Below are 55,991 nucleotides of genomic sequence, written 5' to 3'. Positions count from 1 at the left end.
GGATGGTTCGCGATCTGGCTGGCCGAGAAGCTGGCGCCCGGCATCGGCCCCGTCGCCCTGGCCTGCGTGGCGCTGGCCGCCTTCATCGGCCACCTCTACCCCGTGTTCCTGGGTTTCAAGGGCGGCAAGGGCGTGGCGACCGCGCTGGGCGTGCTGGTGGCCATCCAGCCCTGGCTGGCCGTCGCCACCGCAGCAACCTGGCTGATCATCGCCATTTTCTTCCGCTATTCGTCGCTGGCTTCGCTGGTGGCCGCGTTCTTCGCCCCCGTGTACTACGTGTTCGGGTCCGGGCTGGCCTGGCAGGCGCAGCCGGCGCTGGGCGTGGCGCTGGCGATCATCGGCATCCTGCTGTTCTACCGTCACCGCGCCAATATCGCCCGGCTGATCCAGGGCACCGAAAGCCGGATCGGCAGCAAGAAAAAGTAATCCCCCCGCGATGGGCGGATCAGAGGGGTGGAAAAAAACGGGCGGCCTGGCCGCCCGTTTTTCATTTCAGGCGATATCGGCCAGATCCCAGCGCGGCTTGACCGTGAAGCTATGGGCGCTGGCGTCCAGCGTGGCCAATCCGGCCTTCACCCGTTCGGCGGCCGCGAACGCGATCATGGCGCCGTTGTCGGTGCACAGTTCCAGCGGCGGGAAGTATGCGCGGGCCTTGAGCGGCTTGAGCGCGGCATCGAGCTTGGCGCGCAGAAGCTGGTTGGCCCCCACGCCGCCGGCCACGACCAGGCGGCGCAGCCCGGTCTGTTTAAGCGCGCGGATGGACTTGGCCGCCAGCACCTCGACGATGGCCGCCTGCGTGGCGGCGGCAAGGTCAGCGCGGGTCTGTTCGTCCAGGCCGCCATTCTGTTCGGCCGCCTTGACTCGGGTCAGCACGGCGGTTTTCAAGCCGCTGAAACTGAAGTCCAGGTCACCGCTGTGCAACATGGGGCGCGGCAGGTCGAAGCGCGAGGCGTCGCCGCTGCCGGCCAGCCGGGACAGCGCGGGTCCACCCGGGTAGCCCAGGCCCATGAGCTTGGCGGATTTGTCGAAGGCCTCGCCCGCGGCGTCGTCCAGGGTTTCGCCCAGCAGCTCGTAGCGACCCACGCCGTCCACGCGCATGAGCTGGGTATGGCCGCCTGAGACCAGCAAGGCAATGAAGGGAAACTCGGGCCGGGGATCGGCCAGCATCGGCGACAGCAGATGGCCTTCGAGGTGATGGATGCCGATGGCAGGCAGGCCGCGCGACCAGGCGAACGACTGCGCGACACTGGCGCCGACCAGCAAGGCGCCGGCGAGACCGGGCCCGGCCGTATAGGCCACGGCGCCGATGTCGGACATCTGCAGACCCGCGTCCTGCAGCACCTGGCGGGTCAGCGGCACCACGCGGCGGATGTGGTCGCGCGAGGCAAGTTCCGGCACCACGCCCCCGTATTCCTGGTGCATGGCGATCTGGGTATGCAGCGCGTGCGCAAGCAGGCCGCGTTCCGTACAGACGGCTGCGACGCCGGTTTCGTCGCAGGAGCTTTCAAAGCCGAGAATGATCATGGCGGCAGAGTTTACAACTGATGCGAAAATACGCGGGTTCTTGACTGGGACGGGGCTTTCCGCCCCGCCCGCCACAACCTGAAAATCCTGCAAAAACCCTGGGGACTCGAATGCTGGAGAAGCTATTCAAGCTGCGTGAGCACGGCACGACCGCAAGAACGGAAGTCGTGGCCGGCCTGACGACATTCCTGACGATGTCGTACATCATCTTCGTCAATCCTGACATCCTGTCCTCGACGGGCATGGACCGCGACGCGGTCTTTGTTGCCACCTGCCTGGCCGCCGCGCTGGGCTCGCTGGTGATGGCGTTCATCGCCAACTGGCCGATCGGCATGGCGCCCGGCATGGGGCTGAACGCCTTCTTTGCCTTCACCGTGGTCAAGACCATGGGTTACACCTGGGAGCAGGCGCTGGGTGCGGTGTTCATCTCGGGCATCATCTTTCTGTTCCTGACGATATCCGGCATCCGGGTCTGGCTGGTCAAAGGCATCCCGCATTCACTGCGCAGTGCCATCGCAGCCGGCATCGGGCTGTTTCTGGCCATTATCGCGCTATCCAGCGCGGGCATCGTGGTCGCCCATCCGGCCACCAAGGTCACCCTGGGCAACCTCACCACGCACGGTCCGCTCTTCGCCATCCTGGGTTTTTTTGTGATCGCGTCGCTGGATGCGCTGCGCGTGCGTGGCGCCATCCTGATCGGCATCATCGTGGTCACGGTGCTGTCGATGGTGATGGGCTACAACGAGTTCAAGGGCATCTTTTCGGCGCCGCCCAGCTTGTCGCCTACCCTCTTCAAGCTGGACATCATGGGCGCGCTGCATTCCGGCTTCGTGCACGTGATTCTGGTGTTCGTGCTGGTCGAAGTGTTTGACGCCACCGGCACGCTGGTGGGCGTAGCCAAGCGCGCGGGCCTGGTGCCTGAAGACCGGCCCAATCGCCTGGGCCGCGCGCTGTTCGCGGACAGCACCGCCATCGTGGCCGGTTCGATGCTGGGCACCAGCAGCACCACCGCCTACGTCGAAAGCGCCTCCGGCGTGCAGGCTGGCGGACGCACCGGCATGACTGCACTGATCGTGGGCCTGCTGTTCCTGGCCGCGCTGTTCATCTCGCCGCTGGCGGGCGCCGTGCCGGCCTACGCCACCGCACCCGCCCTGCTCTACGTCGCCGGTCTGATGATGCGCGAGCTCATCGACATCGACTGGAACGACGTCTGCGAAGCCACGCCGGCCGCGCTGACCGCGCTGGTCATGCCGTTCACGTACTCGATCGCCAACGGCATTGCCTTCGGCTTCATCAGCTACGTGGTGCTCAAGACCGCCACGGGCAAGATGCGCGACGTGCACCCGGCCACGTGGCTCGTAGCCGTGCTTTTCGTGATCCGCTACGCGTTCTTCCCTGAATAGTCAGGCTGACACGCTGTTCACGCAAAACCGCCGCAGGCCATGCCTTGCGGCGGTTTTTTCATTTGGCGGCCGTCCACACCGCCAGTTCGTAGCCGTCGAGGTCCGTGAAATGGAAGCGGCTGCCGCCCGGAAACGTGAACTCGTCGCGGCTGATGCGACCGCCCGCGGCCGTGATGCGTTGCCGGGTTGCGGCCAGGTCGTCGCCGTACAGGATCACAAGCGGACCGCCCGGCCGCACCGCTTCACCCGTCGTGAAGCCGCCCGTCAGCCGGCCATCGGTGAATTCCGAATACGTGGGACCGTAATCCGTGAACGTCCATCCGAAGACGTCGCCATAGAAGCGCTTGCTGCGCGCGATGTCCGCGACGTTGAATTCGATGTTGTCGATGCGGTTGTTCTGGCCGCTGGCGCCCATGCGCGTCTCCTTTGGTTAAATGGCAAATGTTGAATGGCCAATGCCCGGCCATTCCAGGCCGCGTTCGTGCTTGCTATTGTAGGGATCGAGAAAATCAATCAACCCGGCCAAGGGCATGGTTGCTGGCGGGCGCGGTTGAATTCGCCGATACACTCCCCATGTAGATCAGCATATGGAGTACATTTTGCGCCCTTCCCCTTTCATTTCCGCGCTGCCGGCCTGTCATGACGCAGCGGAGGCGCACGCATGAGTGCCCTGGCGAATATCCCCTTTTCCGTGCTGGACCTGGCCCCCATTGTGCAGGGCCGCGATGCCGCAGACGCGTTCCGCAATACGGTCGCGCTGGCGCAGCATGTCGAGCAACTGGGCTACAACCGCTTCTGGTTGGCCGAGCACCACAACATCAACGGCATCGCCAGCAGCGCCACGGCTGTGCTGATCGGCCATGTGGCCGGCCACACGCGCACGCTGCGCGTCGGCTCGGGCGGCGTCATGCTGCCCAACCACGCGCCGCTGATCATCGCCGAACAGTTCGGCACGCTCGAGACCCTGTACCCCGGCCGCATCGACCTGGGCCTGGGCCGCGCACCCGGCAGCGACGGCGCCACGCAACAGGCGCTGCGCCGCAGCCCGCGCAGCGGTCTTGAGTTCCCGGCCCTGGTGGAGGAACTGCGCGGCTTTCTGGCCCCCTCGCGCCCCGGCCAGCCCGTGCGCGCCATCCCCGGTGAAGGCCTGGATGTGCCGATCTGGCTGCTGGGTTCCAGTGACTTCAGCGCGCGCATGGCGGCTGAACTTGGCCTGCCCTTCTCGTTTGCCGGGCATTTCTCGCCGGAAGGCATGGCCGCGATGCGCTTGTACCGTCACTTGTTCAAGCCTTCCGAGACGCTGGCGCGCCCCTATTCGATGATCGGCGTGCCCGTCATTGCCGCCGAAACCGACGAGGCCGCGCGGTTCCAGTCGACCACGCAGCAACTGAAGTTCCTGTCGCTCGTGCGCGGCCATCGCCTGCAATTGCAGCCGCCGGTCGAAAGCATGGACGGCGTGTGGAACGAATGGGAGCGCGAGGCGGTCAATCAGAGATTGGGCGCGTCGATCGTGGGCGGACCGGACACCGTCAAGCGGGAACTCGAAGCCCTGGTCGCGGAAACGCAGGCCGACGAGGTCATGATCGTGTCCGACTTCTACGACATCGCAGACCGCCTGCGTTCTTTCGAGATCGTCGCCTCGCTGAAAAACGGCGCGGGCGTCTCCACGAAATCGGCGGCCTGAGGGCCGTATTCTGCGCCATTGACGGCGCCAACCATTGCGACGCGGCCTGGACCGGCTCTACTATGGGCTTTCAAGGCCTGGCAATACGCGTCGCCGCATCAGCGCCGGGGCAGGCCCCCGGTGTCTCCGCCACCGCTTTTCGCCGCCCACGCGGCAAGGATTTCTTATGAGTATTGTTGAACTCACCAAAGACAGCTTCCAGGAAGCCATCACGCCCGACGGCACCCTCATCGTCGACTTCTGGGCGCCCTGGTGCGGCCCGTGCCGTGGTTTCGCGCCGGTGTTCGAACAGGCCGCCACCGAGCATCCGGACGTCACGTTCGCCAAGGTGAATACCGACGTCGAGCAGGAACTGGCCGGCGCGCTGGGCATCCGCTCGATTCCGACGCTGATGGTCTTCCGCGAAAAGGTCCTGCTGTTCTCGCAACCCGGCGCCTTGTCCGGCGGTCAGTTGAACGAACTGCTCGCCAAGATCAAGGAAGTGGACATGGAAAAGGTCCACCAGGAAATCGCCGCGGCGCAAGACAGCCAGGACGCGTAAAACCGCAAGGGGCCCGGATCGGGCCCCTTCCTTTTGCACCGGGACATTTGCTTCCCGGACGCCGCTGCGCGGCAGGCCGGTGCGGACGCTGGCTGGCTACAAAACGACTTCCCACGCGGACCGGCCGCGCGTGATGTTCGCCGCAGTGACTTCCAATTCAGTCAGCACCACACGCGGCACCGTGAACGTGAGCGTGACGCCGTCCGCGTTGTAGTCTTCCTGCAAGATGGCGGCGCCTGCCTGGGCCAACCGCGATTTCAACAGCGCCATCTCGCCGAATCCGCATGCGCAGCGTACCGTTGCCAGGTCGACGATTTCCGTGCGCTCGCCCAACCGCAGGCAATTGGCTGCGCATCCGCCGTAAGCGCGCACCAGTCCGCCCGCGCCGAGCTTGATTCCCCCGTACCAGCGCACGACCAATACCGCCACGCGGTCCATATCCTGGCCTTCGATGGCCTGCAGGATCGGCCTGCCCGCGGTGCCGCCGGGTTCGCCATCATCATTGAAGCGGTATTCCTGTCCGATGCGGTAGGCCCAGCAGTTGTGCGTGGCCTCGGGGTCGCTGTGCTCGGCAAAGAAGCGCATGGCGTCGTCGATCGTGGCGACCGGCGCGGCATACGCGGCAAAGCGGCTTTTCTTGATGTCTTCCTGGTAGGTGCAGGGAGCGGTCAGCGTGTGCGTCATGCCCGGCATTGTAAGTGCGCGGATCGGCAGGCGATGCGGCCTGCGCGGCCCGGCCTGCTCGGATGCGGCCTGCGCGGCCCGGCCTGCGCGGCGCCGACCGGACGCGCATCAGCCGTGGCAGTCCGGGACTTCCTGATCCAGATAGACGTCGAACGCGACGTCGCGCGCCCATTTCGTGGTCATGGCCTTCCAGGCGCCGGCGCGGTCCCAGGCCCGCATCTCTTGCCCGAGCCACGCGCGCGAGGCCTCGTCCTGCGCAGGCAGCAGCCACACGCGCTCCTGGCGTGCGCCATCCGGCGTCAGCGTCGAGGAGAACTTCTTCCATTCCGGAAAGCGCATCAGCGGCTCCCAGACGGCATCGTCGACCAGACCGATGTCGCACTCGCCTTCGCGCACGGCGACGAGCGCGTCCGACGGCACGCGATAGGTCTTGACGGTTGCACCCCAGCTTTGCGCCAGGGCTTGCGCCTGCGTGGCGGCTTCGGCCATGCAGACGCTGCGGCCCTGCACGTCGGCGGGCTTGCGCATCCGCGTGTCGGTGCGGATCACGGCCTTGGGCCGTGCCGCATAGCCGGTGGCTTGTACCGCGACGGTCTGCGGCTGTCCGTCGGCGCGGTCCGCAAGCACCAGATCCACCTCGCCTGCCTTCAGCGCCCGGGCGGCGTCAGCGGCCCGCAACTGGACCAGCCGCACGGGCAGCTTCAGGCTGGCGCCCAGCTTGTCGGTGATAGTGGCGTCCAGGCCTTCGGGCGTGCGGATCTTCGCCCCCGCGACCGGCGGCGGCGCCAGATACGGCACCCCCACGACCAGCTCACCGCGCGCCCGCGCCGCCGGAAAAGTATCCGGCTGCGCCTGCGCGAAGCCCGCGAGCAGCAGGCCCGCGGCAAGGACGAATGGACGCATGCGGGACATCATGATGACAACGTCAGACGTATTGGTAACGCAGCAAACGATGCTTGAGGTTTTCAAGCACGAACTGGTCGATCAACGCAGCCAGCACGGCGATCACGAGGATGTTGGTCATGACGCCGGTCATGTCCGCGATTTCGCCCGAGTACGCCAGCGACCGGCCCAGCCCCTTGCCGAACCCGATCAGCATTTCGGCCGAGATCAGCGCCCGCCAGGCGTTGCCGAACGCCAACTGCGCGCCGGTGATGAGCTCGGGCATGACCGCCGGCAGGTACACCCGCTTGATCAGCCCCCAGCGCGTCGCGCCCATGACGCGCGCCGCCGACACGTGCACGCGCTGCACGGATTCGGTGGCGTTCATCACGCTGAGCGCGGCCGGGAAGAACGCCGACAGCGCCACGACCACGATGATGGGCGTATTGCCAAAGCCCATCACGATGAGAAACAGCGGCACCCACGCGATGGACGGGATCGACTGCAGGATGACGATGGCGCTGCGCAGGACTTCGCGGAAGAAGAACAGCACGGCCGCCACGAGGCCGAAGCCCACGCCGGCGGCCAGCGCCAGCCCGTAACCCGCGCCCAACCGTCCCAGCGTGCCCATGAGGCTCTGATGGAACGACTGCTTGCCCAGGTCTTCGAACAGCCGCTCGACGACCGCGGGCACGCCCGGCATCAGGAAGTCGGGCAGCGCGAACGCGGCCAGTTGCCACAGCGCAAGGATGAACAGGACGCCCAAAACGCCCGCAAGATGCTTGCGGGCGCCGGTCACACGGGTAGATGCGCTCAAAGCTTGCGAGCCTCTTGCCAGGACAGGTCGACGATGCTGGAGACGTCGTACGGCTTGCCGTCGCGCGTCTTGAGCGAACCCTGGGCCTGCAGGATGTCAGCGATTTCCTGCATGCGCGCTGTGTCCTTTTCCGTCAGCTTGGGCGTGAACACCTGCGTGCTGATGGCCTCGGAAATGACGGTTTCGCGCGGCAGCTCGCCGCGGGTCAGCGTCTTGAGCGTGGGCTCGGCGATGAAGTACGAGGCGATCAGCTTGGAAGCCTGCGCCGGCTCCTTCTGCAGCAGCGTGATGGCCTGGTTCTGGGCGTCCAGCGCCTTCCAGACATCGTCCTTGCGCTTGGCCAGCGTTTCGCCCGAGGTGATGACGACCATGCACGGGAACGGCCAGGCCTGCCCCACTTCGTAGATCTGCTTGACCGGCGCGACCAGTTGCGCGATGCGGTCGTAGGGTTCGAACAGGAAGGCAGCGTCAACACGCTTGCCCACCAGCGACTGCACGGCCACGGCCGGGCTCACGCCCATGACGTTCACGTCGTCGGCAGTCAGGTTGCCCTGCTTGAGCACGACGCCCTTCAGGACCACGTCGGCGGTGCTGCCTTCGGCCTGCGAGGCCAGCGTCTTGCCCTTCAGGCCTGCAATGTCCTTGATGCCGGAATCGTCACGCACGATCAGCGAGTGATAGCCCTGCTGCGCACCGCCCACCACCTTCAGGTCAGCACCCTTGGAGGCCCAGGCGACCGCGTTGGTGAAGCCGAGCACGCCGATGTCGAGCTGGCCGCCGACGATTGCCTTGATGAGATCGGTGCCCGATTTGAATTCGATCAGTTCGGAATCCAGGCCGGCCTTCTTGTAGTAGCCGCCCTCTTGCGCGACGATCGCCTGCGCGTCGTCCATCACGCGCAGGTAGCCTACGCGGAACTTCTCGGCAGCCATCGCGGGGGCAGCCGCCAGCAGCGCCGCGGCCAGCGGCAGGGACAACCATTGCTTCAGTTTCATCAGAGGAGCTCCAGGAAATTCGATAAGCGGCCGCGCCCGGGCGGCCGTGGGTATTTGGGGAAGAAGGTCAGGCGGCCAGCGCGATGTCGGCGTGCGCGTCCGAACCGCCGACGCCGATGCCCAACAGGCGCAGGATTTCGCGCTTCTCAGTGGCAAGGTCGGACAGGTCGTGCGTCTTGACGCGGTGGGCCAGGTTGAATTCGCGCAGCACCCGGGCCGGACGCGGGCTGAAGACGACGATGCGATCGGCCAGGAACAGGGCCTCGTCGACGTCGTGGGTCACCAGCAGCACCGTCGGCTTTTCCTGCGCGATGAGCTGGCGCAGCACATCCTGCAGGCTCAGGCGGGTCAGCGCGTCCAGTGCGCCGAAGGGTTCGTCCATCAACATGGTCTGGGGCTGGGCGATGAACGCGCGGGCCAGCGCAGCGCGCTGGCGCATGCCGCCGGAGACCTGATGGGGATAGTAGTGTTCGAAGCCTTCAAGGCTGACGCGCGCCAGCCATTCGCGTGCGGCTTCGCGGGCGCGCTTCCTGGGTGTGTTCTGGAATTCCAGCGCCAGCGCCACATTGTCTTCCAGCGTCAGCCAGGGATACAGGGCGTGTTCCTGGAAAACCAGCGTGCGGCTGGGATTCGGTCCCGTGACCTTGTCGCCGTCGGCCAGCACGCTGCCCTGCGTGGGCATTTCAAGCCCGGCGGCCAGGTGCAGCAAGGTGGACTTGCCGCAGCCCGAGGGGCCGACCAGCGCGACCAGCTCGCCGGTCTTGAATTCACTGGTGAAGCCGTCGACGACGGGCAGGTCGCCGAAATGCTTGTGGACGTGGTCGAAAGTCAGGTTCATGGAACGAATCGTCAGCGCGCGTGAAAACGAGCCTCAAATCTAACAATTCGTTATATGAATCCAAACGATCAATATCGAATGTCTTTACTTCTTTTCGTAATAACGATCAGACCGTCGCCGTCTGCCTGCTGGCCGCCCGCTGCAATCCGAACGCAATGACGAAGCCCAGCGTGACGCACAGGGACGCGGCCAGGAAGATCGCGGGGTAGCCGAAGCCGCTGGAGATGTAGCCCGCGATCGGGCCGGTCACGCCCAGCGCCAGGTCCAGGAAGGCCGAATAGGCGCCCAGCGCCGCGCCGCGGCTGCCGGCCGGCACGCGCGCCACGGCCTCGACGCCGATGGCCGGGAACACCAGCGCGAAGCCGCAGCCGGTCAGCGCGGCGCCCAGCAGCGCCATGCCCGGGTTGGGCGCCAGCCACAACAGCAACAGACCGGCCGCTTCCACCACGAACGACACCTGCGCGACCCGGAATCCGCCAAAGCGGGTGATGGTGCCGGCGAACAGCAGGCGCACGCCAATGAAAGCGCCGCCGAACGCACTGAGCGCGCTTGCGGCGCCGTCCCACGAGACGCTGGCGTAATACAGCGCGACGAAGGCGGCCAGCGTGCCGAAGCCGACCGACCCCAGACCCAGCGCCACGCCGTGCGGGAACACGCGCAGCACCACACTCTTGAAAGCCATGCGGTGCCCGCCCACGATGGCGACGGCCGGCCGGATCATGGCAAGACCCAGCCCGGCCAATCCCAGCAGCAGCACCGCGCCCCCCAGTGCGCCCATGCTCCAGTGCTTTTCAAGCTGCACGCCCAGCGGCGCGCCCAGCGCCAGCGCGCCATAGGTGGCGATGCCGTTCCAGGATATGACGCGGGCGGTGTGCAACGGCCCTACCCGCGCGATGGCCCAGGTGGCCGAGCCGGTGCCGACCCAGCTCTCGCCGAATCCCAACGCCAGACGACTGAGGATGATTGCCGCCAGGCTGAGCCACGCGGTGCGTTCGAAGGCGTAGGCGAGCAGCAGAAAAATGCCGCTGATCGCGCAGGCCGCCATGCCGATGACGACGGTCTGCTTCGGGCCGACCGTATCGGCCATGCGGCCGGCGTGCGAGCGGCTGAGCAGGGTCGCCACGTACTGCACGCTGATCGCCAGGCCCGCCAGCACGGATCCGTAACCCAGGTTTCCGTGCACGTAACCCGGCAGCACGGCCAGCGGCAGGCCGATGGCCAGGTAGCAGATGAAGGTAAAGAAGGCGATGGCAACGATGCGGGCCGTCAGGGTGAACGTGCCGATCTGCGCGCCATCAGGCGCGTCATGCAAAGAGGGAGACATGTGGGGACAAAAAGAAGCCTGGCCGGACAGCCGCCAGGGTCGGGCCCGATGATAGCGCAGCGCAGATTGCGCCCGGCTGAACAGGTGGCCATCGCGGCCCGGCGGACTACATGGCGCGCGGCCGTGGCGCAAATGAGAAAGCGGCGCACGGATTCGTGCGCCGCTTCATGACCCGCCGTGCGGAATCAGGCTTCGATGCCGCGCGAGGACAGGTAGTCTTCGTAGCCGCCGCGGTAGTCGACGATCTCGCCGGTGGGCAGGATTTCGATCACGCGCGTGGCCAGGCCGGACACGAATTCACGGTCATGCGACACGAACACCAGCGTGCCTTCGTACTTTTCCAGCGCGAATTGCAGCGACTCGATCGATTCCATGTCCAGGTGGTTGGTGGGCTCGTCGAGCAGCATCACGTTGTGCCGGCCCAGCATCAGGCGGCCGAAGGTCATGCGGTTCTTTTCGCCGCCGGACAGCACCTTGGGGGCCTTGGGCAGGTCGTCAGCCGAGAACAGCAGGCGGCCCAACACCGAACGGATCGACTGGTCGTCGTCGCCCGGCTGGCGGTGGTCGCCCATCCAGTCCAGCAGGTTGATGTCGGTTTGCTGGAACTGGTCGGAAACGTCCTGCGCCATGTAGCCGAGGTCGGCGTTGTCCGACCATTTCACCGTGCCCGAATCGGGTTGCAGATCCTGCGCCAGGAGGCGCAGCAGCGTGGTCTTACCGACGCCGTTGGCGCCGATGATGGCGATCTTTTCGCCGGCGTCGACCATGGCCGAGAACTTGGTGATGACGGGCGCGTCATAGGCCTTGGTCAGGTTTTCGACAGTGACGGCCAGGCGGTGCATGACCTTGCTTTGCTCGAACCGGATGTACGGGTTCTGGCGCGACGAGGGCTTGACCACGACCTGGTCGGCCTTGATGCGGTCGATCTGTTTCAGGCGCGAGGTGGCCTGACGCGACTTGGACTTGTTGGCCGCGAAACGGCGGACAAAGTCCTGCAGTTCGGCGACGCGTTCCTTGGCCTTGGCGTTGTTGGCCACCAGGCGCTCGCGGGCCTGGGTGGAAGCCAGCATGTAGTCGTCGTAATTGCCTGCGTAGATGCGGATTTCACCGTAATCCACGTCAGCCATGTGCGTGCACACCTGGTTCAGGAAGTGACGATCGTGGCTGATGATGATCATCGTGCTCTGGTAGCCGTTGAGCACGTTTTCCAGCCAACGGATCGTGTTGATGTCCAGGTTGTTGGTGGGTTCGTCCAGCAGCAGCACGTCGGGGTTCGAGAACAGCGCCTGCGCCAGCAGCACGCGCAGCTTCCATCCCGGCGCGACTTCGCGCATCGGCAGGTTGTGCTGGTCGACCGCGATTTCCAGGCCCAGCAGCAGCTCGCCCGCGCGGGCTTCGGCGGTGTAGCCGTCGTATTCCGCGAACTTGGCTTCCAGATCGGCCGCGCGCATGTAATCGTCTTCGGTCGCCTCCGGGTTGGCGTAGATCGCGTCACGCTCGGACATGGCGTCCCACATTTCGGTGTGGCCCATCATCACGACGTCCAGCACGCGCACGTCTTCAAACGCGAACTGGTCCTGGCGCAGCTTGCCCAGGCGCACGCCGGGTTCAAGCGCGACGTTGCCGCCGGACGGTTCCAGGTCGCCGCCGATGATCTTCATGAACGTAGACTTGCCGGACCCATTGGCCCCGATCAGCCCGTACCGGTTGCCTTCCCCGAACTTGACGCTGACGTTCTCGAAAAGGGGCTTGGGACCGAACTGGATGGTGAGATTGGCGGTGGATATCACGGTGTATGTACGTTTGAAGGCGCCCGAAAGCGCATGCGGGAAAACCTGCTAGTGTAGCAAACGGGCTGCGGCCCTTATTTATATTGGCGAGAGCGGCGCTGCTGGAGCGCCGGACCGCCCGCCCCCGGAGCGCCGGACCGCCTGACCGCCAGACCGGGGATCAGTGTTGATGCTCGTCCAGCACCAGATGCGCCAGGCCCTTTTCGGTGGCGATGCCGACCTTCTGGCCGATGGGCAAGGTGGCTTTGGTGGCGACATGGCCGTACGGCAGACCGGTAATGACCGGCACCTTGACCGTCTTGCGCAGCCAGGCCACGACCTCGTGCAGATCGTACCCCTTGTCGTGCGGCGCCAGCTTGTATTCGGTGAAACGGCCCAGGACGATGGCCTTCTGGCGCGCCAGGATGCCAGCCTGCCAAAGCTGGATCAGCATGCGCTCGACGCGGTACGGATGCTCGGCCACGTCTTCCAGGAACAGGATGCCGCCGCGAATCTTCGGCATGTACGGCGTGCCCAGCAGCGAGGTCAGCATCGCAAGGTTGCCGCCCCACAGGATGCCGCGCGCGTCGACCGGGTCGGCGTCCTGGGTTTCGAAGCTGAGGATCTCCAGCTCGCCGCGCATCACTTCGCCGAACAGCGCTTCGGTCAGGTCATCGACCTTTTTGCCGCCGAAATCCTGGACCGCGGTGGCGCCCGTGTAGCTGACCGCGCCGGTCTGCGCCAGCAGCGCCAGGTTGAACGCCGTGAAATCGCTCATGCCGACAAAGCGCTTGCCGCTGTCGGCCATGGCCTTCCAGTCGATGGCGTGCAGCAACCGGCCCAGCCCGTAGCCGCCGCGCGTCACCATGACGATCGGCAGCTTTTGCTTCGTGGCGCGGGTCAGGCTGGCGAGGCGCTGGGCGTCCGTGCCGGCAAACCGTTGATGCTCGGCCAGCGCCGTGCGGTCCAGCGCGGTCTTGAAGCCCTGTTGCGCCAGCCGTTCAAGCGCCAGCGTCACGGTGGCGGGGTCGCGCACGGCGGACGACGGGGAAATCAGGTAGATGCCGCGGGCGTCCGGCTGGGGACCGTGATGGTGCGCGTGGTCGTGGCCATGATCGTGGTCGTGACCGCATGCGTCGCCGCAGTCCGGGCCGTGATCGTGCGGGTGATCGAGCGCCGGGGTGGCTGCGGCCTTGGCGCGGCGCGCCTTGGCGGCGGGCTTGGCAGCGGACTTGGCGGCTTTGGGGGTACTCATGCGATGGATTCCTTGGCGCGGCGTTCGCGGAAGAACCGGCGCAGCAGGTCGCCGCAGGGTTCGGCCAGCACGCCGCCGGTGACTGAAGTGTGATGGTTGAGCTTGGGCACGGACCCGACGTCCAGCACGCTGCCGCAGGCCCCGGTCTTGGGGTCGTACGCGCCGAACACCACGCGCGCAAGGCGCGCATGCAGCATGGCGCCGATGCACATCACGCACGGTTCCAGCGTGACGTAGACGGTGATGCCGGGCAGCCGGTAGTTCTCAAGCTGGCGCGCGGCGCCGCGCAGGGCGACGATTTCGGCGTGCGCCGTGGGATCGTGGTCGATGATGGTGCGGTTGTAGCCCCGCCCCAGGATGTCGCCCTGGGCGGACACGACCAGCGCGCCCACCGGCACCTCGCCGATGTCGTAGGCGGCCTGGGCCTGTTCCAGGGCCAGGGTCATGAAACGCGCGTCCTGCTCGGTCCAGCGCGGCACCGCGTCCATCGGGGCCAACTCATCCACGGTACACCCGCGATTTCAGCGCGATGCGGCCCGCCAGGCTGGTGACCGCTTCTTCGAGCCATTGATACAACTCGGCCTCTTCGTCGTAGCGGGCCTGGTTCAGGTTGGACACGCGCCCTTCTTCGATGAAGCCCCAGGCGCGGCTGCGCTTGTCGCGGTGCTTGGGATCCCAGACTCCAAAGGCAAAGCCGCCGGCGCGGCGGATCAGCGAAAAGCACGGAATGTCGGTGTAGCCGTCGCCCACGAAGACCATCTGGTCGAACGGGATGCGCAGCCGGTCCTCGGGAACCTTGCGGTTGACCTCGAACGGCTTGTTGCGGAATTCGCGGCCGATGATGCCCTTCTGGATGTGGAACAGGTAGCGAGTCTTGTCGGTAAAGCTGACGACGCGCCGCGGAAACGCGATGCCGCCGTCCTCGCCATAGACGAATTCGGACGCCCAGATTTCGGTGAATTCATGCGCGATGGGCGTCGAGCGCACCACGTCGCCGATGCCGCTGGAGATGAGATAGAACTCGAGCTGCACCTGCGGGTGCTCGGCCCGGACCGCGGCGCGCAGACGCTGGAACAGCGTGGCCACGCCATCGTGCAGATCAAGGCGCGCGCCCCAATCTTTCAGGCGCTGCTGCGTGATGAGGCCGTGCCGTCCCTGCCGGGACAGTTCGATCATCTTATAGAGATAGGCCGGCACGGGATCCCAGTCCTGCTGAAACAGCAGGGGATCGACCTCTTCCTTCCAGAACGAGGCCGTGTCCACGCCGATGCTGTCCAGGAAACCGGACGTGCTGTCCGAGGCCAGCGTGTCGTCGAAATCGAAAATCAGGGCGATGACGTCGGACATGAATATGCGTGAAAAAAGGCGACAGCCGCCATTTTGCCTGAATGCGGCAGCGGCTGCGCCTTGGAAGCAGCGCGGTGCATCACGCAGCGCCCTGCTTCACCTTCGCTTCATGCGCTTTAAATCATGCGCCCTGGTTCGGAGCAACGCCTTACTGGCGGATCGGCGCGGTCATCGTTCCCGTGCCGGGAGCGGGCGCCATGCCCGGGGCGGGAGCCATGCCCGGCGCGGGGGCCATGCCCGGGGCCGTGCCGGCGGGCACCTGGATCACGGTCTCGCGCAGCACGCCGCCGCCCTGCACGCTGCCGCGCACGTTACCCGGCGCGGTCATTTGCGTGACGCAATTCTGGCGCTGGGTTTCGGGCAGACGGTTGCAGCGCGCCACCATGTTCTGCTGCAGTTGTTCGGGGCTTTCTTCGCGGAGATTCTGGCGGCTGCGCTCCTGGCGCGCCGCGCCAGCTTCGCGCAGGCAGGCATCCAGCGCTTGCCCGGTCCTGCCGCTTTTGCAGGCGGCGACGTCCTGCTGATAGCTGGACTGCGCCGAGGCGCCGGAAGATTGCGCTTGAACCGCGCCAGCGGCGAACATCAGGCCGGCGGTGCAGAGAATGGCAGCAAGGCGCTTCGAAGGCATGGGAACAGTATTCATGGTCAGCTCCTTATGAAGAGATTGAACCCGGACGGCGCGGTATCAACCGCGCCGCCAACTGACCTCACTATCCCATGACCGCGCGATGGGGGACATAACTAGCGACGTGAATTCGTAAGGTTACGTTTCAACGTCCGCAAACAGGGACGGCCCGAAATCAGCGCGCGTCTTTGTCCGCTTCCGCCTTGGTGAGGCGGTTGCGGTACGTGGCTGCGCGCATCAGCAACATGGCCGTGACAGGCGACGACACAATCAGCAGCAGCGTGATGATGACCTCGTGAAACACCGGGCGCGCGGACAGCGCCGAGAACACCAGGATGGAAGACGCCAGCACGCAGGCGCAGCCCATCGTGTTGCCCAGCGTGGGGGCATGGATGCGCGACTGGAAGGTGCGGAAACGCAGCAGCCCGGCCGAGCCGGTCACGGCCAGCAGTCCGCCCAGCACCAGCAGAATGGTGGCGGGGATACCGGCCCACAGGGGGATATCGACTTCCATCATGGCTCGATGACCTCGCCGCGCAACAGGAAACGCGCCATGGCGGTAGAGCCCACAAAGCCAAACAGCGCGATCAGCAGCGCGATGTCGAAGTACACCGAGGTGCCGGACCGGATGCCGAACACCAGCATCGTCAGCATGCCGTTGATGTACAGCGTATCCAGGGCCAGGACGCGGTCCTGGGCGGTGGGACCGCGCAACAGGCGGATGGTGGCGAACACCATGCCCAGCGCAAAGCAGAGCAAGGCAAAGGATGCCGCCCAATACAGTACGGAATTCATTCGAACATCTCCATCAACGGGCGCTCGTAGCGCTGCTGCACCAGTTCGATCCACTCGTCTTCGTTTTGCAGATCGAGCACATGCAGTTTCAGCGCGTGGTCTTCAGTCAGGCTCACCCAGACCGTGCCGGGCGTGTAGGTGACGATGCAGGCCAGCATCGCCAGGCCATGCGGGTCGCGCATGGTGAGCGGGATCAGGATGAACCCCGGCGAGAACTCATTGCGGCGCGGATTGAGGATCAGCCGCGCGACCGCGATGTTGGACTTGATGATGTCCCACGTCACGTGCAGGAAAAGCGGGATCACCTTCCACAGGTGGCGCGGCCGTGCATGCAGCGGGCGCAGGCGCGAGGCGGCCCACGTGAACCACAGCGCCAGCGCGATACCCAGGGCGATCTGCCCCGGCGACACGCTTTCATTGAGGAGCAGCCACAGTGCAAACAGCAGCGTGGGCAGGATCAGGAAGTAAAGGCGGCGCATCAGCTTCCTCCCTTGACGCCGCGCACGGTCTGCGCGGACATGACGGCGTCGATATACGACGCGGGCTGGTCGAGCGAACGGGCGGCGTCGTCCAGGTAGGCCGACACGGGACCCGCGCCGGCGGCCAGGCCCACGCACAGCAGCACCAGCACGGCGACCGGGCCTGCCTCGATCACGCGCAGGCGCGGCGTGCTGCGGTCGTCGCTGGCCCAGAAGATACGGATGCCGGTGCGGCCCAGGCCGATCAGGCCCGCCAGGCCCGACACCAGCACGGCGGCCACGAGCAGCCAGGCGTCCATCGGCGGCGCCGACTCGGTGGCGGCCGATACCGCTGCCGACAACAGCGAGAACTTGGCGACGAAGCCGGACAGCGGCGGCAGGCCGGTCACCAGCAACGCGCAGGAAATGAAGGCCAGGCCCAGGAACGCCATTGCCGCGGGAATCGCCACGCCCACGACGTCGTCGGAGCGGTTCACAGAGGTTGGATCGTCCAGGTCGAAGGCATCGAGCGTGACCGCCAGCACGTTAGCGCCGAAGCTGCGGGTGCGCTCGATCAGTTCGGCCAGCAGGAAGAACGCGCCCGTGGTCAGCACCGAGCTGATCAGGTAGAAGAGCGCGGGCCCCGTGAGCGTCACGCCCGGCATGCCCAATGCGGTCAGCAACGTGCCGGCCGACACGATGACGCAGTAGCCGACCATTTTTTCCAGTTGCTGGGTCGCCAACAGGCCCAGGGCGCCAAACAGCAGCGTGGCCAGTCCGGCGGCAAACATCCAGTCCAGGCTGAAGGCGGCGGGCGCGCCGGTCGGCAGCAGCAGCGAGCCGATGCGCAACAGCGCGTAGATGCCGACCTTGGTCATGATGGAGAACATGGCCGCGATCGGTGCACCGGCCGAACCATACCCTTTGACCAGCCAGAAGTTGAGCGGCCAGGCCCCTGCCTTGACCAGGAAGGCCACGCCGAGGATGGCGGCGCCAGCCTCGAACAGCATGCGCTCGGCGCCCGCCAGATTGCCTGCGCGCAGCGCCAGGTCCGCCATGTTGAGCGTGCCCGTCACGCCGTAGATCAGCGCGATGCTGATCAGCAGCAGGAATGAGGCCACCAGGTTCACGGCGATGTACTGAAGGCCCGCGCTAACGCGCGCCACGCCGGACCCGTGCAGCAGCAGGCCGTAGGACGCCGCCAGCAGCACTTCGAAGAAGACGAACAGGTTGAACAGGTCGCCGGTCAGGAAGGCCCCATTCAGGCCCATCAGCAGGAACTGGAACAGCGAATGGAAATGCACGCCGGCGCGGTCCCAGCGGGCCAGCGCGTAGACCAGCGTGGCCAGACCGAGTACGGCCGTCAGCGTCAGCATGACGGCGGCCAGGCGGTCGACCACCAGCACGATGCCGAACGGCGCGGGCCAGTCGCCCACCAGGTAGGCCCCTACCCCGTTTTCCCAGACGCCGGGCACGCCCCCGCCGGCCACGACCAGCAAGGCGATCGCGGCCGCCAACTGGGCAAGCGTCGACAGAAGCGCGACCCCGCCGCGCGCGTAGCGACTGGTGTCGGCGAACAGCAGCATCGCTGCGCCCGCGACCAGCGGAATGATGATGGGCAGGACAGGAAGGTGTTGAAGCCAGAAACTCAAGATTGGGACTCCCGTCCATCAACGTGGTCGGTACCCGTGAGGCCCCGCGAGGCGAGCAGCACAACCAGGAACAACGCGGTGGTGGCAAAGCCGATGACGATGGCGGTCAGCACCAGCGCCTGCGGCAGCGGATCCGCATACCACGAAGGATCATGCGCCATGGACGGATCCACCACCGGCGGCCTGCCGGACGTGAGCCGGCCCATGCCGAAGATGAAGAGGTTCACCGCGTAGGAGACCAGCGACAGGCCCATGATGAACTGGAACGTCCGGGGCCGCAGCAGCAGCCACACGCCCGAGCCCGCCAGCACGCCGATTGCGGCAGCGTATATCAATTCCATCAGGCTTCTCCTGTTTGAACGGCGGCCGCCTGGAGCTCGGCGGCGGCCTTGCGTTGCGCGCGCAGCGATTGGTGGGCAAGCGCCACCAGCACCAGCACGGTGGATCCGACGACCAGCATGTAGACGCCCAGATCAAAAAGCAGCACGCTGGACACGTGGACGTGGCCAATCAGCGGCAGCGCGACGTCCCAGGCCAGCGCGGCAAGGAACGGCTTGTAGGCTAGCCATGCGCTCACGGCGGCAATGCCGGCGGACAGCAGCCCGATGCCGATCCAGTTCTGGGGATTCAGGCGGCTGCGGGATTCAACCCAATACACCCCGCCCACCATGTATTGCAGGATGACGGAGGTGGCGAAGATGAGGCCGCCCACGAAACCGCCGCCGGGCTGGTTGTGGCCGCGCAAGAGGAAATACACGGAGATCAGCGCGGCGATCGGCAGCAGCAGGCGCACGAGTACCGCGGGCACCATCATCGAGCCTGCGGGCACCGGAGACTTGATGTCGGGCGCGTCCGGGATGCCGCCGTCCTGATCCATCTGCTGGCGCGGAATGTCCGCGCTCTCGGCGGCTGGACGGAAGCGGCGCAACAGCGCGTAGACGGTCAGCGCCACGATGCCCAGCACCGTGATTTCGCCGAACGTATCGAAGCCGCGGAAGTCCACGAGGATCACGTTGACGACGTTGGTGCCGCCGCCGTCAGGCAGCGCGCGATCCACGAAATAGGACGAAATGGGATTGGTCTGCGGCCGCGCCAGCACCGAATAGGCCAGCGCGGACATGCCCGTGCCGGCGGCGACTGCCAGCAGCAGATCGCGCAGGCGGCGGCCGCGTGCCTGCAGCGTGGCTTTCAGGCTTTCCTCGTCGTCCTGCACGATGCGGCGAGGCAGCCAGCGCAGGCCCAGCAACAACAGCACCAGCGTCACGACCTCGACAGACAGCTGCGTCAGCGCCAGATCGGGCGCGGAGAACCAGACGAAGGTCAGGCAGGTAATCAGCCCTGCCCCGCCCGCCAGCGCCAGGGAGGCCAGGCGGTGGTACTTGGCCTGGAACGCGGCGGCCAGGGCGCAGGTGCCGCCCACGATCCACAGCAAGGCGAAAACCGGATCGACCGGCGTCAGGCGCACGGCGCCGTCCAGCCAGCCGCCGGCGCGCAGCGGCAGCCACGCGACGAACAGCGTGCCCACCAGGATCAGCACCATCTGGACCTGCAGGCGCGTGGACGACACCCAGCGCAGCAGCCACGCGGCGGCGACGCTGGAGCCATCGAGCAGCGCCTCGAAGGTACGGCGGCCGTCAAGGCGGTAGATGAATGGCACCCGGCCCGGATTGGCGCGCTGATGCGCGCGCAGGGCCAGGTACAGCAGCACGCCTGCGGTAGTGGCGACCAGGCTCATCGCCAGCGGAAGATTGAAACCGTGCCAGACGGCCAGGCTGTAGTCGGGCATGTTCTCGCCCAGGATGCTCTGCGCCGCAGTGGCCAGGAACGGGCCGACGGTCAGGCTGGGAACGATGCCCACCAACAGGCACATCATGACCAGCAATGCGCTGGGCAACAGCATCCAGCGCGGGGGCTCGTGGGGCTCGCGCGGCAGGTCGGTGGCCGGGGGGCCGAAGAACACCTGCAGGATGAAACGCAGCGAATAGGCGACGCTGAATGCGCCGGCGATCGTGGCGAGCAGCGGCAGGCCAAGCTGGACGTAGCGGTCGGCACTGACGAAGGTGGTTTCCGCAAAGAACATTTCCTTGGACAGGAAACCGTTCAGCAGCGGCACGCCCGCCATCGAAGCCGCGGCCACCATCGCCAGCGTGGCCGTGATGGGCATTGCCTTATACAACCCGGACAGCCGGCCCAGGTCGCGCGTGCCGGTTTCGTGGTCGACCACGCCCGCCGCCATGAAGAGCGACGCCTTGAACGTGGCGTGGTTGATCATGTGGAAGATGGCGGCCACCAGCGCCAGCGTGCTGTTCAGACCCAGCAGCAGCGTGATGAGGCCCAGGTGGCTGATCGTGGAGTACGCCAGCACGCCCTTCATGTCCTGCTGGAAGATGGCCGCGTAGGCGCCCAGCACCAGGGTGATGAGACCCAGCCCGCCGATGATCCAGAACCATTCGTCGGTGCCAGACAGCACGGGCCAGAAGCGCGCCAGCAGGAAAACCCCTGCTTTGACCATCGTGGCCGAGTGCAGATAGGCGGACACCGGCGTGGGCGCGGCCATGGCGTTGGGCAGCCAGAAATGGAACGGGAATTGCGCGCTCTTGGTCAGCGCGCCCAGCGCCACCAGCACCAGGACGGCCGGATACCAGGGGTCGGCGCGGACCAGGTCGCCCGATGCCAGGACGCGGTCCATGTCGTAGCTGCCGACGATATGACCCAGGATCAGCACGCCGGCCAGCAGACAGAGACCGCCCGCCCCGGTGACCGTCAGCGCCATGCGCGCGCCCCGGCGCGCGTCCAGGCGGTGGTGCCAGTAGGCGATCAGCATGAACGACGCCAGGCTGGTCATTTCCCAGAATAGAACCAGCTGGATCAGGTTGCCCGAGAGCACCACGCCGAGCATGGCGCCCATGAAGGCCTGGAAGAAGGAAAAGAAGCGCGGGACCGGGTCTTCCGGCGACATGTAATAGCGCGCGTACAACACGACCAGCGCGCCCATGCCGGAGACGATCAGCGCAAAGAGCCACGCATAGCCGTCCATGCGCAGGGTGAATTGCAGACCCAGGGCGGGCGCCCAAGGCATGTCGGCCCGTATGACGCCGCCGTTGGCGACGTCCGGATAGAGCGTCGCGATCAGAACCACGCACGCGAGGGCGATGAGGCCAGCCAACCACGCCTCAGCGTTGCGGGCGTTGGAAGGCAGCAGCGCGGCGCACAGGCTGCCGGCGAACGGCAGAGCGAGGATCAGGATCAGCGACATGGCGTTCCGAAAATGTCCGGGCCCCCTCCCGCCAGCGCAGGGCAGCGAGAGACGAAACAGACCGGGGATTGAAAAACGGACGGAACCCTTGGCCCGGTGCGTCGCTGCACTACACGTTGCCCCGAGGGGTCATCAACCAACGCCAATTGAACGGCGCAGACAGAAACAAACGCAATAGCTTTCTTGCAAGACCGGGCAAGAATCTCAGCCGAAAAATATCAGATTCTTGTAAGTTATGCAGGGATTTATGTACGTACCCAGCTAATGACAGCAAGATGACTGCGCAGCGATTGCGCACCGAAAGCTTCTCAATTTGTGTTCAACTGCCTGTCAGACTGACTTTTTCCTGTAACTTCTGTCATCTCCGCGCTTTTTAGGAACACGTTAGAAATTTTGCGATTTCTCATGACAGGGACAATCCCGAGTTGACCATGGGGACATACCTGTGTGGAATGCGGCCACGAGGCGTTGGCTTGCGACACCCCGGCAATGCGCGCCTCACCGAAGCTGGCCCGGCAAGATGGCCGGCTCGGAACAACAATATGGAGAAGACTCTTGAACGTGTTGTCACATGCCAAGGCCGTCCTGGCCGCCGCCATCGCTGGCGCCTGCCTGACCTCCGCTGCCCAGGCCGCAGATCCCTACCCCAATAAACCCATCCGCCTGATCGTCCCGTTTGCAGCCGGTGGCACCACCGATATCGTGGCGCGCGTCGTGGCCGAGGGTCTGGGCCGTGAACTCGGCCAGCCCGTGGTCGTGGAAAACCGCGCCGGCGGCGGCGGCTCCATCGGCGCCGACGCCCTGGTGCGCTCTGCCAACGACGGTTACACGCTGGGCGTGGCCACGGTCAGCACCATGGCCACCAATCCGGCCACGAACCCCAAGAACCCGTACAACCCGCTCAAAGACTTCACGCCCATCACCAACATGGTGAACGTGCCCAACGTCATGACGGTCAACCCGAGCGTGCCCGCCAAGACCCTGGCCGAATTCATCACCCTGCTCAAGAACAACCCCGGCAAGTACAGCTATGCCTCGTCGGGCGCGGGCGGCATCAGCCACCTGGACGGCGAGCTGTTCAAGTCGCTGACCAAGACCGACATGGTTCACGTTCCTTACCGCGGATCAGGTCCGGCGCTGAACGACGTGATCGCCGGCCAGGTGAACGTCCAGTTCGACAACCTGCCCTCCTCCATGCCGCACATCCAGGCGGGCAAGCTGCGCGCGCTGGCCGTGGCGGCGCCCAAGCGCCTGCCCGCCCTGCCGGACGTGCCGACGTTCGCCGAGGGTGGCCTGCCCGACATGGACAACATGGCCTGGTACGGCCTGGTGGCGCCCGCCGGCACGCCGCAAGCCGTGGTCGACCGCGTGCACGCCGCGGCGGTCAAGGCCTTGAAGGATCCGAAGATCGCCCAGCGCCTGGCCGACGGCGGATCGATCGTGGACGGCAACACGCCGGCCGAGTACGCCGCACTGATCAAGCGCGAACTTGAACTGCGCCAGCGCATCGCCAAGGACCGCAACATCGTCCTGACGAACTGATCGCAACCTGACGAGAGGGGCGCGGGCCGGCGGTTTGCGGTTGGCGCCCCGCTTTGCATTCGTCCCCGCTTGACGGCAATTGCCCCGGTGGTAGCATCTGCCCCGTGCAATCCGATATATCTTCCCTTCCCTGCGTCACCTGCGCTCTCTGCGCCCTGCGCTCAACGCTGTTGAGTTCGCAGGAGGTCGCCGCGCGTTCCGCTTACGCGCGGTCCAAGCCCGGCTAATCGCCCGCCTCTCCCCATTCTGATTTTTGCTCCGGCCCGATGCCGGCTGCCTGCGCACAACCGCGCGTCCTGCAGCCTGAAACCGGCCGGCGGGCGCACTGCCGCGTGGCGGGCGCTCGTTCCCATTTCGCCGCTCGCACGCCCTTTCCGGCTCGCGCGGCGGCCACGCACCGCACCTTTTCGATTCAGCGCCATGCAACTCACCAAGAAATTCGTCAAAGCCAAGAACCCCTGCGCCGGCGGCTACAAATGGTTCCTGCGCGACCACAACGGACAGGGGGACTATCAGGCCGTGCTCGATGCCCTGGTCGCCGACGGCCGCGTCGGCGACGCCTGCTGGCTGCTGGACCAGTTTGGTCCGACCGACGCCGTGTTGCGGCTGGATACGCTGGATGCCACCGCCATCGTGTTTGCCGGGACGCTTGAAGTCCGCCTGGGGATCAATGTGGACACGGTGGTGCGCGCGGGACGCAGCCTTATCACGGGCGGCGGCATTCGCGCTGGCGAGTCGATCGTGGCGGGTGAAAACATCACGGCCGGCGGCAACATTGCCAGCGGCGGCAACCTGCGCGCCGGCGGCGACGTGGCGGCCGACTGGGGGATCGAGATTGCGACGCGCCTGGATTGCGGCGGCAATGTGCGCGCCAAGTGGGACATCTGCGCCGGACAGGACCTGGCCGTGACCGGCCACCTGCATGCCGGCCAGGACATCAACACGCAAGGCGCCATCAAGTGCGGTCAAGGCATCAAGGCAGGCGGCGGCGTGACCGCGGAGCAGGAAATCAATGCCGGTTGCGGTATTCAGGCGGGCGGATCCATTCAGTCGGGCGAACACCTCGCCTGCGGGTGGGGCTTGATCGCCGGCGAGGACATCCGCGCCGAGGGCGCGATCCGCGCGGGCGAAGGCGCGCAGGCGGCCGGCGTCATCGAGGCGGGCGCGGGACACGGCGTCTACGCCGGACTGAGCGTGCGGCTGGACGCATGGGATCTGTGTGCGCGGGTGGTCGCCCAATCCCGCCCGGCACAGTTGGTCAGCGGGCATTGGGCGGGACCGGACGGCGCGACGAGCGCCGGCTCCACGCCCCCTGACCAGCCGTGGAACGGGTGGATGGATGTCGGGGCGTCGCGGGATGGCGTAGCACCAGCATCAACCCTGTCAGGATCGCGGCCATGCCAGCCAAGCTGAGCGCCGGCAAGCGATTGCCCAGAATCAGGTAGTCCAGCGCCGCCGTGCCCACCGGCACCAGGTAGAACAGGCTGGTCACGTTGACGAGGTTGCCCGCCTGGATCATGCGGTAGAACAGCAGCGTGGCGCCGACTGAAATCACGAGGCCCATCCAGATCAACGGCACGATGAAGCCGACGCTCCAGTCGGCGTGCAGCGGCTGGAATGGTGCGAACAGCAGGCAGAGCACCAGACTGATCGCGTACTGCAACGGCATCACGTCCATCGGCGGTTGCTGGACGCGCTTTTGCAGCAAGGCGCCTCCCGTCATGCTGGCCAGCGCCGCGCAGGCGTACGCGATGCCCGCGACGGACAAGCGCGTCAACGCGATGCTCTGATAGACGACCAGCACCAGCCCGGCGAGCGCCAGGAAGAGTCCCGCCAGACGCGCCGGCGCAAAGCGGCGCTCCGTCAGCGCCAGCGTCAGGATGGGCTGCGCGCCGAGCAACGTCGCCAGCACGCCAGGCGTCACGCCGTGGTCCAGCGCGAGCAGATAGCAGATGGAATAGCTGCCGATCAGCAGCGCACCCGTGGCCGCGACCTGCATGCGAGTGCCGGTCTGCGGCAACCAACGTCCCCGCCTCGCGCAGATCAGCAGCAGCACCGCCAGCGCAAGCAGGAAGCGGAACAAGAGAAAGCCGAAGGCGGAGGCATGCGACAGCCCCCATTTGGCAAAGATCGCGCCGCCGCTCCACAGCAGCACGAACAAGGTGGTGGACGCGTGGGCAGTCCACGCGTGTCGGATGATGGACATGAGGTATCACCTGTCTGAATGGGGTGCAGACTCCCGCCCGGGGCGCGATAACGCGCGCCCATGTGCGCGCACGGCGGGCGACGTCAATGCGTCATGCTCGCGGGGCGGCGCTGGAGTTCAGGCGCGAGACGGAGATGCGGCGGGTCAGCCTAGGACGGCTGACACAGGCGGATGCGCGCCCGACACGACGCCGCGAGGCGGCGATGCGGGCGGCGGCGCCGCGTTCTTGACAGGAGACACAGCCGGCGGAGCGCCGGCGGAGAAGGACGCCGATACACGCGCGCACGCGAGACACGCGCGGACGGCGCGGGCAAGCATGGCGAAAGGCGTGTAAGCAGGCATCCGCGCAGACTACCGGCGCCGGGCCGCAGCGTCAAGCATCGGCGGTTGTGGCCGCGCTGCTTCCCGGCACCGAGGTGCCGGAACCGGGCCGGTGCGCTAACCAATCCTGCGCTGCTCCACCCCCATGTCGCGCCATGCCTCGCCGTGGCACGTAAACATCAGGATCTGATGGCGGGTCGCGGCGTCGAACAGCGCGCGCTTCATGAAGTCGCGCCGGGCGTCGTCGGTGTGGACCAGCGCGTCGTCAAGCAGCAGCAAGGTGGGCCGGCCGGCCTCGCGCAGCAGATCGGCGTAGGCGAACCGCGCCAGGATGCCGAGCTGTTCCCGCGTACCGAAGCTGAGGGCGTCCAGCGCGTCTTCGCCATCGCCCCGGCGCAGCGCCGTGGGCAGCAGCGCATCGTCCAGGCGCAGCGCGGCGTCGGGAAAGAGCAGCGCCAGATAGTGGTTGAGCCGGCGGGCGAGCGGCGCTTGCAGGCGTTGCGTGGCGGCGGCGCGTTTGTCGGCCAACAGCTTTTGCAGCAGGTCCAGCGCGGCGGCGCGCCGTGCGAATTCGTCGCGGCGCCGTTGCAGACGCTCGCAGGCTGCCTGCGCTTCGGACAGGCGTTCGCCCAGGCCTTGCGCACCGGCCTGGTCCAGCTTGCCCTGCAATTGCAGGATGTCGCCGTGCCGCTTGTGCTGGGCGTCACGTTCGATGGCGGCGGATTTTTCAAACCGCTGCACATCCTGCTCCGCGAGTTCGGGCCGGTGTTCAGCCAACAAGGCCCGAGCCTCGCGTACGCGCAGTTCGAGCTGGTCGTGGGCGCTGCGAACTTCGGCGAGGCGGCCGGCGCGGGCGTGGCGTTGCGCCGTGCGTTCGTCGGATTGCAGTTCTGCGCCCCGGGCGGCAGCCTGCCCTTCCAGCAACTGCGCACGGGCCGTATCGGCGTCCAGCGCGCGCTGCGCATCGGCGACTGCCTTTTCCGCCTGCGCCGCAACGGCTTCGGCCTCGCGCAGGGCCTGCACGGCGTCGGGCAGATCGTCATCGCTTGTGTCGGGAACGATGCCGGCATCTGCGTCACCAACCCGAATGCCGTCTTCGGTTTCCTGCACAGGCGGCAGCTTGGACAGCCGATCCTGCAACTGCGCCAGCCGCGCCAGTGCCTCGTCACGCTGGGTGCGTAGCGCATCCACGCCGCGGGGCGCATGAATGCTCAGCGTCTTGCGCATGCCTTCGAGTTCGCGCTGCAGCGCGTTGTAGCGCGCGTGACGCTGTTCGGCATCGGCCAGGGTGTCGACGCCCGCCCGCTTGAGCAACGCGGCGCTTGCCGACTCCGCGCGCGCCAGTTCGCGCTGCAAGGCCGGCAGGTCTTGTCCGCCCGGCTCGATTTGCAGGCGCCCCACACCGGGCAGATCGAGTTCGGCCGCGGCCGAAAGCAGGACTTCGCCCGCGCCGCTCACGGCCTTGCCGTCCAGCAGCGCCTGCGCGCCGGCATCGAGCCGGTACCGCAAGCGCGTCGCGACCGCCTGTTGCTGCAACTGCAGATTTCCAAGTTCGCGGCCGGCCTTGCGCAGCGCCTCGATTTCAGCATCGGATATTTCGAGTTGGACGGCTTCTGTGCGCAATGCCGAACCTTGCTGGATCAGGTGGGTGGCTGCGACCAGGGCGCCGTCCAGGCGTTCGATTTCGGGGGTGAGCTGCGCAAGCTGCCGGTCCAGGTCGCGGCGGTCCGCCAGCGCCTGAAGCCGCGTCACGCGCCGGCGCGCGGCCTCGACTGCGGCGGCATGCGATTGCCGCTGCTGCAACGCGCGCGCCAGCGGTTCCTGCATCGCCTGCACATGGGCGTGCGCCGCGCGCGCATCCCGAAGCAGCGCCTGGTAATCGGCTTCGTCCTGTTGATCGCGGCGGACCTGATCCTGCAGCAGTGCAAGGGTCTGGGCGGCCTGCGCCTGTTCGCGTTGCAGTCCGTCGAAGGCTTCACGCTCCTTGGCCAGTGCGGCAAGGCGCGCGCGGGCCTGGACAGCCTTGGCCTCGAAATCCTTCCAGGGTTGCGCGGCCTGGGCGCGTTCATGTTCGCGCCGCAGTTCGGCCAGGCGATCGACGTCGGCGTTGAGCTGGGCCATGGCCTGCCCGCATTCGTCGCGTTCGGACAAGGCGCGCGCGAGCGCGTCTTCGGCGTCTTTGTAGCTGCCCTTGGGACGGCCGTTGCGGGCGTCCAGCAGCGCGGCGCGCTCGGCCGACACGCGCTCGAACAGCCGGTCGCCGTCTCCGGAGGCCAGCTCGCCGGAGAGCTGCGTCAGCGCATCGCGCAGATGCGAGCCCGCAAAGCCGGCGGCTTCGTGCAGGTTCTGGCCGTCGCCTTGGCGGATCCATAGCAGGCCCGGTACGCCAGCCAGGTCAGGTTTGCTTTGGCCGCGCCCGGGCATTTCAAACCCCAGCAAACCGGCCAGCGCGTTTTCGGCTTCTTCGCCGTCCAGCCGCTGCGCGCCGTCGTCCACCACGAGCTCGCAGCGGGCCTTGGACAGGAACTGCTTTTTCAGGACGTAGGCGTGATCCGCGTGCGTGAAGGCCACTTCAACGCTGGGGCGCGCGCCGGATTCGCCGCGCGGCGCCAGGTCGGCGACCTTGCTGGTGCTGTAGCGTTCAAGGAAGGCGGCTCGGATGGCGGCCGCGACCGTGCTTTTGCCGGCCTCGTTGGGGCCGACAAAGAGGTTCAGGCCGTCTTGCAGTCCGTCCAGCGATAGCGGCTGGCGGAACTTGCGGAATTCTTCGAGGGCGATGCGGGAGATCTTCATTTGGCGGCTCCCGGCGTGGCGGTTTCGCGCTGGAACCGCAGCAGCAGGCGCAAGGCCTCGCTGGCCACGGCGGACTGGTCTTCGTCCGCCTGCAACGCCTGCAGTTGTGCGGCGACCTCGCCCACGTAGCCGCTGGCGCGCAATTCGGCCAGGTCAGCTTCGTCGGGTTCCAGGCGCACGCCAGACAAGTCCGGCAGCAAGGCCCGGACCTGCGCGGCGGCCTCGGCCACGGCCTTTTGCAGCGCATCCCAGGTTTCGAGGTTGACGTGGCCCTGCACGTCCAGGCGCAGCACGTCGTCTGACCGCAACGCCGCCATGCGTTCAGCCAGCGCCTGAGCATCGGTGGGCAGGCTAAGGGTTTCGGTCCAGGCGGACCAGCGGTACTTGCCGGTCGCAATGCGTTCGACCACGGGTGCGGCGCCCGGCGCGTCGATGCGCACGTCCAGGACATATCCGGGCTCGTTGCCGCGAAAGCGGTCCTGTTCCGGCGTGCCGGCATACCAGGTGCGTGTGTCAATGGACAGACAGCCGTGCCAATCGCCCAGCGCCAGATAGTCAAGACTGGCGCGGTCCGCGCGGTCGGGCGCAATGGGATTGGTGGCGTCGATCGTGTCGGGCAGGCGGCCGGCAACGCTGCCATGGGCGAGGCCCACGCGGATGCGTCCGGGTGGCGTTTCGAGCGTGTCGAAAGCCTGGGTGACGTCGTCGTAGGTGTGGCGTTGCGTAAGCGGCGCGGCAAGCACAGCGAGGTTGGCGTCCGGCAGGTCCACCACGCCGGTGGCAAGCGGCACATGCACGTTGGCCGGAATGCAGCCCAGTTGCATGGCGCGGCTCCAGACGCTGTCGGCAAGGGCCGCGTCGTGGTTGCCGGCGATCATTACCCAGGGCCCCGTGTAGCCGGCCATGGCGGCAAAGAGGCGGCGGATGCTGCGATCGGACACGGCCTGCGTGTCGAAGACGTCTCCGGCGACCAGCACGGCACCCACGCGGCGCTCGGCGGCGAGCGTGGCGATGCGCGCGACGACCTCGAAACGGGCCTCCGCGAGCATGGCGGCATCGTCGGTTTCAAACTGGCCGTATTGGCGGCCGATCTGCCAGTCGGCAGTGTGCAGGAAATGGGTCATGCGGCGATTTTGGCATAAAGCAACGAGCCGTTTCGCGCACAGCGTACGCAATTCAGCGCACTCAAAAACACGCGGGCCGCATCGAAGCGGCCCGGCGGGTCTGCGTCCTACTGGCCGTGCAAGCGCGAGATCAGGCGCAGGCCGGTGAGACGCAGTTCAGCCGCGATTCGAGGCGCGGATCACGCAACCCAAGCACGCCTCGAGGTGCAGCTTAAGTCCTGCTCAAGCGCCCTTGCCGTCCAGCACCAGTTGCTGGCGGGACGCCGCGCTGCGATCGTAGCGCGACAACCCGAGCCCGTCGGTGCTGATGGCGGGGCGCTGGCCCATGACGAGATCCGCGACCAGCTTGCCGGAACCGCAAGCCATGGTCCAGCCCAGCGTGCCGTGGCCGGTGTTCAGGTAGAGGTTGTTGTAGCGGGTGGCGCCGACGACCGGCGTGCTGTCCGGCGTCATGGGACGCAGGCCGGTCCAGAACTCGGCCTGGGCCACGTGGCCGCTGCCGGGGAACAGATCGTTGACCACCAGTTCCAGCGTCTTGCGGCGGGCGTCCTTCAGGCGCAGGTCGAAGCCGGACAATTCGGCCATGCCGCCCACGCGGATCCGCTGGTCAAAGCGCGTGACGGCGACCTTGTAGGTTTCGTCCAGCACCGTCGACACCGGCGCGGCGGCCTCGTCCTTCATGGGAATGGTCAGGGAGTAGCCCTTGACCGGATACACCGGCAGGTCCAGGCCGAGGGGCTCGAGAAAACCGCGGGTGTAGCTGCCGAAGGCGGCCACATAGCGGTCGGCCGTGAGGACTTCGTTGCCGACGCGCACGCCGGTGATCTGGCCGCCGGCGGTGTTTAGGCCCGTGACGCTTTGGCCAAAACGGAATTCAACGCCCAGTGCGGCCGCCATGTCCGCCAGGCGGCGGGTGAAAAGCTGGCAGTCGCCGGTTTCATCATTGGGCAGGCGCAGGCCGCCGGTGAGCTTGTGCGCGGAGTTGGCGAGCGCGGGCTCGGCCGTGACGAGACGGTGGCGGTCCAGCAATTCGTAGGGAACGCCCACCTCTTCGAGCACGGCGATGTCGCGGCGCGCGGCTTCCATCTGGGCTTCGGTGCGGAACAACTGGAGCGTGCCGCGGGCGCGCTCTTCGTAGTGGATGCCGGTGGCGGCGCGCAGTTCACGCAGGCAGTCGCGGCTGTACTCGGACAGGCGCAGCATGCGTTCCTTGTTGACGGCGTAGCGGTCGGCCGAGCAGTTGGCCAGCATGGCGGCCATCCATTTGAGCTGGAACAGGCTGCCGTCCAGGCGGATCGCCAGCGGCGCATGTTTCTTGAAGAGCCATTTGATCGCCTTGAGCGGAATGCCGGGCGCAGCCCAGGGCGTGGAATAGCCCGGCGACACCTGTCCGGCATTGGCGTAGCTGGTCTCCTGCGCCGCGGCGGGCTGGCGGTCCAGCACGGTCACTTTGGCGCCCTGCCGGGCCAGGTAATAGGCGGTGGTGGTGCCGATGACGCCGCTGCCGAGGACGATCACATGCATGATTCTTTCCGGTATTTGGATTTGTCTGGGAATTTCGGTAGTCTATGACCCCTTCAGCAGTGAAAAACACTGAAGATTTTCCTAGGGCAGTGGTTTTTCTCGGGCCAACCTTGTTTTTCGACCGGCGTTAGTGAAATGCGCGACCTCGACCGAATTGACCTCAAAATCCTCGACATCCTGCAGCGCGAAGGCCGGATTTCGGTCACGGAACTGGCCGAGCGCGTGAGCCTGTCGGCCACCCCCTGCTCCGACCGCGTCAAGCGCATGGAGCGCGAAGGCGTCATCACGGGTTACCATGCGCGCGTCAATCCGGCGGCGCTCGGCAAGAATCTGCTTGTCTTCCTGGAGATCAAGCTGTCGGCCAAGTCGGGCGACGTCTTCGACAAGGTCAAGCAGGAACTGCTGTACGTGCCCGAGGTCATGGAATGCCACCTGGTGTCGGGCGAATTCGACTATCTGGTCAAGGCGCGCCTGTCTGAAATGAATGAATACCGCCGTCTTCTGGGCGAAATCCTGAAGCGGCTGCCCGCGTCCGCCGAGTCTCACAGCTACATCGTGATGGAGGAGATCAAGGAGACGCTCTTCCTGCCGGTGGACCGCTAGGGCCTGTTCACACTAAAAGATGGGATGCGCCGCGCCCGGCCAGGGGCGCCTGGCTAGGGGCGCCCGGCTAGGGGCGTCCGCCTTGTTACCGATAATTCCTGCGGCGGCTGCTATGCTGCGGCCCTCCCCGGCGAGCCGATGCGCTCGTCCGACCCTAATTTTTGCTCTTGCCCATGACCCGTCTTTATAAATATTTCTTCCGCGGCCTGATCACCGTCCTGCCGCTGGCGCTGACGATCTACCTGCTGTACCTCTTTCTGGCCTGGACGGAAGGCGTGGCGCTGACGTTCCTGCGCCCCTTCATCGGCGGCTTCTACGTGCCGGGCATGGGCCTGGCGCTGGGCATCCTGGGCATTCTGGCCATCGGCTACCTGGTGTCCAAGCAGCGCGTGCAGCGTTTCCTGACGCTGGTCGAGATGCCCTTCACCAATTTGCCGGTGGTCAAGAGCATCTATTCGTCGCTCAAGAGCTTTGCGGATTACTTCTCCCCCAGTTCCAAGAACACGGCCCAGCAGGTCGTTGTCCTGCGCATCCCGGGCCAGCAGCTTGAGCTGGTGGGTCTGGTGACGCGCCGCGGCACCGATGGCCTGCCCGAGGGATTCACCCAGGGCGATCGTGTCGCCGTCTACCTGCCGATGGGCTACATGATTGGCGGCTATACCGTGTTCGTGCCGCAGGAGTGGGTGCAGCCCATCCAGATGTCGGTCGAGGAAGCCATGCGCTCGTCGCTGATCGCCTGGATGGCGCGGGCAGAAACCGGCGGCATCCGCCCCGTGCCGACGGCCAGCCCGGACGCGGGCGCGGATAAGCCCGTGGCTCAGCCGGTCACGCCGCCGGTCGCCCAGCCCGCGGGCCAAACCGCCGGCTCGTCCGTTTCCCCGGCCGTCGCGCCGTCCGCAGACCAGCCCGCCGCTGCCGGCAACCCGGCCAACCCGGCCAATCCGCTCCCCCCCGGCAACGGCCCCGCCTGACCTCGATTTACCGAAGCACTTCCATGTCCATCATCGAATTCACGCTTGCCGAAGGCAGCCCCTACATTGAAATCAATCAGCTGCTGAAGGCGACCGGCGTCGTCGACAGCGGCGGCGCCGGCAAGATGCTGGTGGCCGACGGCCAGGTCAGCGTCGGCGGCGTAGTCGAAACGCGCAAGACGGCCAAGATCCGCGATGGTCAGATCGTCACCTGCGGCGGCGTGCGCATCGTGGTCCGCGCCTTTGCCGGCGGCCACGACGACAACGGCGACAGCGCCTGACTTCCCTGTTGATCCCATCACGCCGCGAGCTGCCATGAAATTCAAGATGTCCCAGAACTCCATCTTTGCCGTGCTGCTGCGCTCGCCGTGGTGGATGAGCGCCGGCGTGGCCGTGCTGCTGAGCGCGGGCGGCTTTGCCGCGCTGCCACTGGAGTATGCCGCGATGGGCGTCTTTGCCGCGGTGCCGTTTGCCGTGATTTCGATCATGGCCGCCTACAAGCAGCTGCGCGCGCCGTCCGGCGCCCGCGTGCAGGCGGTGACCGAAACCGTTGCCGTCATGTCGTGGGCAGACTTTTCAAAGACCGTTGAAGCCGGTTTCCGCCGCGACGGCTGTGAGGTCGAGCGCCTGCAGGCGCCCGGCGCCGATTTCGCGCTGAGCAAGGACGGCCACGTGGCCATCGTCAGCGCCAAGCGTTGGAAAGCCGCCAGAAACGGCGTGGAACCGCTGCGCGAGCTGCAGGCCGTGCGCGAAAAGCGCGGCGCCCGCGAAGCCATCTACATCGCGCTGGGCGACGTGTCGGACAACGCCTTGCAATACGCCAAGGCGCAGGGCGTCTCCCTGATGACCGCCCCGGAACTGACCAAGCTGCTGCGCGACCTGAAGGTCTGATAGCCCCTGCGGTTTCAGACCACCATCACCGAACTGGCCGCGATGACGCGCCACGCACCTGCCGTGGCACCAGGCGTCGCGCCGGCCCCCTCGCCCGCCGCAGCGCCCGCCCCCGAATCCGGCGCCCAGGTTCGCATGAACCGGAACGTGCCGTTGGCCGGCACGCCGTTGTAGCTGCCCGCGATGCGGGCCAGCACCGACACCACCGCGCAATCCGTGCGCGGCAGGATGCACTGTTCGGACAGGTCCAGCGCGTGGATCTTCAGCAATCCGCCGCGGTGCGCATCCAGGTCATCCTCGCGCGTGACGGTCCAGCCCATGTGATTGACGAACAGCAGGTCCGGATGCAGCAGCGCTTCCAGCGCGGCAATGTCCGAGGACAGCATGGCCTGGCGCAGCCGTTCCTCGGCGTCCTGGATGGCGGCGGTGATCGAAGCGTGCATGGCGTGGGTCCCGGGAGTATCTTGGATTGAACACGCCCGCATTCTATTCGGTCATCAGCCGTCTCGCCTTGTTGCCAATGCCCCGCACGCCACGTGCGGGCATACGCTTTAATGCACCTCCCGCCGGTTTGCGGCGCCCCGCCATTTACCCATTTCAAAAGATGACCTATCGCATCCTTGCCGACCTCGTGCTGGTCATACATGGCCTGTTTGTCGCGTTCGTGGTGTTCGGCGGCGTGCTGGCGCTGTGGAAACCGCGCATGGCGTTCTGGCACCTGCCGGCGCTGGCGTGGGGCGCAATGGTGATCGGCATGGGCTGGATCTGTCCGCTGACGCCGCTGGAGGTGTCGCTGCGCGAACGCGCGGGGCAGGAAGGCTACGCGGGCGGCTTCATCGAGCACTACGTGCTGGGCATCATCTACCCCGAGGGCATCACGCGGGCGACGCAGATGCTGCTGGCGGCGGTGCTGATCGTGGGCAACATCGTCGTCTATACCGTGTGGGCGCGCCGCCGGGCCGATGCGCGCCGCGCGGCTGCGGCTGCGGCTACTGCCCAAGAGCGGCAGTCCATACAGGGCCGCTCCTGAACAACGCGAACCGCCTCACCCCCGCCCCGCGCCGCTACAGGCTGCGCGCTATCACCAGGCGCTGGATGTCGCTGGTGCCCTCGTAGATCTGGCAGACGCGCACATCGCGATAAATGCGCTCGACCGGAAAATCCTTCAGGTAGCCATAACCGCCCAGCGTCTGAATCGCCGCCGAGCAGACCTTTTCAGCCATCTCGGACGCAAACAGCTTGGCCATGGACGCCTCGGTCAATGCCGGCCTGCCCGCGTCGCGCAAGGCCGCGGCGTGCAGCACCATCTGGCGGGCCGCGTGGATCTGCGTCGCCATGTCCGCCAGGCGGAACGACACGGCCTGGTGTTCGATGATGGGTTTGCCGAAGGCTAGTCGATCGCGGGCGTAGTCGCGCGCGCATTCGAAGGCAGCCCGCGCCATGCCCACCGACTGCGACGCAATGCCGATGCGCCCGCCTTCCAGGTTGGACAAGGCGATCTTGTAGCCCTCGCCTTCTTCGCCCAGCCGCCATGCTGCCGGGATGCGCATGTCTTCAAATGCAATCTGGCAGGTGTCGGACGCGTGCTGACCGAGCTTGTCTTCCACGCGCAGCACCTTGTAGCCCGGCGTATCGGTGGGGACGATGAACGCCGAGATGCCGCGCTTGCCCGCGTCGGGGTCGGTGACCGCGAACACGATGACCGTCTGCCCGTTGCGCCCGGACGTGATGAACTGCTTGGCGCCATTGAGGATGTAGTGGTCGCCGTCGCGCCGCGCGCGGGTATGCAGGCTGCTCGCGTCGGAGCCGGCCTGCGGTTCGGTCAGCGCGAATGCGCCGATGTGTTCGCCACGCGCCAGCGGCCGCAGGAACTGCGCCTTCTGGTCGTCGTTGCCGAACTTCAGGATGGGCATGCAGCCGACCGAGTTGTGCACACTCATGATGGTGGAGCAGGCGCCGCTGCCCGCGGCGATTTCTTCCAGCGCCACCGCGTACGAGATATAGCCGCTGTCGTTGCCATCCCACGCTTCGGGCACCAGCATGCCGAAAAAGCCCAGTTGCGCCATTTCGGCGATGGCGTCGGCGGGATAGTGGTGTTCGCGATCCCAGCGTTCGGCATTGGGCGCCAGGCGCTCCTGCGCAAACCGGCGCGCCATCTCCTGGACGCTTTGCTGTTCGTCGGTCAAAAGCATGCTTGTCTCTCCTGATGCGGCGGGCCGTCGATCGAGCCGCGGCGCGCGTTTTTTGTGGTGTGCATGACCGGCGCCGGGCGGGCGGCGCCGTGTGATTGCGAGAATACACCGGCGCGGGCCCCGGCCGGCGCGCGTTGTGCAACGCCCGCGGTGCGCCTTTTAAGCCCGCGCGGCCGGTCCCTATGCCCGGGGCGCGTCCTGTTCCGCGCGCTGCTGCGCCGGTCCCATGGCGCGGCTCAGGTTGTAGGCCGTGTTCACCAGGCCGATATGCGAAAAACCCTGCGGAAAGTTGCCCACCAGGCGGCGGCGCACGACGTCGTACTCTTCCGACAGCAGCCCCAGGTCGTTGCGCAGGGACAGCAGACGGTCGAAAAGCCGCTCCGCATCGCCCAGCCGGCCCTGCATGACGTAGGCGTCCGCCAGCCAGAAACTGCACGCCAGGAAGACGCCCTCCTCGCCCTCCAGCCCGTCGTCGGTATCCTCGACCGAATACCGGCGCAGCAGACCGCCGTGCATGAGTTCGCGTTCGATGGCGTGCACCGTGCCCGCCACGCGCGGATCGCTTGCCGGCAGAAAGCCCACCTGCGGGATCAGCAGCAGGCTCGCGTCCAGCGCCGGCGATCCGTAACTCTGCACGAAGCAGCCTCGGGTGCGGTCGTAGCCATGCTCGCAGATGTCCTTGTGAATGCGTTCGCGCAGCCGGCGCCAGGCATCGACCGGCCCCTTCAGCCCCCAGCGCTCGCAGGCCTTGACCGCCCGGTCGAACGCCACCCAGCACATCACGCGCGAATGCGTGAAGGCGCGCCGTTCGCCCCGGACTTCCCAGATGCCGTGGTCCAGTTCGCGCCAGCGCTGCTCCAGCGGCTTGAGCAGCACGTTCTGCAGGCGCCAGGCTTCGGCCAGCGGCGCCAGGTCCGCGACGCGGGCGGCGTAGAGCGTATCAATGAGTTCGCCGTAGATGTCGAGCTGGCTCTGCCCCGCCGCGCCATTGCCCCGGCGCACCGGCTGGCTGCCTTCGTAGCCGGGCAGCCACGGAATCTCCAGCTCGGGCAGCCAGCGATCGCCCGCGATGCCGTACATGATCTGCAGCTGGTCGGGGTGACCGGCCACCGCGCGCAGCAGCCATTGGCGCCACGCCTCGGCCTCTTCGCGATAGCCGGCGTTGAGCAAGGCGTACAGCGTCAGCGCCGAGTCGCGCAGCCAGCAATGGCGGTAGTCCCAATTGCGGCTGCCGCCCAGCGCTTCAGGCAGCGACGTGGTGGGCGCCGCGATGATCCCGCCCGTCGGCTGAAACGTCAGCAGTTTCAGCGTGATCAGCGAACGCACCACGGCGTCGCGACGCCCGTCGCCCGGCCCGTCCCAATGACAGCGTTTGGCCCATTCCTGCCACCATGACACGGTGCGGTCCATGCTTTCGACCCGGTCCGGCACGAACCGGGGCGTGCGGTGCGAGCGGTGATAGGACAGCGTGAACGGCACGACGCGGCCCGGATGCAGCGAGAACCGCGCCGTGGTCTTCATGTCGTGGCCTTCGAGCTCGATGGGCGTATGCAGCTCGACCGCGTCCGGGCCCGCGATGGCGTTCAGGCCATAATCGCGCCGCCGCACCCACGGCACGCTCTGGCCGTAGTTGAAGCGCAGGATCAGTTCCATGTCCATCTGCACGTGACCGGACTCGCCGCGCACGATGCGCACCACGTCCACGCGCTCGTCGTCGTCGCTGAGCGGCATGAAGTCGTACACCAGCACCGAGCCCGTACGGGTCTCGAAGCGGGTCTCCAGCACCGCCGTGTCGGGCACGTAGCGGCGGGACGTCGACTTGATCTTGCCGTGCGGCGCGATCAGCCAGCGCCCGTGACGCTGGTCGCCCAGCAAGGCGGCAAAGCACGCGGGCGAATCGAAATGCGGCAGGCACAGCCAGTCGATCGAGCCGTCGCGCGCCACCAGCGCGGCGGACAGCATGTTGCCGATGAGTCCGTAGTCTTCCAGGGGTTTGGACATGCGCGCCTCAGCCCGCGCCGCGGAATTCGGGGTATAGCGTCATGCCGCCGTCCACGAAGAGCGTGGTGCCGGTGACGTAGTCGGACGCATCGCTGGCCAGCCACACGGCCGCCTGTGCGATATCCTCGGGCTCGCCGATCCGGCCGTAGGGGATGAGTTCCAGCAGTTTGGCCAGCGCCTGCGGGGTGTCCCACGCTGGCTGGTTGATCGCGGTGCGGATGGCGCCGGGCGCAATGGAGTTGACCCGGATGCGGTCGGGCGCCAGCTCCTGCGCCAGGGATTTCATCAGCAGCGAAATGCCGCCCTTGGACGCGGCGTAGTTCACCTGGAACGCCCAGGGAATCACTTCGTGCACCGAGCTGATGAAGAGGATGTTGCCCATCGAGCGGTTCTGGCGGGAGGGATCGGGCGGCTGCGTCTTGAAGGCTCGGGCCGCCGCGCGGGCGCACAGAAAGTGGCCAGTCAGGTTCACGTCGATCACGCGCTGCCAGTCCGCGAGCGTCATGTCGGCAATGGGCGACGGGTGCTCAACACCCGCGTTGTTGACCAGGATGTCCACCCGTCCGAAGTGCTGCACGGCTTGCTCGAACAGATGGTCGACGTCGGCTTCCCGGCTGATGTCTGCCGCGGCTGCGACCGCCGTCCCGCCGCTACGCTGGATCGATTCCACCACCGCCGCGCCCCGGGCTTGGGAGTCTCCGCCCGCCCGGTGGTTCACCACCACTCGCGCTCCCGCTTCGGCAAGGCCTATTGCGATGGCGCGCCCAATGCCTGAAGACGCGCCTGTCACCACGGCCACGCGGCCGTTCAGGTCAGTCGTGTGCTGCATGCCAGTCTCCTTGGCGGCCGGCGTGTGGCCGGGCTGCCGGTATAGAGGGTTTCAGGGTAGTCCCGCCCGGGGGGCCGGCGCAACCCGGCGGCGGGAGGATGCCGCTACGCGCAGGGTTTTCGCTGGACCGCCCCATGCGGCGGGGCGCTCTGCTGCAAGCGGCATTCCTGCCCGCGACCACGCAATACGCAACAACATAGGTTGCATAAGATCGCGTGCACTTCTATCATGCAACTTATAAAGTATCGTAACTACCGCGTGAGGGTCTCACCATGCACTACGACGTCATCATCATCGGCGGCAGCTTTGCCGGCCTGTCCGCTGCCATGCAACTGGCGCGCGCCCGCCGGCGGGTGTTGCTGGTCGACGCGGCCAAACCCCGCAACCGCTACGCCGCGCACGCGCACGGCTTTCTTGGGCAGGACGGCGTGCCGCCGCACGAGATCGTAGCGACCGCCCGCGCGCAACTTGCCCGCTATCCGACCGTTGCCTTCCTGGACGGTGAGGCGGTCCAGGCCCAGCCGCAAGATGGCGGATTCGGCATCGTCATGGCGGACGGCAAGCAAGTACGCGGCGCGCGCCTGATCCTGGCCACCGGCATGCGCGACGAGTTGCCGCCGCTGCCTGGACTTGAGGAACGCTGGGGGCAGACGGTGCTGCACTGCCCGTACTGCCATGGCTACGAAGTCGCAGGCAATCCACTGGGCGTGCTGGCCGCGCATCCGATGTCCGCCCATCAGGCGATGATGCTGCCCGACTGGGGGCCGACCACGTATTTCACGCAGGATCAATTCGAACCTTCTGCAGAAGACGCGCAGCATCTCGCCGCGCGTGGCGTCCACATCGAGCGCACGCCGGTCGTCGCGCTGCTGGGCGCAGCGCCCGCCCTGGACGGCGTTGTGCTGGCCGATGGACGCGAGGTGCCGCTGCGCGCGCTGTTCGTCGCCAGCCGCGCACACATGGCCAGTCCGCTTGCGGATCAGCTGGGATGCGCGTTCGACGAAGGGCCGCTGGGACCCGTGATCCGCGTGGACGATCTGAAGCAGACCACGGTGCCCGGCGTGTACGCCGCCGGCGACGCGTCCACACCGATGTCCAACGCCACGCTGGCCAGCGCCTCCGGCGTCATGGCCGGCGTCTGCGCGCACCGGTCGCTGGTCATGGCGTAAGCAGTCTTTGGCCTGAACCCCAGGCCGTGCATAATGGCGGGATTGGCGGCCCGGCCTCCGGCATGGAGCACGGGCCGCAAGTTCATCCGACAACGAATCCAGGAGCAGCCGTGCTGGATCCCATCCTCGCCGAACTTTCCACCACCCTGCCCGCTGCCAAGTCGGTCGAGCAGTTGACCCGCCCGCTGCTGGACATGCTGGGCGCCGTCACCGGACTTGAATCCACCTACCTCACCGCCATCGACCTTAAGGCCGACCTGCAGCATGTGCGCTACGCGCGCAACGTGGGGCAGCTGCAGATACCGGAAGGACTGTCCGTGCCCTGGGACGACACGCTGTGCAAGCGCGCCCTGGACGAAGGCCGCATGTGCACCAGCGACGTGTCGCAATGCTGGCCGGATTCAGACGCGGCCCGGCAGTTGGGCATCCAGACCTACGTCAGCGCGCCGGTGCGCGCCGATGACGGCGCCCTGTACGGCACGCTGTGCGCCGCCAGCGCCCGGCGGCACGACATCAGCCCGCAGGCCGAAGCGGTGCTGAAGCTTTTTTCCAGCGTGATCGCCAGCTTCATCGAACGCGAAATGCTCGTTGAACAGTTGCACTCGGCAAACGTGCAGCTCATGTCCTATGCGCTGACCGACACGCTGACGGGCCTGCCCAATCGGCGTGCCGTCTATGAGGCGCTGGACCGGCTGCTGGCGCGCGCCGTGCGCGAAAACGGCAGCGTGCTGGTCGGCGTCATCGATCTGGATGGTTTCAAGAGCATCAACGACACGTACGGCCACCAGGCGGGCGACCTCTTTCTGCAGGAAGTCTCGCGGCGCATGGCGGCGGCGCTGCGCGGGTCGGACATGCTGGGACGCGTGGGTGGCGACGAATTCGTGCTCATCGGGCCCGGCCCCGCGCTGACGGGCAAACGTGCCGACGAAGGCGGCGTGAGCCAACAGGCCGAGCCCGACGAGGCCGCCCGAGCGATGGAAGAACGCGTCCTGGCCGCCTCCATGGGCCGTTATCGGCTGGGCGACGCCACCGTTGCCTACGAAGGCGCCAGCGCCGGCGTCGTGGCGCTGGACCCCGCGGGCCTGGACGCGGAGGCGGCTGTCCGACTGGCCGATACCCGCATGTACGAAATCAAGCACGCGCGCCGGGCGGCGCGGGTCATTCACTGATCGATCGCGCGGCGCATCTACCGTTGAAGCGGCGGCGCGCGACCATTCGTCGAAGCGCCGGCGCGCTCGCTCCGGAAAGCGCGGACGCGCGGCTGTTCCTTTGAAGCGCGGACGCGCGGCTATTGCAGCCGCGCCTTGAAGAACGCCGTCACCTGGGCGTTCAGTTCACGATGAAACGCCAGCCGATCAATACCCGCCTCGTCGCGGCAGATGCCGGGCAGCGCCTCGGCCTGTTCAGCCGAGCACGGCGCTAGAAACGCGTAATGTCCCGCGCCCGCAGCCACCCGAAAATCCGGCGTGGCGCCCAGGCCCTGGCGCACGGCCTCGACGCTGGCCGGGCTGACGCCTTCGCCGCCCCGCTCCGACGCCCATAGCTGAATGGGTAGCGTCACGCGCTTGAGCGCATCGCCCGGAAACACGTTGAGCGGATCGGCAATGACCGCCGCCTTGATGCGTGGCTCCGCCGGATAGGGTTGCTGCGGCACCTTCCCGGCCGCGATGTCGCGGCACATCGGCAGCGACGGCTGGTCAGCGCAGATCGCCAGCCCCGCCGCCAGGTCCGGCGCCGCGCCGGCCAACACCAGGCCCGTATACCCGCCGCGCGAAAAGCCGAAGAAGCCGATCCTGTCGGGATCGATCCTTGCCTTGTCCGGCCACGCGCCGGTCATGTAGTCGATCAGCCGGCGCATTTCGCGGGGGCGGGTGGAAAAGATCGACAAATATCCCTGCCGCGATTTGTCCTGCGCGTTGTCGCCCACGTGGTTGATCGCCGCCACCACGAAGCCGGCATCCGCCAGCGCGGCCGCGGTGTCGTGGTGGCTGAGATACGAGCCCGCCGAGCCGTGCGACATGACGATGAGTGGATAGCGGCCTTCCGGTAGCTTGCAGCCCTGCACCCCTTCAATGGCGACGCGGCCCATCTTGATTTCGCCCGCGGGTTCGGCGCACGGTGTCCAGACCGCGCCTTGCAGGCCGGGGCCGTTCTGGTCCATCGGCAGGTTCAGGCGCTGGAAGCCGGCGGCTTGCGCCGCACCACCAGAAAGCGCCAGGACGGCAGGAATCAGAACGTGCAGGAATTTCAGGGCGTAGGTCATGCGGGCAAGTTGAGGAAAAGCGTTGAATCGATTTGTCGCGCGCAGGGTATCGGCAATACCAGTATTCGGGCTTGTCTTGTTGCCATTTTCAGCCGGCACCAGAATGCCGCTTTCGACATTCACGAAGCCCAAGGTTTTACCCCATCATGCAGATTTCCTTGTTGCACACCATCGACAGCAATCCGGCGATTTTCGAGCAGGCAGCCCGCGACGCGGGATTGGCCGCCGACGCGCTGCGCCATGCCGTGCGGCCGGCGTTCAGGATTGCCGTTGATCAGGCTCGGGCCACGGCCAGCGCGATACCCGGCAGCGTGCAGGACGACATCACGGCGGCGTTGCAGGACTTGGCGGCCGGCGCGGACGCCGTGATTGTCACATGCGCCACGCTCGGTCCCGTCGTTGACGGCATCACGGGGATAGGCGCCCCCGTTATCCGCGCGGATGAGGCGCTGGCGCACGCGGCGGCTCGTGCAGGCGCCCGCATCGTGGTGCTGTGCGCCGTCGAATCCACCCTCGCGGCCAATCGCGCGCTGTTCGAACGCCATGCGCGACCGGTCAACGCCACGGTCGACGTGCGTCTCGTGCCCCTCGCGTGGGATCTGTTCAAGCGCGGCGAGACGGCCGCATGTCTTGCTGCCGTCGCGCAAGCGGCCCGCGACGCCCAGGAAGGCGGCGCGGACGTGGTCGCATTCGCCCATCCGTGGATGGCGGACGCCGCCAGCGCCCTGCCCGCAGAGAGCCGTCCCCTGGACGGCGCCTCCGCATCCTTGGCGCTGGCGGCGCGGTTGACGGCGCCCTGAGCCTGCCGCTTACCTCACCTTCCCTGCCTTCCACGCCGACAGCAGTTGCTCGTAGGGAATCGTCTCGCCCTTCGGCTTTTCATTGGCCAGCTTCTTCCACGGCGCGTGCTGGTCCGACAGCCACTTGCTCGGATCGCTCTTGGGGTTGAGCTTCGGCGCGCACTGCGCCATGCCCGCCCGTTCAAGCCGCGCCATCACCTGATCCATTTCGTTGGCCAGGTTATCCATCGCGGCCTGCGGGGTCTTTTCCCCTGTGACCGCGGTGGCGACGTTCTTCCACCAGAGCTGCGCGAGCTTCGGATAGTCCGGCACGTTGGTGCCGGTGGGCGTCCATGCCACGCGCGCGGGACTGCGGTAGAACTCGATCAGGCCACCGTAGTTGGCCGCGTTCTTGGTGAAGAACTCGCTGTTGATATCGCTGTCGCGGATGAAGGTCAGGCCGGTAATGGACTTTTTGAGCGACACCGATTTGGACGTGACGAACTGCGCATACAGCCACGCGGCCGCCATCTTGTCGGGGTTGGTGGACTTGAAGAAGGTCCACGAGCCCACGTCCTGGTAGCCGTTCTGCATGCCGTCCTTCCAGTACGGGCCGTACGGCGACGGCGCCATGCGCCACTTCGGGGTGCCGTCGTCGTTCACGACGGGCAGCCCCTTCTTGGTCATGTCGGCGGTAAAGGCCGTGTACCAGAAGATCTGCTGGGCGATCTGGCCCTGCGCGGGCACGGGTCCCGCTTCCGAGAAGGTCATGCCCATGGCCTGCTGCGGCGCGAACTTCTTCATCCAGTCGATGTACTTGGTCAGCGCGTACACGGCGGCCGGGCTGTTCGTGGCCCCGCCGCGCGACACGGACGCGCCGACCGGCGTGCACTTGTCGTCAGCCACGCGAATGCCCCATTCGTCCACGGGCATGCCGTTGGGCAGGCCCTTGTCGGCCGCGCCCGCCATCGACAGCCACGCATCGGTGAAGCGCCAGCCCAGCGACGGATCCTTCTTGCCGTAGTCCATGTGGCCGTAGACGCGCTTGCCGTCGATCTCCTTGACGTCGTTCGAGAAGAACGTGGCGATGTCTTCGTACGCCGACCAGTTGGTGGGCACGCCCAGTTCATAACCGTACTTGGCCTTGAACTTTTCCTTCAGGTCGGGCCGCGCGAACCAGTCGGCGCGGAACCAGTACACGTTGGCGAACTGCTGGTCGGGCAACTGATACAGCTTGCCGTCGGGCGCGGTGGTGAACTTGGTGCCGATGAAGTCCTTCAGGTCCAGATCGGGGTTGGTCCATTCCTTGCCGGCCCCGGCCATGTAGTCGGACAGCGGCAGGATGGCGCCGTAGCGGTAGTGGGTGCCGATCAGGTCGGAATCGGAGATCCAGCCGTCGTAGATGGACTTGCCGGACTGCATGGACGTCTGCAGCTTCTCGACGACGTCGCCTTCCTGGATGAGGTCGTGATTGACCTTGATGCCGGTGATTTCGGCAAAGGCCTTGGCCAGCGTCTTGGACTCGTACTCGTGCGTGGTGATGGTTTCGGACACCACGCTGACTTCATTGACGCCCTTGGCCTTGAGCTTGGCCGCGGCGTCGATGAACCATTTCATTTCGGCCATCTGCTGTTCCTTGGACAGCGACGAAGGCTGGAACTCCGAATCGACCCACTTCTTTGCCTCCGGCTCGCCGGCCCAAGCCCCTGACGTTCCGATCAGGGCGATAGCGGCCGCCATGGCGTGCATGCGCAATTTCATGACCTGTCTCCTCGATAAGTCTTCCCCTATCGTGCTGCGGACCGCTGGCCGGGGAAGACGCTGGCCGATAGTCCTTTTCCTGACTGCCCGAAACCAACGAAGGGTCTGGCGCCCTTCTCTCACCCTTTTTTCATGATGAAGGCCAGCAGCAGCATGGATAGCACGAAGCTGATCCACACCGATGGCGGCTGATCCAGCGAAAACCACTCGACCGCCTTCTGGCCAAACCCCAGAAACGCCAGGTTGAGCCAGGCTGCGGCCATCAGGCCGATGAAGAGCCGGTCGCCGCGCGTGGTGCGCAGGGGCAGAAACCCCTTGCGCTCCTGCGTGGGCGACTTCAGCTCCCAGATCGTCATGCCCACCAGCATCAGCACGATGCAGCTGAAGAACACGGCAACCGGGGTGGTCCACACCATCCAGCTGAACATGGGCACGCCCTCCTGTAGTCCCGATGCCTACACGCGGCCCATCGCGAAGCCCTTCGCGATGTAGTGCCGCACGAACCAGATGACGATGCCGCCCGGCACGATGGTCAGCACGCCCGCGGCAGCCAGCACGCCCCAATCCATGCCGGAGGCCGATACGGTGCGCGTCATGGTCGCGACGATGGGCTTGGCGTTCACAGACGTGAGCGTGCGCGCCAGCAGCAGCTCCACCCAGCTGAACATGAAGCAGAAGAACGCCGCCACGCCCACGCCCGATTTGATGAGCGGCAGGAAGATCGTCAGGAAAAAGCGCGGAAACGAGTACCCGTCGACATAGGCGGTCTCATCGATCTCACGCGGCACGCCGGACATGAAGCCTTCCAGGATCCACACCGCCAGCGGCACGTTGAACACCAGGTGCGCCAGCGCCACCGCCAGGTGGGTGTCCATCAGGCCGAACGAGCTATACAGCTGGAAGAACGGCAGCAGGAACACCGCCGGCGGCGTCATGCGGTTGGTGAGCAGCCAGAAGAACACATGCTTGTCGCCGATGAAGCGGTAACGCGAGAACGCATAGGCAGCCGGCAGCGCCACGGCCAGCGAGACGACCGTGTTGATGACGACGTAGATCAGCGAATTGATGTAGCCGGAATACCAGGCCGGGTCGGTGAAGATGGTGCGGTAGTGCTCGAACGTGAAGTCGCGCGGCCAAAGCGTCAGCGTGCTGACGATCTCGGTGTTCGACTTGAACGACATGTTCAGCATCCAGTACAGCGGCAGGATGGCGAACACCAGGTACAGCGTCAGGAAGGCGCCGCGCCACCAGGAGGATTTCTCACGCATTGCCCCGCTCCTCGTCGAAACCGCCCGTGGTGCCCGCGCGCTGCATCCAGTTGTAGAGAATGAAGCAGAGCAGCAGGATGATCAGGAAGTAGATGATCGAAAACGCTGCGGCCGGGCCCAGGTCGAACTGCCCCACCGCCTTCTGCGTCAGGTACTGCGACAGGAAGGTCGTGGCGTTGCCCGGGCCGCCGCCGGTCAGCACGAACGGCTCGGTGTAGATCATGAAGCTGTCCATGAACCGCAGCAGCACCGCAATCATCAACACGCCGCGCATCTTGGGCAGCTGGATGTACCGGAACACGGCAAAGCGCGAGGCGCCGTCGATCCGCGCGGCCTGGTAGTAGGCGTCCGGAATGGCGCGCAGCCCCGCGTAGCACAGCAGCGCAACCAGCGGCGTCCAGTGCCACACGTCCATGACCAGCACCGTGACCCAGGCGTCGACGTCGTTGCCCGTGTAGTTGTAGTCCACGCCCAGCCAGGACAACGTGGCGCCGAGCAGCCCGATGTCGGTGCGGCCGAACACCTGCCAGATGGTGCCCACCACGTTCCACGGAATCAGCAGCGACAGCGCGATGATCACCAGCACGGCCGACGCGCGCCACCCGCTGGCCGGCATCGACAGCGCCAGCAGGATGCCCAGCGGAATCTGGATCAGCAGCACCGCAAAGGAAAACCCGATCTGCCGGAACAGCGCGCCGTGCAGTTCCTCGTCCTGCAGCACCGCGGCGAACCACTCCGTGCCGACGAACACGCGGCGCTCGGGCGAAATGATGTCCTGCACCGAATAATTGACGATGGTCATCAGCGGCAGGATGGCCGAGAACGCCACGCACAGCACAACCGGCATGACCAGGAACCAGGCCCGGTGATCGGTGGGTTTCATCGGATCAGTTCCTCGTCGCGGTAGAAGCAGGTGTGCGGGTTGAGCACGGTCAGCCACACCGTGGCGTCCTTGCCGCCGGCCACGACGTTGCTGCCCAGGCGGGCGCGCACCGGCGTGCCTTCAAAGTCAGCCACCAGCAGCGTGTAGGTGCCCACGTCCTGCACGCGTTCCACGCGCATGGGCACCGCGCCAGCCGTCCCGGGATCGGTCACGCGCAGGTATTCCGGCCGCACGCCCAGCTTGACGGGGCCCGCGCCTTCCAGCTTGACGGCCAGCTCGGCCGGCACGCCTTGCAACCGGTGCTGGCCCACCCTCAGCGCGCCGTCGCGCCACTGCGCCGGCAGGAAGTTCATGCCCGGCGACCCGATGAAATGGCCCACGAAGGTGTGCGCGGGACGTTCGAACAGATCATCCGCGCTGCCCACCTGCACGGCGCGGCCGCGCGCCATGACCATGACCTGATCGGCAAAGGTCAGCGCCTCGGTCTGGTCGTGGGTCACGTAGATCAGCGTCAGCTTGAACTCGTGATGGATCTCCTTGAGCTTGCGGCGCAATTCCCACTTGAGCTGCGGGTCGATCACGGTAAGCGGTTCATCAAAGAGAATCGCGGACACGTCGCTGCGCACCAGGCCGCGGCCCAGCGAGATCTTCTGCTTGGCATCCGCCGTCAGCCCGCTGGCCCGGCGGTCCAGCACGTTGGACATTTCCAGCATTTCGGCGATGCGGCCCACGCGCTCGCGGATGCGATCGGGCGCAACGCCCCGGTTGCGCAGCGGAAACGCCAGGTTCTCCGCGACCGTCATGGTGTCGTACACCACCGGAAACTGGAACACCTGCGCGATGTTGCGCGCCTGCGGGGTCTTGTCGGTGACGTCCTGCCCGTCGAACAGGATGCGCCCGTGCGATGGCCGCAACAGGCCCGACACGCAGTTGAGCAGCGTGGTCTTGCCGCAGCCGGAGGGCCCGAGCAAAGCATAGGCCCCGCCGTCGCGGAAGGTGAACTGCAGCGGCAGCAGGGCGTAGTCGTCGTCGGACTTGGGATGGGCGACGTACGAATGGGACAGGTCCAGCTCGATCTGCGCCATCAGGCCACCTCCCCCGCCCCCGCCGGCTGCCGGGGCGCCGCGAGCAGCGCGCCATCCGGGCCAAATGCGTAGGTCTGCGCGGGGTCGAAATACAGCCGCACATGCTCGTCCAGCGTGTACCGGTGCACGCCGGGCAGTTGGGCGACCACGTCGCCCGCAGCCGTCTCGGCATGGACAAAGGTGTCGGACCCGGAGATCTCGGCCAGCTTGACCCGGCCGGGCAGCTCGACGTGACCGGGCCGCGATTCCACATCCAGCGCGCCGGCGCGCAGACCGGCCGTGATTTCGGCGTCCGCGCCCGCCGGCAGCGCGCGATCTACCGCCACGCCGCCCTGCAGCACGAACCCGCCGTTATGGCGGCGGGCGGCGAACAGGTTCATGGGCGGGTCGCTGAAGGCGCGGGCCACGCGGATCGAATTGGGCCGGTGAAAAACCTCGGCCGTGGGGCCGTATTGCAGCAGTTCGCCTGCGTCGAGCACTGCGGTGTGGCCGCCGAGCAACAGCGCCTCGCCCGGTTCGGTGGTGGCGTAGACCACGGTCGACCGCCCCTGCGCGAACAATTCCGAGAGTTCGTCGCGCAATTCCTCGCGCAGTTTGTAGTCCAGATTGACCAGGGGTTCGTCCAGCAGGATCAGCGGCGCATCCTTGGCCAGCGCCCGCGCCAGCGCCACCCGCTGCTGCTGCCCGCCCGACAGTTCGGACGGATAGCGGTCCAGCAAATGGTCGATGTGCAGCCGCGCCGCCATGGCGTGGACTTTTTCACGCGTGTCGCGCTCGCCGCGCAGCTTGAGCGGCGAGGCGATGTTGTCGTAGACCGACATGGACGGATAGTTGATGAACTGCTGGTAGACCATCGCCACGTTGCGCTGGCGGACGGGCACGCCGGTGACGTCGGCGCCGTTGACCCGCACGAGGCCCTCGGAAGGCCGGTCCAGCCCGGCCATGATGCGCATCAGCGAGGTCTTGCCGGCCAGGGTGGCCCCCAGCAGGACGGTCATGGCTCCCGGAACCGGGGCCAGGCTCATGGGATACAGGTGCGTCTGCGAGCCGGCCCGCAAAGCTATCCCGTCCAAGGTCAGCTGCATCTAGTCTCCTCAACCTACTTATACGTCCCTGTTTTCTACGGACTTCGGTATTCGGCACAGCGTCCCAGCTTGCGCGCCCCCAGGTTCCCGCTTGGGCGCAACACGATGAGCATACTCTTTCAGATGGCTTTCGTTTTTTGTGCGTTTTACTGAAGAAGCGAACAAAAAACAATCTTGCGGTGCGTCATTATTTTTCGCTTTTGTTGTTTTATCATTCGAACATGACACTGAATCCACGACAGAGCGCGCTGATCGAAATGGTGCGGGCCCAGGGCTCGGCCTCGATCGAAGAGCTTGCCAAACGTTTCGACGTCACGCTGCAGACCGTGCGGCGGGACGTCAACATCCTTTCGGAAGCCGGCCTGTTGTCGCGCTTTCATGGCGGGGTGCGCATTGAAGCCTCCACCATCGAGAACATCGCCTACCGCAAGCGCCAGGGGCTGCACGCCGCGGGCAAGCAGCGCATCGCCGAAGCCGTGGCCCGCGCCGTGCCGGACGGCTGTTCGCTGATCCTGAACATCGGCACCACCACCGAAGCCATTGCGCGCGCGCTGCTGCGCCATCGCGGATTGCGCGTCATCACGAACAACCTGCACGTGGCCGACATCCTGTCCGACAACCCGGATTGCGAAGTCATCGTCGCCGGCGGCGTGGTCCGCTCGCGCGACCGCGGCATCGTCGGCGAAGCCACGATGGATTTCATCCGCCAGTTCAAGGTCGACATCGGCCTGATCGGCATTTCGGGCATCGAGGCCGACGGCACCCTGCGCGACTACGACTTCCGCGAAGTGCGCGTGGCGCGCACGATCATCGAGCAGTCGCGCGAGGTCTGGCTGGCCGCCGACAGCAGCAAGTTCAAGCGCCAGGCCATGGTGGAACTGGCGCATATCTCGCAGATCGACCGCTTCTTCACCGACGCGCATCCGCAGGAACCGCTGGCACAAGTGTTGCTGGACGCCGGCGTGCGCTGCGACGTCGCCGCCGCGCCGCACGTCCCCAAACCTACCCCCTGACCCGAGCGCCGCCGCGGACGCATCGTCCGCGCAAGCCCCGCCGGCAAGCACATCGACGCATTTACCTCGCGGCCCTGCCGCCCTAAAAGAACATGAACCAACCCCTCGCCCCCGTCACCCCGCCCGACCGCAGCCGTCTTCTGAACACGCTGGACAACACGCATTCCTGGGACGTCATCGTCATCGGCGGCGGCGCAACCGGCCTGGGCACGGCGGTCGACGCCGCCGCGCGCGGCTACCGGACGCTGCTGATCGAAGGCGCCGACTTCGCCAAGGGCACGTCCAGCAAGGCCACCAAGCTGGTGCACGGCGGCGTGCGCTATCTGGCGCAAGGCAACGTCAGCCTGGTGCGCGAGGCCCTGCATGAACGCGGCCTGCTCAACCGCAACGCGCCGCACCTGGTGTGGCCGCTGGGCTTTGTGGTGCCGGCCTACACGATGCTGGACCAGCCGTTCTACGGCATCGGCCTGAAGATGTACGACATGCTGGCCGGCAAGCTGAACCTGTCGCCCAGCCGCTGGCTGTCGCGCCGCGAAACGCTGGCCAACGCCCCCACCCTTGCGGAAACCGTCAGCGGGCGCAGCCTGAAGGGCGGCGTGCTGTACTACGACGGCCAGTTCGACGACGCGCGCCTGGCCATGAGCCTGATGCGCACGCTGTTCGACCTGGGCGGCACGGCAGTCAACTACGTGCGCGCCACGGGCCTGACCACCACCAACGGCAAGGTCGACGGCGTGACCGCACAGGACGTGATCGGCGGCGCGTCGTTCACGCTGCGCGCGCGCTGCGTGGTCAACGCCACCGGCGTGTGGGTGGACGCCGTGCGCCGCATGGAAGACAAGAACGCGCAGACGATGGTCGCGCCCAGCCAGGGCGTGCACCTGACGCTGCCGCAGGATTTCTTGCCCGGCAAGCGTGCCGTGCTGATTCCCAAGACCGACGACGGCCGCGTGCTGTTCGTGGTGCCCTGGAACGGCCACACCATCGTCGGCACCACCGACACGCCGCGCCAGGATCTGCCGCTGGATCCGGACGCCGGCGCACAGGACGTGGATTTCATCCTGAGCACCGCCGCGCGCTACCTCAGCCGCAAGCCGACGCGCGACGACGTGACCAGCGTCTGGGCCGGCCTGCGTCCGCTGGTCAAGGCGACCGGCGAAGCCTCCACCAAGAAGCTGTCGCGCGAGCACACGATTCTGGTGTCCAAGGCCGGCCTCGTGACGGTCACCGGCGGCAAGTGGACGACATACCGCCGCATGGCGCAGGACGTGGTCGACACCGCCATCCAGCATCAGTTGCTGACGCAGGCCTCGTGCCGCACCGAATCGTTGCCGCTGCATGGCGCCAATGGTCTTGCACCGTCGCAGGAACACGCCGGCACGCCGGACAGCTACTACGGCAGCGATCTGGCGACGTTGCAGGCGTTGCCCGGCGCGCAGCGCATGCTGGTCAAGGCCAGCGGCCTGACCGAAGCGCACGTGCGTTTTGCGGCGCGCTTTGAACTGGCGCGCAGCGCCGAGGACGTGTTGGCGCGCCGCAACCGCGCGCTGTTCCTGGATGCCGAGGCCGCGATGCTGGCCGCGCCGGAAGTGGCCCGCATCCTGGCCGAGGAACTGGGCCACGACGCGGCCTGGCAGCAGCGCACGCTGCAGGACCTGGCCATCGTCGCGGCGACCTATCGCCTGAAGTAGTTCGCTACGGTAAACCGCTACGGCACGCGCAGGCGGCTTTCGCGGATCAACGATTCGAACACGCGCAGCAGGTCGGGATCGAACTTCGATCCCGACTCCTGGTTCAGGATGTCCATGATCTGCGTGTGCGAGCGCGCCGGATGGTAGGGCCGCGTATCGCCCAGCGCATCGTAGGAATCGGCCACCGAGATGATCCGCGCATGCAGCGGGATGGCGTGGCCAGCAAGGCCGTCCGGATAACCGGAGCCATCGACATGCTCGTGATGGTGCCGGACCGCCAGCGCAATGGCTTCGCGCTGCGGCATCGCGGTCTGCATGATGAGGGCAGCGCCCGCGGCGGCATGCGCCTTCATGATTTCCCAGTCTTCCCATACCAGCCGGTGCGGGCTGTGCAGCACACGATCGGGCGTGGCGATCTTGCCCACATCGTGAAGCCGCGCGGCCACGGCAATGACGTCCACCTCGTGCTCGGCCAGTCCACAGGCTTCGGCCAGCGCCACGCTCAGCGCAGCCACCCTATTGCAATGCCGGCCGGTGGCCGGGTCACGCGCCTGTATTGCGGCAAAGAGCGCCGCTTCATAGGATCCTGCGGATATGTCGGGTACGTCGGGGGGCATTGGAAAACTGCGCGCCGCAATGGCATGGCGGCGCGCGCATATCGGAAAGCCGGAATTCTGACACAATCCGCAACGATGTCCGGCCGCCGCGCGTCGAGCGCGGGGCCGGGCTTCGCCTTCCTGCCGTTGTGCCGTGACGGCGTTCAGTCCTTCAGGCGTTCCAGCAGCGCCTTGGCCACGCCCACCGACGAGCCGGGATTCTGCCCCGTGATGAGCAGGCCGTCGCTGACCACATGCGACTGCCAGTCCGGCCCGCTGCTGTACAGCCCGCCCAGCTTTTTCAGCTCGTCTTCCACCAGGAACGGCACCACATCGGTCAACTGCACGGCGGCTTCTTCCGCATTGGAAAAGCCCGTGACCTGCCTGCCCTGCACCAGCGGCTTGCCGTCGGCGGTCTTGGCATGGCGCAGCACGCCGGGCGCATGGCACACGGCCGAGACCGGCTTGCCCGCGGCCAGCATGGTCTCGATCAGCGCCACCGATTTGGCGTCCTCGGCCAGGTCCCACAGCGGGCCGTGACCGCCCGGGTAGAAGACCGCGTCGTAATCCGACGCCTGCACGTCGGACAGCCGGCGCGTGGACGCCAAAACGCGCTGCGCGTCCGCGTCTTTCTGGAAGCGGCGCGTGTCGTCGGTCTGCGCGTCAGGATCGTCGCTCTTGGGATCCAGCGGCGGCTGGCCGCCCAGCGGCGAGGCCAGCGTGATCTTCGCGCCCGCGTCCAGGAACGCGTAGTACGGCGCCGCAAACTCTTCCAGCCAGAAACCCGTCTTGCGGCCCGTGTTGCCCAGCGTGTCGTGGGAAGTCAGCACGATCAGGATGTTCATGTAGCGCTCCATTCGTCAGGGCCGACGCGCACAATGCGCTTGCCGGCGTTTTCACCCTTGAGCAGCCCGATCAGCCCGCGCGGGGCGTTCTCCAGGCCGTCGACCACGTCTTCACGGTACTTGATGCGTCCTTGCTTGATGAGGTCCTGCATGGCCTCGCGGAATTCGCCGTAGCGATGCGCGTATTCGTTGAAGATGATGAAGCCCTGCATCCGCAGCCGCTTCGTCAGGATGGTGCGCATCAGCAGCGCCAGGCGGTCCGGGCCCTCGGGCTGGCTGGTGGCGTTGTAGGCCGAGATCAGGCCGCACACCGGGATACGCGCACGCGGGTTCAGCAAGGGCAGCACGGCATCGAAGACCGCGCCGCCGACGTTTTCGAAGTACACGTCGATGCCTTGTGGCGCCGCCTTTGCCAGGCGCCCGGGCAGGTCCGGCTGACGGTGGTCCACGCATTCGTCAAAGCCCAGTTCCTCGACCACGTAGCGGCACTTGTCCGGCCCGCCCGCAATGCCGACGACCCTGCAGCCGTGGATCTTGGCGATCTGGCCGACCACTGCGCCGACCGCGCCGCTGGCCGCGGCGACCACAACCGTTTCACCGGCCTTGGGCTCGCCGATGTCCAGCAGCCCCATGTAGCCGGTGAAGCCCGGCATGCCCAGCACGCCCAGCGACCACGACGGGTTTTCGGGATTGGCGCCCAGGCGCAAGAGTCCAGCGCCGTCGGACACCGCGAAATCCTGCCAGCCGGTCTGCGCCAGGACCCACTCGCCGACCTGAAACTGCGGATTGTTGGAGGCGTGGACGCGGGTGACCGTGCCGCCCACCATCGGCTCGCCGATCTGCACGGGCTCGGCATAGGACGGCGCGTCGCTCATGCGGCCGCGCATGTAGGGGTCGAGCGACAGATAGACGGTGCGCAGCAGCACCTGGCCCGGTCCCGGTTGAGGGATGTCGCCGGTTTCCAGGCGGAAATCGGCATCGGTGGGTTCGCCGTGCGGCCGGGCGGCCAGCACGATGCGGCGGTTGGTGGATGCGGATTGCGGCATGAGGTTCGGTCTCCTTCGTAGCGCCGGCCGGGCCTTGCGGACACCCCCGGGCGGCAGGTTGGGGAACCGGCCCATTACACCACCCATGGCCGTGCGGCCGGCTTGAAACCCTGTTGATCGAACCCTCTTTTAATTAATTAAGTCTTTAATTAGAATCGGCCGCATGTCTTCCCCCACTCGCCTTCCCGCCCGCCGGCCCGGCCGCCCGCCCCGTCCGGACAACGCCGCCGCCCGCGCCAATCTGCTGGATCTGGCCACGCAATTGTTCGCCGCCCAGGGCGTCGCCGCCACCACCATCGCCAACATTGCGCAGCGTGCGGGCGTGACGCCGGCGATGCTGCATTACTACTTCAAGAGCCGGGATCAGTTGATCGACGCGGTGGTGCTGGAACGGATCGTGCCCGTGATCGGATTTGTCTGGGCGCCGGTGCCGCTGGAGGGCGGTGGGGCCGTCATCGACGGGGCTCCCGCCTCCGGGCCCGGCTCCCCGCCCGACCCGGCCGCCGCCGCCCGCGGTTTCATCACCGAAGTGGTCGGCCGCGTGGTGCAAAGCGCCACGGAAAAGCCCTGGCTGCCGTCGTTGTGGATGCACGAGGTCGTCAACGAAGGCGGCCAGTTGCGAGATCGCGTGCTGCGCCATCTGCCGTCGGACCGGCTGCAGGCGTTCGCGGGCCTCATCGCCGAATGCCAGCGCCGCGGCGCCATCACGCCGGGCGTGGAACCGCGCCTCGTGTTCCTTTCCATCCTGGGCCTGACCCTGTTGCCGCTTGCCACGTCCAACCTGTGGCGCCGCATCTGGCAGGACGACCCGGTGGCGCAGTCGATCGATAACGAGGCGATTGCGGCCCACGCCATCGCCATGCTGACCGGCGGCCTGTTCGCGCCGTCTCTACCCTCCCCGACTCCAGGACGCTGACCATGCGCACCTTACGCCGCCTGTCCGCCCCCCTCGCCTTGCTGCCGCTGTTTGGCTGCGGCAATAACGACCAGCCGTTCTATCAGGGCTATGTCGAAGGCGATTACGTGTATGTCGCCTCGTCCGAACCGGGTCGCCTGGACACCCTGGCGGTGCGGCGCGGCCAGCAGGTCGACGCCAACCAGCCGCTGTACGCACTGGACGCCACACGCGAGGCCGCGGCACGCGATCAGGCGCAGGCAGAAGCGGCCGCGGCGCGCGCGCAACTGGAGGACATCGCCACCGGCAAGCGGGCGCCGGAGGTCGACGTCAGCCTGGCGCAATTGGCGCAGGCGCAGGCCGCCAGCCGCCGCTCCGCGGCGCAGCTGGCCCGCGACAACGCGCAGTTCCGCATCGGCGGGATCGCGCGCTCGCAGCTGGACGACAGCCGCGAACAGGCGCAGTCGGACGCGGCGCGCGTGCGCGAACTTCAGGCGCAGGTCGAGGTAAACCGGCTGCCCGGCCGCGACGAGGCCCGGCGCGCGCAGGCCTCCCAGGTGGAGGCCGCCGACGCCGCGCTGGCGCAGGCCGAGTGGACGTTGAACCAGAAGCAGCTGGCCGCGCCGGCCGCCGGGCGGATCTTCGACACCATGTACCGCGTAGGCGAATGGGTGCCGGCCGGCAGTCCGGTCGTGAGCCTGCTGCCGCCCGGCAACATCAAGGTGCGGTTCTTCGTGCCGGAGACGGTGGTCGGGTCGCTGAAGAT

The 55,991-nt window shown here is 66.7% G+C and carries 53 protein-coding genes and 2 pseudogenes (2 of these 55 running past the window's edge); 18 read left to right on the top strand and 37 right to left on the bottom strand.

Features of this window, described 5'->3' with window-relative positions:
* Nucleotides 1–426, top strand: partial view of a glycerol-3-phosphate 1-O-acyltransferase PlsY gene (plsY, locus tag KW836_RS14325; RefSeq protein WP_175121713.1) — the 3' portion only. The gene continues 213 nt to the left of window position 1, outside the view; 426 of the gene's 639 nt are visible here — the last part of the coding sequence; its start codon lies beyond the left edge, outside the window; its stop codon occupies nt 424–426.
* A 66-nt stretch (nt 427–492) separates the two neighbouring features.
* Here the strand turns inward: plsY and tsaD are convergent, their stop codons facing one another.
* Nucleotides 493–1,524, bottom strand: a complete 1,032-nt coding sequence (gene tsaD, locus KW836_RS14320; RefSeq protein WP_218343689.1) for a tRNA (adenosine(37)-N6)-threonylcarbamoyltransferase complex transferase subunit TsaD — start codon at nt 1,522–1,524, stop codon at nt 493–495.
* 110 nt (nt 1,525–1,634) lie between these two features.
* On the opposite strand from tsaD, the gene KW836_RS14315 reads away from it, so the two are divergent.
* Nucleotides 1,635–2,927: an NCS2 family permease gene (locus tag KW836_RS14315; RefSeq protein WP_056560820.1), complete on the top strand. Its 1,293-nt coding sequence runs from the start codon at nt 1,635–1,637 to the stop codon at nt 2,925–2,927.
* A gap of 58 nt (nt 2,928–2,985) precedes the next feature.
* On the opposite strand, the gene KW836_RS14310 is transcribed toward KW836_RS14315, so the two are convergent.
* Nucleotides 2,986–3,342: a VOC family protein gene (locus tag KW836_RS14310; protein WP_218343687.1), complete on the bottom strand. Its 357-nt coding sequence runs from the start codon at nt 3,340–3,342 to the stop codon at nt 2,986–2,988.
* 246 nt (nt 3,343–3,588) lie between these two features.
* Between KW836_RS14310 and KW836_RS14305 the strand changes: the two genes are divergently transcribed.
* Nucleotides 3,589–4,611: an LLM class flavin-dependent oxidoreductase gene (locus KW836_RS14305; RefSeq protein ID WP_175121717.1), complete on the top strand. Its 1,023-nt coding sequence runs from the start codon at nt 3,589–3,591 to the stop codon at nt 4,609–4,611.
* A 166-nt stretch (nt 4,612–4,777) separates the two neighbouring features.
* On the top strand, nt 4,778–5,152 hold the full coding sequence (locus tag KW836_RS14300; protein WP_006388150.1) for a co-chaperone YbbN: 375 nt from the start codon (nt 4,778–4,780) through the stop codon (nt 5,150–5,152).
* Between the two features lie 96 nt (nt 5,153–5,248).
* Here KW836_RS14300 and KW836_RS14295 read toward each other — a convergent pair whose 3' ends face one another.
* The 17 genes from KW836_RS14295 to KW836_RS14215 form a co-directional block, all read right to left on the bottom strand.
* Nucleotides 5,249–5,836, bottom strand: a complete 588-nt coding sequence (locus tag KW836_RS14295; RefSeq protein ID WP_218343686.1) for a YigZ family protein — start codon at nt 5,834–5,836, stop codon at nt 5,249–5,251.
* 108 nt (nt 5,837–5,944) lie between these two features.
* The gene (locus KW836_RS14290; protein WP_218343685.1) at nt 5,945–6,751 is read right to left on the bottom strand and encodes a transporter substrate-binding domain-containing protein; all 807 of its coding nucleotides are present in this window, start codon (nt 6,749–6,751) and stop codon (nt 5,945–5,947) included.
* Between the two features lie 10 nt (nt 6,752–6,761).
* A complete protein-coding gene (locus KW836_RS14285; protein ID WP_175121720.1) occupies nt 6,762–7,535 on the bottom strand; it encodes an ABC transporter permease in 774 nt (257 codons plus the stop codon).
* Nucleotides 7,532–8,530: an ABC transporter substrate-binding protein gene (locus KW836_RS14280; protein WP_175121721.1), complete on the bottom strand. Its 999-nt coding sequence runs from the start codon at nt 8,528–8,530 to the stop codon at nt 7,532–7,534. Before KW836_RS14280 ends, KW836_RS14285 begins: the two co-directional genes overlap by 4 nt.
* Before the next feature lie 67 nt (nt 8,531–8,597).
* A complete protein-coding gene (locus tag KW836_RS14275) occupies nt 8,598–9,368 on the bottom strand; it encodes an ABC transporter ATP-binding protein (protein WP_218343684.1) in 771 nt (256 codons plus the stop codon).
* A gap of 106 nt (nt 9,369–9,474) precedes the next feature.
* Nucleotides 9,475–10,692, bottom strand: a complete 1,218-nt coding sequence (locus tag KW836_RS14270; protein WP_175121723.1) for an MFS transporter — start codon at nt 10,690–10,692, stop codon at nt 9,475–9,477.
* Nucleotides 10,693–10,877: 185 nt separating this feature from the next.
* Complete coding sequence (locus KW836_RS14265) at nt 10,878–12,482, bottom strand: ABC-F family ATPase (protein ID WP_175121724.1); 1,605 nt, start codon at nt 12,480–12,482, stop codon at nt 10,878–10,880.
* A gap of 160 nt (nt 12,483–12,642) precedes the next feature.
* Nucleotides 12,643–13,716 (bottom strand): LD-carboxypeptidase, encoded by a 1,074-nt coding sequence (locus tag KW836_RS14260; RefSeq protein WP_218343683.1) that lies wholly within the window; start codon nt 13,714–13,716, stop codon nt 12,643–12,645.
* Nucleotides 13,713–14,204: a tRNA adenosine(34) deaminase TadA gene (tadA, locus tag KW836_RS14255; RefSeq protein WP_175122009.1), complete on the bottom strand. Its 492-nt coding sequence runs from the start codon at nt 14,202–14,204 to the stop codon at nt 13,713–13,715. The genes KW836_RS14260 and tadA overlap by 4 nt, the downstream gene beginning before the upstream one ends.
* Before the next feature lie 10 nt (nt 14,205–14,214).
* Nucleotides 14,215–15,063 carry an HAD family hydrolase gene (locus tag KW836_RS14250; RefSeq protein WP_175121726.1) on the bottom strand — a complete coding sequence of 283 codons (849 nt, stop codon included), beginning with the start codon at nt 15,061–15,063 and terminating at the stop codon, nt 14,215–14,217.
* Nucleotides 15,064–15,211: 148 nt separating this feature from the next.
* The gene (locus KW836_RS14245) at nt 15,212–15,706 is read right to left on the bottom strand and encodes a hypothetical protein (RefSeq protein WP_255595619.1); all 495 of its coding nucleotides are present in this window, start codon (nt 15,704–15,706) and stop codon (nt 15,212–15,214) included.
* A 157-nt stretch (nt 15,707–15,863) separates the two neighbouring features.
* Nucleotides 15,864–16,205, bottom strand: coding sequence for a monovalent cation/H(+) antiporter subunit G (gene mnhG / locus KW836_RS14240; RefSeq protein WP_175121727.1), 342 nt, complete (start codon nt 16,203–16,205; stop codon nt 15,864–15,866).
* The gene (locus KW836_RS14235; protein WP_056317324.1) at nt 16,202–16,483 is read right to left on the bottom strand and encodes a K+/H+ antiporter subunit F; all 282 of its coding nucleotides are present in this window, start codon (nt 16,481–16,483) and stop codon (nt 16,202–16,204) included. The genes mnhG and KW836_RS14235 overlap by 4 nt, the downstream gene beginning before the upstream one ends.
* On the bottom strand, nt 16,480–16,962 hold the full coding sequence (locus KW836_RS14230; protein WP_175121728.1) for a Na+/H+ antiporter subunit E: 483 nt from the start codon (nt 16,960–16,962) through the stop codon (nt 16,480–16,482). The genes KW836_RS14235 and KW836_RS14230 overlap by 4 nt, the downstream gene beginning before the upstream one ends.
* Nucleotides 16,962–18,593 carry a monovalent cation/H+ antiporter subunit D gene (locus tag KW836_RS14225; RefSeq protein WP_175121729.1) on the bottom strand — a complete coding sequence of 544 codons (1,632 nt, stop codon included), beginning with the start codon at nt 18,591–18,593 and terminating at the stop codon, nt 16,962–16,964. Before KW836_RS14225 ends, KW836_RS14230 begins: the two co-directional genes overlap by 1 nt.
* Complete coding sequence (locus KW836_RS14220; protein ID WP_175121730.1) at nt 18,590–18,934, bottom strand: Na+/H+ antiporter subunit C; 345 nt, start codon at nt 18,932–18,934, stop codon at nt 18,590–18,592. The genes KW836_RS14225 and KW836_RS14220 overlap by 4 nt, the downstream gene beginning before the upstream one ends.
* Complete coding sequence (locus tag KW836_RS14215; protein ID WP_175136642.1) at nt 18,934–21,849, bottom strand: monovalent cation/H+ antiporter subunit A; 2,916 nt, start codon at nt 21,847–21,849, stop codon at nt 18,934–18,936. The genes KW836_RS14220 and KW836_RS14215 overlap by 1 nt, the downstream gene beginning before the upstream one ends.
* 555 nt (nt 21,850–22,404) lie before the next feature.
* Between KW836_RS14215 and KW836_RS14210 the strand changes: the two genes are divergently transcribed.
* Nucleotides 22,405–23,391, top strand: coding sequence for a tripartite tricarboxylate transporter substrate binding protein (locus tag KW836_RS14210; protein ID WP_218343682.1), 987 nt, complete (start codon nt 22,405–22,407; stop codon nt 23,389–23,391).
* 420 nt (nt 23,392–23,811) lie between these two features.
* Nucleotides 23,812–24,669 (top strand): annotated as a pseudogene (locus KW836_RS14205) (hypothetical protein); the annotation flags it as partial.
* Here KW836_RS14205 and KW836_RS14200 read toward each other — a convergent pair.
* The 4 genes from KW836_RS14200 to KW836_RS14185 all read right to left on the bottom strand — a co-directional run bounded on the left by KW836_RS14200 (nt 24,650) and on the right by KW836_RS14185 (nt 31,359).
* Complete coding sequence (locus tag KW836_RS14200; protein WP_218343681.1) at nt 24,650–25,597, bottom strand: DMT family transporter; 948 nt, start codon at nt 25,595–25,597, stop codon at nt 24,650–24,652. The pseudogene KW836_RS14205 and the gene KW836_RS14200 sit on opposite strands and share 20 nt — an antisense overlap.
* Nucleotides 25,598–26,035: 438 nt before the next feature.
* Nucleotides 26,036–28,711 (bottom strand): AAA family ATPase, encoded by a 2,676-nt coding sequence (locus tag KW836_RS14195; protein ID WP_218343679.1) that lies wholly within the window; start codon nt 28,709–28,711, stop codon nt 26,036–26,038.
* A complete protein-coding gene (locus KW836_RS14190; RefSeq protein WP_218343678.1) occupies nt 28,708–29,835 on the bottom strand; it encodes a DNA repair exonuclease in 1,128 nt (375 codons plus the stop codon). The genes KW836_RS14195 and KW836_RS14190 overlap by 4 nt, the downstream gene beginning before the upstream one ends.
* 222 nt (nt 29,836–30,057) lie before the next feature.
* Nucleotides 30,058–31,359, bottom strand: a complete 1,302-nt coding sequence (locus KW836_RS14185; RefSeq protein ID WP_191578958.1) for a D-amino acid dehydrogenase — start codon at nt 31,357–31,359, stop codon at nt 30,058–30,060.
* A 135-nt stretch (nt 31,360–31,494) separates the two neighbouring features.
* Between KW836_RS14185 and KW836_RS14180 the strand changes: the two genes are divergently transcribed.
* The 4 genes and pseudogenes from KW836_RS14180 (at nt 31,495) to KW836_RS14165 (ending at nt 33,824) form a co-directional block, all read left to right on the top strand.
* Nucleotides 31,495–31,962, top strand: coding sequence for a winged helix-turn-helix transcriptional regulator (locus tag KW836_RS14180; protein ID WP_175121736.1), 468 nt, complete (start codon nt 31,495–31,497; stop codon nt 31,960–31,962).
* A 173-nt stretch (nt 31,963–32,135) separates the two neighbouring features.
* A pseudogene (locus KW836_RS14175) lies at nt 32,136–32,724 on the top strand (DUF502 domain-containing protein); the annotation flags it as partial.
* A gap of 232 nt (nt 32,725–32,956) precedes the next feature.
* Entirely contained in the window at nt 32,957–33,214 is a 258-nt protein-coding gene (locus tag KW836_RS14170; protein WP_175121737.1) for an RNA-binding S4 domain-containing protein, read from the top strand.
* A 34-nt stretch (nt 33,215–33,248) separates the two neighbouring features.
* The gene (locus tag KW836_RS14165; protein ID WP_218343677.1) at nt 33,249–33,824 is read left to right on the top strand and encodes a restriction endonuclease; all 576 of its coding nucleotides are present in this window, start codon (nt 33,249–33,251) and stop codon (nt 33,822–33,824) included.
* Between the two features lie 14 nt (nt 33,825–33,838).
* Here the strand turns inward: KW836_RS14165 and KW836_RS14160 are convergent, their stop codons facing one another.
* The gene (locus tag KW836_RS14160; protein ID WP_218343676.1) at nt 33,839–34,267 is read right to left on the bottom strand and encodes a nuclear transport factor 2 family protein; all 429 of its coding nucleotides are present in this window, start codon (nt 34,265–34,267) and stop codon (nt 33,839–33,841) included.
* A gap of 161 nt (nt 34,268–34,428) precedes the next feature.
* On the opposite strand from KW836_RS14160, the gene KW836_RS14155 reads away from it, so the two are divergent.
* Nucleotides 34,429–34,854 carry a DUF2784 domain-containing protein gene (locus KW836_RS14155; protein WP_218343675.1) on the top strand — a complete coding sequence of 142 codons (426 nt, stop codon included), beginning with the start codon at nt 34,429–34,431 and terminating at the stop codon, nt 34,852–34,854.
* A gap of 34 nt (nt 34,855–34,888) precedes the next feature.
* Here KW836_RS14155 and KW836_RS14150 read toward each other — a convergent pair whose 3' ends face one another.
* The 3 genes from KW836_RS14150 to KW836_RS14140 form a co-directional block, all read right to left on the bottom strand.
* Nucleotides 34,889–36,016: an acyl-CoA dehydrogenase family protein gene (locus tag KW836_RS14150; RefSeq protein WP_218343674.1), complete on the bottom strand. Its 1,128-nt coding sequence runs from the start codon at nt 36,014–36,016 to the stop codon at nt 34,889–34,891.
* 180 nt (nt 36,017–36,196) lie between these two features.
* On the bottom strand, nt 36,197–38,017 hold the full coding sequence (locus KW836_RS14145; protein WP_175136652.1) for a glycoside hydrolase family 15 protein: 1,821 nt from the start codon (nt 38,015–38,017) through the stop codon (nt 36,197–36,199).
* A gap of 7 nt (nt 38,018–38,024) precedes the next feature.
* On the bottom strand, nt 38,025–38,846 hold the full coding sequence (locus KW836_RS14140; RefSeq protein WP_218343673.1) for an SDR family oxidoreductase: 822 nt from the start codon (nt 38,844–38,846) through the stop codon (nt 38,025–38,027).
* Nucleotides 38,847–39,118: 272 nt separating this feature from the next.
* Between KW836_RS14140 and KW836_RS14135 the strand changes: the two genes are divergently transcribed.
* Together KW836_RS14135 and KW836_RS14130 are read left to right on the top strand one after the other, a co-directional pair.
* Nucleotides 39,119–40,015, top strand: coding sequence for an NAD(P)/FAD-dependent oxidoreductase (locus KW836_RS14135; protein WP_175121744.1), 897 nt, complete (start codon nt 39,119–39,121; stop codon nt 40,013–40,015).
* A 113-nt stretch (nt 40,016–40,128) separates the two neighbouring features.
* Entirely contained in the window at nt 40,129–41,184 is a 1,056-nt protein-coding gene (locus KW836_RS14130; protein WP_255595886.1) for a sensor domain-containing diguanylate cyclase, read from the top strand.
* A gap of 119 nt (nt 41,185–41,303) precedes the next feature.
* Here KW836_RS14130 and KW836_RS14125 read toward each other — a convergent pair whose 3' ends face one another.
* Nucleotides 41,304–42,278: a serine aminopeptidase domain-containing protein gene (locus tag KW836_RS14125; protein ID WP_218343669.1), complete on the bottom strand. Its 975-nt coding sequence runs from the start codon at nt 42,276–42,278 to the stop codon at nt 41,304–41,306.
* 146 nt (nt 42,279–42,424) lie between these two features.
* Here KW836_RS14125 and KW836_RS14120 point away from each other — a divergent pair, with 146 nt between their 5' ends.
* The gene (locus KW836_RS14120; RefSeq protein ID WP_218343668.1) at nt 42,425–43,078 is read left to right on the top strand and encodes an aspartate/glutamate racemase family protein; all 654 of its coding nucleotides are present in this window, start codon (nt 42,425–42,427) and stop codon (nt 43,076–43,078) included.
* 9 nt (nt 43,079–43,087) lie between these two features.
* On the opposite strand, the gene KW836_RS14115 is transcribed toward KW836_RS14120, so the two are convergent.
* The 6 genes from KW836_RS14115 to KW836_RS14090 all read right to left on the bottom strand — a co-directional run bounded on the left by KW836_RS14115 (nt 43,088) and on the right by KW836_RS14090 (nt 49,139).
* Nucleotides 43,088–44,818, bottom strand: coding sequence for an ABC transporter substrate-binding protein (locus tag KW836_RS14115; RefSeq protein WP_175121748.1), 1,731 nt, complete (start codon nt 44,816–44,818; stop codon nt 43,088–43,090).
* Nucleotides 44,819–44,937: 119 nt separating this feature from the next.
* Nucleotides 44,938–45,246, bottom strand: a complete 309-nt coding sequence (locus KW836_RS14110) for a DUF2160 domain-containing protein (RefSeq protein WP_056317261.1) — start codon at nt 45,244–45,246, stop codon at nt 44,938–44,940.
* 27 nt (nt 45,247–45,273) lie between these two features.
* On the bottom strand, nt 45,274–46,086 hold the full coding sequence (locus KW836_RS14105) for a carbohydrate ABC transporter permease (RefSeq protein ID WP_218343667.1): 813 nt from the start codon (nt 46,084–46,086) through the stop codon (nt 45,274–45,276).
* Entirely contained in the window at nt 46,079–46,969 is an 891-nt protein-coding gene (locus KW836_RS14100; RefSeq protein WP_175121750.1) for a carbohydrate ABC transporter permease, read from the bottom strand. The genes KW836_RS14105 and KW836_RS14100 overlap by 8 nt, the downstream gene beginning before the upstream one ends.
* Nucleotides 46,966–48,054, bottom strand: coding sequence for an ABC transporter ATP-binding protein (locus KW836_RS14095; RefSeq protein WP_175136659.1), 1,089 nt, complete (start codon nt 48,052–48,054; stop codon nt 46,966–46,968). The genes KW836_RS14100 and KW836_RS14095 overlap by 4 nt, the downstream gene beginning before the upstream one ends.
* A complete protein-coding gene (locus tag KW836_RS14090; protein ID WP_218343665.1) occupies nt 48,054–49,139 on the bottom strand; it encodes an ABC transporter ATP-binding protein in 1,086 nt (361 codons plus the stop codon). Before KW836_RS14090 ends, KW836_RS14095 begins: the two co-directional genes overlap by 1 nt.
* Before the next feature lie 221 nt (nt 49,140–49,360).
* On the opposite strand from KW836_RS14090, the gene KW836_RS14085 reads away from it, so the two are divergent.
* A complete protein-coding gene (locus KW836_RS14085) occupies nt 49,361–50,152 on the top strand; it encodes a DeoR/GlpR family DNA-binding transcription regulator (RefSeq protein WP_224776955.1) in 792 nt (263 codons plus the stop codon).
* 92 nt (nt 50,153–50,244) lie between these two features.
* A complete protein-coding gene (locus KW836_RS14080; RefSeq protein ID WP_218343663.1) occupies nt 50,245–51,843 on the top strand; it encodes a glycerol-3-phosphate dehydrogenase/oxidase in 1,599 nt (532 codons plus the stop codon).
* Between the two features lie 17 nt (nt 51,844–51,860).
* On the opposite strand, the gene KW836_RS14075 is transcribed toward KW836_RS14080, so the two are convergent.
* The 3 genes from KW836_RS14075 to KW836_RS14065 all read right to left on the bottom strand — a co-directional run bounded on the left by KW836_RS14075 (nt 51,861) and on the right by KW836_RS14065 (nt 54,330).
* Nucleotides 51,861–52,460: an HD-GYP domain-containing protein gene (locus KW836_RS14075; RefSeq protein WP_175121755.1), complete on the bottom strand. Its 600-nt coding sequence runs from the start codon at nt 52,458–52,460 to the stop codon at nt 51,861–51,863.
* Between the two features lie 143 nt (nt 52,461–52,603).
* Nucleotides 52,604–53,284: a type 1 glutamine amidotransferase domain-containing protein gene (locus tag KW836_RS14070; protein WP_175121756.1), complete on the bottom strand. Its 681-nt coding sequence runs from the start codon at nt 53,282–53,284 to the stop codon at nt 52,604–52,606.
* Nucleotides 53,281–54,330 carry an NADP-dependent oxidoreductase gene (locus tag KW836_RS14065; RefSeq protein ID WP_175121757.1) on the bottom strand — a complete coding sequence of 350 codons (1,050 nt, stop codon included), beginning with the start codon at nt 54,328–54,330 and terminating at the stop codon, nt 53,281–53,283. Before KW836_RS14065 ends, KW836_RS14070 begins: the two co-directional genes overlap by 4 nt.
* 163 nt (nt 54,331–54,493) lie before the next feature.
* Here KW836_RS14065 and KW836_RS14060 point away from each other — a divergent pair, with 163 nt between their 5' ends.
* Entirely contained in the window at nt 54,494–55,246 is a 753-nt protein-coding gene (locus KW836_RS14060; RefSeq protein WP_218343662.1) for a TetR/AcrR family transcriptional regulator, read from the top strand.
* A gap of 2 nt (nt 55,247–55,248) precedes the next feature.
* A protein-coding gene (locus KW836_RS14055; protein ID WP_218343661.1) for an HlyD family secretion protein crosses the window boundary here: on the top strand, nt 55,249–55,991 show its 5' portion. 211 nt of this gene lie beyond the right edge of the window; 743 of the gene's 954 nt are visible here — the first part of the coding sequence; its start codon is at nt 55,249–55,251; its stop codon lies off the right edge, out of view.

The sequence above is a fragment of the Achromobacter sp. ACM05 genome (genome assembly GCF_019218915.1).
Classification (GTDB): domain Bacteria; phylum Pseudomonadota; class Gammaproteobacteria; order Burkholderiales; family Burkholderiaceae_B; genus Achromobacter; species Achromobacter animicus.
The sequence above is the reverse complement of the archived record's forward strand: the minus strand, read 5'-3'. Positions and strand labels throughout refer to the sequence as shown.

Coding starts and splice junctions, on each gene's coding strand:
- tsaD (WP_218343689.1), bottom strand. CDS start 1,524: ATGATCATTCTCGGCTTTGAAAGCTCCTGCGACGAAACCGGCGTCGCA.
- KW836_RS14315 (WP_056560820.1), top strand. CDS start 1,635: ATGCTGGAGAAGCTATTCAAGCTGCGTGAGCACGGCACGACCGCAAGA.
- KW836_RS14310 (WP_218343687.1), bottom strand. CDS start 3,342: ATGGGCGCCAGCGGCCAGAACAACCGCATCGACAACATCGAATTCAAC.
- KW836_RS14305 (WP_175121717.1), top strand. CDS start 3,589: ATGAGTGCCCTGGCGAATATCCCCTTTTCCGTGCTGGACCTGGCCCCC.
- KW836_RS14300 (WP_006388150.1), top strand. CDS start 4,778: ATGAGTATTGTTGAACTCACCAAAGACAGCTTCCAGGAAGCCATCACG.
- KW836_RS14295 (WP_218343686.1), bottom strand. CDS start 5,836: ATGACGCACACGCTGACCGCTCCCTGCACCTACCAGGAAGACATCAAG.
- KW836_RS14290 (WP_218343685.1), bottom strand. CDS start 6,751: ATGATGTCCCGCATGCGTCCATTCGTCCTTGCCGCGGGCCTGCTGCTC.
- KW836_RS14280 (WP_175121721.1), bottom strand. CDS start 8,530: ATGAAACTGAAGCAATGGTTGTCCCTGCCGCTGGCCGCGGCGCTGCTG.
- KW836_RS14275 (WP_218343684.1), bottom strand. CDS start 9,368: ATGAACCTGACTTTCGACCACGTCCACAAGCATTTCGGCGACCTGCCC.
- KW836_RS14270 (WP_175121723.1), bottom strand. CDS start 10,692: ATGTCTCCCTCTTTGCATGACGCGCCTGATGGCGCGCAGATCGGCACG.
- KW836_RS14260 (WP_218343683.1), bottom strand. CDS start 13,716: ATGAGTACCCCCAAAGCCGCCAAGTCCGCTGCCAAGCCCGCCGCCAAG.
- tadA (WP_175122009.1), bottom strand. CDS start 14,204: ATGGACGCGGTGCCGCGCTGGACCGAGCAGGACGCGCGTTTCATGACC.
- KW836_RS14250 (WP_175121726.1), bottom strand. CDS start 15,063: ATGTCCGACGTCATCGCCCTGATTTTCGATTTCGACGACACGCTGGCC.
- KW836_RS14245 (WP_255595619.1), bottom strand. CDS start 15,706: ATGAATACTGTTCCCATGCCTTCGAAGCGCCTTGCTGCCATTCTCTGC.
- mnhG (WP_175121727.1), bottom strand. CDS start 16,205: ATGATGGAAGTCGATATCCCCCTGTGGGCCGGTATCCCCGCCACCATT.
- KW836_RS14235 (WP_056317324.1), bottom strand. CDS start 16,483: ATGAATTCCGTACTGTATTGGGCGGCATCCTTTGCCTTGCTCTGCTTT.
- KW836_RS14230 (WP_175121728.1), bottom strand. CDS start 16,962: ATGCGCCGCCTTTACTTCCTGATCCTGCCCACGCTGCTGTTTGCACTG.
- KW836_RS14220 (WP_175121730.1), bottom strand. CDS start 18,934: ATGGAATTGATATACGCTGCCGCAATCGGCGTGCTGGCGGGCTCGGGC.
- KW836_RS14215 (WP_175136642.1), bottom strand. CDS start 21,849: ATGTCGCTGATCCTGATCCTCGCTCTGCCGTTCGCCGGCAGCCTGTGC.
- KW836_RS14200 (WP_218343681.1), bottom strand. CDS start 25,597: ATGTCCATCATCCGACACGCGTGGACTGCCCACGCGTCCACCACCTTG.
- KW836_RS14195 (WP_218343679.1), bottom strand. CDS start 28,711: ATGAAGATCTCCCGCATCGCCCTCGAAGAATTCCGCAAGTTCCGCCAG.
- KW836_RS14190 (WP_218343678.1), bottom strand. CDS start 29,835: ATGACCCATTTCCTGCACACTGCCGACTGGCAGATCGGCCGCCAATAC.
- KW836_RS14185 (WP_191578958.1), bottom strand. CDS start 31,359: ATGCATGTGATCGTCCTCGGCAGCGGCGTCATCGGCACCACCACCGCC.
- KW836_RS14180 (WP_175121736.1), top strand. CDS start 31,495: ATGCGCGACCTCGACCGAATTGACCTCAAAATCCTCGACATCCTGCAG.
- KW836_RS14170 (WP_175121737.1), top strand. CDS start 32,957: ATGTCCATCATCGAATTCACGCTTGCCGAAGGCAGCCCCTACATTGAA.
- KW836_RS14165 (WP_218343677.1), top strand. CDS start 33,249: ATGAAATTCAAGATGTCCCAGAACTCCATCTTTGCCGTGCTGCTGCGC.
- KW836_RS14160 (WP_218343676.1), bottom strand. CDS start 34,267: ATGCACGCTTCGATCACCGCCGCCATCCAGGACGCCGAGGAACGGCTG.
- KW836_RS14155 (WP_218343675.1), top strand. CDS start 34,429: ATGACCTATCGCATCCTTGCCGACCTCGTGCTGGTCATACATGGCCTG.
- KW836_RS14150 (WP_218343674.1), bottom strand. CDS start 36,016: ATGCTTTTGACCGACGAACAGCAAAGCGTCCAGGAGATGGCGCGCCGG.
- KW836_RS14145 (WP_175136652.1), bottom strand. CDS start 38,017: ATGTCCAAACCCCTGGAAGACTACGGACTCATCGGCAACATGCTGTCC.
- KW836_RS14140 (WP_218343673.1), bottom strand. CDS start 38,846: ATGCAGCACACGACTGACCTGAACGGCCGCGTGGCCGTGGTGACAGGC.
- KW836_RS14135 (WP_175121744.1), top strand. CDS start 39,119: ATGCACTACGACGTCATCATCATCGGCGGCAGCTTTGCCGGCCTGTCC.
- KW836_RS14125 (WP_218343669.1), bottom strand. CDS start 42,278: ATGACCTACGCCCTGAAATTCCTGCACGTTCTGATTCCTGCCGTCCTG.
- KW836_RS14120 (WP_218343668.1), top strand. CDS start 42,425: ATGCAGATTTCCTTGTTGCACACCATCGACAGCAATCCGGCGATTTTC.
- KW836_RS14115 (WP_175121748.1), bottom strand. CDS start 44,818: ATGAAATTGCGCATGCACGCCATGGCGGCCGCTATCGCCCTGATCGGA.
- KW836_RS14110 (WP_056317261.1), bottom strand. CDS start 45,246: ATGTTCAGCTGGATGGTGTGGACCACCCCGGTTGCCGTGTTCTTCAGC.
- KW836_RS14105 (WP_218343667.1), bottom strand. CDS start 46,086: ATGCGTGAGAAATCCTCCTGGTGGCGCGGCGCCTTCCTGACGCTGTAC.
- KW836_RS14100 (WP_175121750.1), bottom strand. CDS start 46,969: ATGAAACCCACCGATCACCGGGCCTGGTTCCTGGTCATGCCGGTTGTG.
- KW836_RS14095 (WP_175136659.1), bottom strand. CDS start 48,054: ATGGCGCAGATCGAGCTGGACCTGTCCCATTCGTACGTCGCCCATCCC.
- KW836_RS14090 (WP_218343665.1), bottom strand. CDS start 49,139: ATGCAGCTGACCTTGGACGGGATAGCTTTGCGGGCCGGCTCGCAGACG.
- KW836_RS14085 (WP_224776955.1), top strand. CDS start 49,361: ATGACACTGAATCCACGACAGAGCGCGCTGATCGAAATGGTGCGGGCC.
- KW836_RS14080 (WP_218343663.1), top strand. CDS start 50,245: ATGAACCAACCCCTCGCCCCCGTCACCCCGCCCGACCGCAGCCGTCTT.
- KW836_RS14075 (WP_175121755.1), bottom strand. CDS start 52,460: ATGCCCCCCGACGTACCCGACATATCCGCAGGATCCTATGAAGCGGCG.
- KW836_RS14070 (WP_175121756.1), bottom strand. CDS start 53,284: ATGAACATCCTGATCGTGCTGACTTCCCACGACACGCTGGGCAACACG.
- KW836_RS14065 (WP_175121757.1), bottom strand. CDS start 54,330: ATGCCGCAATCCGCATCCACCAACCGCCGCATCGTGCTGGCCGCCCGG.
- KW836_RS14060 (WP_218343662.1), top strand. CDS start 54,494: ATGTCTTCCCCCACTCGCCTTCCCGCCCGCCGGCCCGGCCGCCCGCCC.